Raw genomic sequence first — 57,671 nt, 5'->3', positions numbered from 1 at the left:
TGGCGGTGTCCGAGCTGTCCAAGCGCGTTCGCGCCAAGTACCGCGATTTCAAGGTGCGGGACTTGGGCTATTCGCAGTTCCGGTCCTACGTCGCCGATCTGGACGACATCGAGATCGAGAAGAACGGCAAGGACTTCTTCGCGCGTCTGGCCGAGTAGGCGCGCGAGATCGGGGCGGCTTCCTCGGGCGTCCTTCTTGAATCCGGCTGAAAGCAGAAGGCCCCGCCTCCCAATTGAACGGGGAGGCGGGGCCTTCGTGGTTGCGCGGTGCAGTCGAAACGGGCGCTAGGCCATTTCGTTTTCGCTGAACTCATCGGCGCCGAAGGTGATCTCCTTGCCCTGCTTGCGCCACTGACGGTACTCGGCGGTGGCGGTGAACAGCACGTCGGAGGAGGAGTTGAGCGCGGTCTCGCAGGAGTCCTGCACCACGCCGATGATGAAGCCGATGCCCACGACCTGCATGGCAATGTCGTTGCTGATGCCGAACAGCGAGCATGCCAGCGGGATGAGCAGCAGCGATCCGCCGGCAACGCCCGAGGCGCCGCATGCGGAAACGGCGGACAGCACGCTCAGGATAACGGCGGTGGGCAGGTCGATGGAGATGCCCATGGTGTGAGCCGCCATCATGGCCATGACCGAGATGGTCACGGCAGCGCCCGCCATGTTGATGGTGGCGCCCAGGGGAATGGACACCGAATAGTTGTCCTTGTCCAGGCCGAGCTTGCGGCACAGCTCCATGTTGACCGGGATGTTCGCGGCCGAGCTGCGGGTGAAGAACGCCGTGAGGCCGCTGTCCTTCAGGCAGCGGAACACCAGCGGGTAGGGGTTCTGGCGGATGCCCCAGAACGCCATGAGGGGGTTCGTGACCAAGGCGATGAACAGCATGCAGCCCACCAGGACAAGCAGCAGCTGGCCGTACTCGGTGAAGATCTCCAGGCCGTTCGCGCTCACGGAGGTGTACACCAGGCCCAGGATGCCGAAGGGCGCAAGCGAGATGATCCAGCGCACAACCTGCGACACGGCGTCGGATATGCTGGTGAACACGTCTTTGGTGCCCTGGGTTGCCGCACGCAGCGCGATGCCCAGCAGCACGGCCCAGGTGAGGATGCCGATGTAGTTCGCGTTGATGAGCGCGTCAACCGGGTTGGACACGATGTTCGTGACAAGGGTTCCCAGCACTTCGCCCACGCCGGTGGGCGAGCTCTGGTCGACCGTAGGGGCCGAAAGCGTCAGCTCGACGGGGAACAGGAAGCTTGCGATCACGGCCACGAGCGCGGCGATGAACGTGCCGACCACGTACAGCACCACGACCGTTTTCATGGATCCGGCCGCTTTCGCGTTTGCGAGTGCGCTGATTACCAAGAAGAACACGAGGATGGGGGCAACGGCTTTCAAGGCGGATACGAACAGCGTGCCCAAGATCTCGAACACCTCGATGCCCGGCGCGAACACGCCGAGCGCGGCGCCGATGACAAGGCCTACCAAGATGCGTTTGATCAGGCTTATGGAGTTCCACGCCCGCCCGATCTTCTTAATCGTTTCCATCGTGAACGGATTCCTTTCCCCGGCGAACGGCTCAGCGCAACGCAGTCGCTCGCGTCCTATGTATGCACTTGGGGGGAGGGTGCCCAGGGCAGCCTCCCCCCAAGTGGTGCGGGCGAAAGGACTTGAACCTTCACGAGTTTCCCCACCAGAACCTAAATCTGGCGCGTCTGCCAATTCCGCCACGCCCGCACGACGTTGCGCGTGCAAGAACGCACGCCGAACATAATAGCAAAAAAGCGCACCGATGGAACCAGGGACTGCGGGGATGTTTTACGCGAGGAATCGTCCTAGGAGAAATCCAGTGATCACGCACAGCGCGGCGAAAAGGGCGGACAGGCCGATAAGCCGGGATTCCCGTTTGTGAGCGCGCTGCTTCTCCACCTCTTCTTGGTGCTTGGCGGGGAAGTAGGAGTAGCCGTCGGAGGTGATGCACACCACGGCGCCGCGACGCTCGTCGGTTTTGCGGGCCAGCGCGCCGCGCTCGAGAAGCTCCACTTGCAGATCGTCGTCGGGGCGGTAGGGGAACGCGCAGCGGTACACGAGGTCGCCGTTGACGGTGCACGTCGAGCGTTCGTAGTCGATCAGGCGCTCGAGCTCGCGTTCTTGCAAAAGGTTGAGATCGATGGTGGGCATGGGACCTCCGCTGCTGCGTTTAAGATTCGTTTCCCGATCATGATACCGTGACCCGTTCGGCAATGATAGCGTGAAACGCAACCGTAACCTTCGCCGGTCTTGACTGCCGGTCGAGGACGGCCGCAAGCGCTTTTCCCGCGAAACTGCGGCCGGCGCCGCCGTGCGCCGCGCCGCTTCATGCGCTTGCCCGCAAGCTTCGCAGGCGAATCTTGCGGACGCGTTGCGAACGGACGGTAGGTAGGTTCTTCGTGAACCTGTTTCAAGCGCTCTTCCTCAACGGCTCCATATATGCGATAATTCCGTCTCGGTGTGCTCGGTACGCGGTTTCGATCGATGAACGGCCGGTCGAGGGCGCCAGGGCAAGCACGCCGAAAGCCGCATAGGCGACATAAGAATGATGGAGGATAGTTACGTGGAAACAAAAGTTGAGGCATTGCAGGATAACCGCACGAAAGTGACCGTTACCGTTGATGCTAAGGATGTCGACGCCCGCATCAAGAAGACCTACAAGGACTTCGCCAACAAGTACAATTTCCCCGGATTCCGCAAGGGCAAGGCCCCGCGTCCGGTTATCGACAACGCTCTGGGCAAGGAAGCCGTCCGCGCGACGGTGACCGACGACGTGGTCAACGGTTCCTATCCTCTCGCCATCGACGATTGCGATCTGTACCCCATCGCCAAGCCTGAGTTCGAGGACACGGACCTGGTGGAGAGCGGCAAGGACTACACGTTCTCCTTCACGATCGCCGTCAAGCCCGAGTTCGAGCTGTCCGGCTACGAGCCGGTTGCCATCGAGCTTCCTGCCGAAGGCGTGACCGAGCAGGAGATCGACGATCAGGTCGAGGCTCTGTGCGAGCACTACTACACGTACGAGGATGCTGCCGCCGCCACGAAGGTGAAGGAAGACAGCTACATCGACCTGGCCATGAAGGCCACCGACGACAAGGGCGAGGACATTCCCTCCCTCACCACGGAGAACCGTCCCTACGGTCTGGGCGCGGGCCTGTTCCCGGCTGAGTTCGACGAGCAGCTGGTGGGCCTGAAGAAGGGTCAGACCGCAACGTTCACGCTCGACATGCCGGCCGACGCCCCCATCATGCTGTCCGCGCTGCAGGGCAAGACCGAGAAGATCAACTTCGAGGTCGAGGTCAAGGTCGTCAAGAAGAAGATCATGCCGGAAGTGAACGACGAGTGGGTCAAGGAGACGCTGGGCTTCGAGGGCGTGGAGGATCTGCGCACCCGCATCGCCGAGACCGTGACGCAGCAGAAGGCCGACCTCATGCCGCGCCTGAAGGAGAACGCATGCCTCAACGCGATCTCCGAGCGCCTCGAGGGCGAGGTTCCCGCAGGCATGGTCGAAGAGAACGAAGCAAGCCTGATCCAGGACTTCTTCCAGCAGATGCAGGCGCAGGGCATGACCTTCGACGTGTACCTTATGCAGCAGGGCCTTACGCCCGACCAGTTCAAGGCCGACGTGAAGCAGCAGGCTTCCGACATGGCCAAGCAGGATCTGGCGCTTGACGCATGGGCTCGCCATGCCGGCATGAGCGTTTCCGACGAGGAAGTTACCGACGAGTTCGTGAAGAGCGGCGTGGAGAACCCCGAGGCCCTGCAGGCCGAATGGCGCGCGAACGGCCAGCTGCACATGGTGCGCCAGGGCGTTCTGCGCACGAAGGCCGTCAAGGACCTTATGGACACCGCCGTGGTGACCGAGCTCGACCTGTCCAAGAAGGACGAGGGCAAGAAGCCGGCCAAGAAGGCTGCCGCCAAGAAGAAGGCTGCGCCGAAGAAGGCCGCCGAAAAGAAGGAAGAGGCCGTCGAGGTCAAGGCTGACGACGCCGAATAACATCGCACGTGCCTCGGCCCGTCCGTATTGCGCGCTTTTTGCGTGCACATCGGGCGGGCCGAGGTGACGATACGGTACCCTAGCCTTGCACCACGATACGGCACGTGCATACAGCACTATCTGCAAGCAGGGCCGCCGAGCGGCCGTAAGAGATAAGCGAGGCATACGCAATGAGCATCATCACCCCTAAATCAGCGCTGATTCCCTACGTCATCGAGCAGTCGCCGCGCGGCGAGCGCAGCTACGACATCTACTCTCGCCTGCTCAACGAGCGCATCATCTTTTTGGGAGAGGCCATCGACGACAACGTGGCGAACTCCGTGGTTGCGCAGCTGCTGCATCTTGAGAGCGCCGATCCCGACAAGGACATCTCCTTGTACATCAACTCTCCCGGTGGTTCCGTGACGGCTGGCCTGGCCATTCTGGACACGATGGACTTCATCAAGTGCGATGTGTCCACCATCTGCCTGGGCGAGTGCGCTTCCATGGGCGCCGTGCTGCTGTCCAACGGCGCGAAGGGCAAGCGTCTGTGCCTGCCGAACTCCATGGTGCTCATCCACCAGCCGTCCGGTGGCGCGCAGGGCCAGCAGACCGAGATCGCCATCGTTGCGGACTTCATGCTGAAAACCCGCAACCGCCTGAACAAGATCTTGGCGGACAACACGGGCCAAACGCTCGAAACCATCCAGAAGGACACGGAGCGCGACAACTACATGACGGCGGAAGAGGCGGTTGCATACGGTCTGGTCGACCGCATCACCACGTCGCGCGCCGCGGTTCCCGGCTCCAACGAGTAGAGAAGCGAACAGGATACATGAACGACAGACGCGACGACGAATTCGACGGTCGGAGTCCCGAAGACATTGCATGCGCCTTCTGCGGCAAACGCCCGCACCAGGTGGCTGCGATGATCTCGGGCCCGAACGGCATTTACATTTGCGATGAGTGCATTTCCGTGTGCGCCGACGCCATGATGCGCGACTTGGGCTTGACGGTTCCCGGCTTCGAGGCCGAGGGATCGGAGCCGGCGTCCCGAGCGGCGTCGGGACGCCATGCCCGCGTAGGCGCGCCGGGCGAGCCCGTCGCGGCTGAGCCCGCGCCCGAGGACGTGCTGGCCGACCTGCCGACCCCGCATCAGCTGTACGCCGAGCTTTCGGAGCATGTGGTGGGACAGGAGCAGGCGAAGCGCGCCTTGTCCGTGGCGGTGTACAACCACTACAAGCGCATCAGCCTGGGCGCCGACGCCGAAGACGGCGATGTCGAGCTTGCAAAGAGCAACATCATGCTTCTGGGCCCCACCGGCTCGGGTAAGACGCTGTTGGCGCAGACGCTGGCCCGCACGCTGCGGGTGCCGTTCGCCATCGCGGACGCCACTACGCTGACCGAGGCCGGCTACGTGGGCGAGGATGTTGAGAACATCCTGCTCAAGCTCATCACCTCGGCGGACTTCGACATTCCGCGCGCCGAGATCGGCATCATCTACATCGACGAGATCGACAAGGTGGCGCGCAAGGCCGAGAACCTGTCCATCACGCGCGACGTGTCGGGCGAGGGCGTGCAGCAGGCGCTGTTGAAGATCGTGGAGGGCACGGAGGCGAGCGTTCCGCCGCAGGGCGGCCGCAAGCATCCTCAGCAGGAGCTCATCCACATCGACACCACGAACATCCTGTTCATCCTGGGCGGCGCGTTCGTCGGCCTGGCCGACATCATCGCCGAGCGCGTGGGCAAGAAGGGCCTGGGCTTCAACGCCGAGCTGCCCGAGAGCAAGAAGAAGGCCGAAGCCGAGCTTTTGGCTCAGGTGCTGCCCGAAGACCTGAACAAGTACGGCATGATCCCCGAGTTCGTGGGACGCATTCCGGTGGTCACGTCGCTTTCGGAGCTTTCCGAGGAAGATCTCGTGCGCATTCTGACCGAGCCGAAGAACGCTCTGGTGAAGCAGTACACGAAGATGTTCGATTTCGAGGAGTCGGAGCTGACGTTCGAGCCCGAGGCCCTGCGCGCTATTGCGCACGAGGCCGTCGAGCACGGCACGGGCGCGCGCGGCTTGCGTTCGATCTGCGAGCGCGTGCTGCAGGACGTGATGTACGATCTTCCCGAGCAGGACGGGCTTTCCCGCGTGACCATCCAGGCCACGGACATTACAGGGGAGACGAAGCCCCAGATCGAGGCGGTCGAGGACGCGGAGCAGCTGCAGAGCGCTTAGCGCCGGACGGTATAGGTAGGTACGAGCGGGCGGATCGCGAATGGGCGGCGCGCCCGCTTTCGGTTTGAGAGACGCGAGGATGAGGGAGCCGACATGGCTGATAACGGAAAGAAGATCGACTACGATTTCGCCGCGCACGAGCGCCCGCTGTTCGAGGCGTGGAAAGATGCCGGCTACTTTCAGCGCGGCGAAGGCTTCGGCGCCAAGAAGGGCCAGCCGTACACCATCGTGATTCCGCCGCCGAACATCACGGGCGTGCTGCACATGGGCCATGCGCTGAACGATACCATCCAGGACACCTGCATTCGCCGCGCGCGCATGCAGGGACGGCCCACGCGTTGGATCCTGGGAACCGACCATGCGGGCATCTCCACGCAGACCAAGGTGGACAAGAAGCTTGCCGACCAGGGCATCAGCCGTTTGGAGATCGGGCGCGAGGCGTTCATCGAAGCGTGCTACGACTGGTACAAAGAGTACGGCACCACCATTGTGAACCAGGTCAAGGGCATGGGCTGCTCGTGCGATTACGACGACGAGCACTTCACGCTGGAGCCGGGCTACGTGAAGGCCGTGCGCAAGCTGTTCGTGGATTGGTACAACGACGACTTGATCTACAAGGGCAAGCGCATCGTGAACTGGTGCCCGCACTGCACCACGGCCATCGCCGACGACGAGGCCGAGTACGTGGACGAAGCGGGTCATCTGTGGTACCTGCGCTATCCTTTGACGCAGCCTGAAGGCGATCTGGAGTACCTGGTGGTGGCCACGTCCCGCCCCGAGACCATGCTGGGCGACACCGGCGTTGCGGTGAATCCGAAGGACGAGCGCTTCGCCCATCTGGTGGGCAAGACGGTGACGCTGCCGCTCGTGGGTCGCGAGATTCCCATCTTCGCCGACTGGCACGTGGACATGGAGTTCGGCACGGGCTGCGTGAAGACTACGCCTTCGCACGACCCGAACGACTGGGCCATGGGCGAGCGCAACGGTCTTGAGCGCATCAACATCTTCGACGAGACGGCTCACGTGGTTGAAGGCTACGGCCAGTTCAGCGGCATGGATCGCGACGAGGCTCGCGAGGCTATCGTGGCCGCGTTCGAGGATCTGGGCCTGCTTGAGAAGGTGGAGGACCACGACCATTCCGTCATGACCTGCTACCGCTGCCACACGAAGCTGGAGCCGTGGGAGTCCGAGCAGTGGTTCGTGGCCGTCGACGGCCTCAAGAAAGACGCGGCGCGCGTGGTGGAGGACGGTTCCATCCAGTTCCATCCCGAACGCTGGAAGCAAGTGTACTTGGATTGGCTGGCCAACCTCAAGGACTGGTGCATTTCGCGTCAGCTGTGGTGGGGCCACCGCATTCCCATGTTCTACTGCGACGCGTGCGGCTGGGAAGGCGCATCGGTCGAGGACGTGGACGTATGCCCCGTGTGCGGCGCGCCTGTGCGTCAGGACGAGGACGTGCTGGACACGTGGTTCAGCTCGCAGCTGTGGCCCTTCGCCACGATGGGCTGGACCGAAGAGGGCATGGACGCTCCGGAGATGAAGGCTGCGTACCCGACGCAGGTGCTGTCCACGGCGCGCGACATCATGGGCTTGTGGGTGGCGCGCATGGTGATGGCCTCGATGTACTGCTGCGACGAGATTCCGTTCGAGCACGTCATCATCCATCCGACCGTCATGGCCGCCGACGGCAAGCCTATGTCGAAGAGCCGCGGCAACGGCGTGGATCCGCTGCGCCTGATGGAGGATTACGGTGCTGACGGCATGCGCTTCGGCCTGCTTATGCAGGTGACGGGTGCTCAGGACCTCAAGTTCAACGAGGCGAAGCTGGAAAGCAGCCGCAACTTTGCGAACAAGATCCGCAACGCCGCCCGCTTCGTGCAGATGAACCTGGACGATTACGTACCCGGTGCTCCCGATCCCGTGACGCCGGTCGACCGCTGGATATTCTCGCGTTTGGCCGGTTTGGTGGCGCGTCTCGACAAGGCGTACGGCGCTTTCGAGTTCGGCGAGATCACGCGCGAGCTGTACTCGTTTTTCTGGAACGAGTTCTGCGACTGGTACATCGAGTTCTCGAAGGCGCGCCTGAACGGATCGCCCGAGGATCGCGCGGCCTGCCAGCGCAACTTGGTGTTCGTGCTTGACCAGGCGCTGCGTCTGCTGCATCCTATCATGCCGTTCGTGACCGAGGAGATTTACCAGCAGCTGCCAATCGATCGGAGCGAGGCTCCGTACCTTATCGGCGCAGCTTGGCCCGATGCGGAGGCGCTTGCGCAGTACATGGACGCCGACGCCGAGCGCGCCATCCAGATGGTGACGGAAACGGTTTCGGCCATTCGCTCCACGCGCGCCCGCTACGGCATTTCTCCGAAGACCGAGCTTGCCGTGGTCGTGAAGGCGGGGGAGGCCGACGTGGCTTTGCTGGAGGCTCAGCGCGGTTTGATCGAGGGCATGGGCACCACCGCTTCGCTGGAAATCGCAGCCGATGCGAGCAAGCCGGCTGAGTCGAGCGTGACGCTGGCGCCGGGCCTTGAGGTGTACATCGTGTTGTCGGGTCTGGTGGACTTCGGCGCCGAGCGCGAGCGTCTGGAGAAGGAGCGAGCCAAGCTGGCTGCCGATGCCGCCAAGCTGGACAAGAAGCTGTCGAATCCGGGCTTCTTGGCGAAGGCCGCTCCTGAGATCGTGGAGAAGGACCGTGCCAAGCATGCCGAGATGACCGACAAGCTGGCTCGCGTGGAGGCGCAGCTGGCCGAGCTGGGATAAGCGTTCTCGGTGTAAGCTCGATATTGTGCAATTGGGCCGCCCTGCTTGTGCAGGGCGGCTTTTTTGGCGATGAGGCCTCGCGTGTTTTGGACGATGTTGCCCGAACCGTGCATTGATGGCATTGACGGCGGTGCGGGCATCGTGGATTCGCCTGTTCGATGCTTGAGTTTACGGTTAGCTTTCACGTATACTACATGGCGAGCCGCAGGGAGCTGCTAACTCCCCACGGCTCTCGAATCGCTTCGGCGGTTTGGTTTTTTCTTAGGGCTCCCTATCCTTTCGGACTGGGAGCTTCTCTATTATTACCGCGACGAGCGCGATAACGCTGGAGATCAGCTCGACGCCTGGTGATCCGTCCTTCCATGATATCGGCTCGGCCTAGCGCGGATCCAACGCGCATCCAGCGACCGCAGCCGGATTCGCTCCGTGCCCAGGGCGTTGTCATCCCGATTGCAAACTTCACGTTGGATCAAGTCCATTGACGGTGGCGGAACTTGTTTTAACGTGCTGCTTTGTAAGCCTGTCGTTTTCCTAGATACTCTGCCTGGATTTCTGGCGTATGCGGCGTTGCGCTTCGCCTACCTGTTCATGGGCAGGGCGATCGTGCGAAGCGTTGTCGTGCGGCTCAGATCCGTCTTGCTCAAGCGCGGTTCGCGATCTTCTCTCCATACATCTCCTCTAGCGACATGAAGACGGCGTCCCGGTTTGCCTTCAGGACGGCCTTTGAAACCGGGTGCTTTGCGAACACGTAGAGGTTGTCGGCGACGTATCCTTTCACGAGCGTCCGCTTGCCGTGCAGATCGTTCACTACGTCGGAGGCGTTGAACTCCTCACGGTACTTGCATTCTCCGATGAGCAGCGTCTTGCCAATCCTATCCGCTGCCAACACGTCGATGTCGGTTTGCGACTTGGTGGCAGGGTTCGCTCCCCACCAAGATCCAATCGTCGTCGCCGGGATGGGCAGCTTCCCCTCCTGGGCTTGCATCACGAGCCATTCCAGGCACAGGCGCTCGAATCGGCGTCCCAGGTATTCGTTTAGCTGGGCATCGGGCAAGGTTGCCGCGATGACTTTGCCCAAACCGCTTTCGATGTCCGACGCATAGGGCATGACGAAACGGAACCAGAAGTCGTAGCAGGCATCCCTCATGCGGTAGATGCCGCGCTTGCTGGTGTCCGGGTTCTCGCCGAAGGGCACGGCGCGCTCGATAATGCCCAGGTTCGTCAGCGTTTTGAGATAACGGGGCAAGCTGGTAGGCGCGATGCCGGTTCTGTCGGCGATCTCGTTCTGCTTGTTCGCGCCGCCGGCGATGGCGCGCAGTATGGAGTTGTAGAGCGCAGGCTCCGACAACTCCTGCCTTAGAAGGCCCATGGGCTCGTCGTACAGAAAGCCCGAGGGGTCGAAGTAAAGCCTCGTCAGGTTCTCTCGAAAGCCAAGCGCGACGTCTATCTGGGATAGGTAGTACGGCACGCCGCCGAAACATCCGTAGTAGCGGAACGCCTCCTGCTCATCCAAGCCCGGCAGCATTTTCCCGGCATCCAGGTATCCGAGGGGCTCGATGCGCATCTGGGCGGTGCGCCTGCCGTAAAGGGGGCTGTTGCGCCCCAGCACCTTGCTTTCCATGAAGCCTTGGTTGCTGCCGCATAGGATCATGAACATCCCGGTGCTCGCAAGTTTATGGTCGATGGCGATTTGCAGCGTCGACGGCAGTGCCCCGTTTCTCTGCGCGGCGTAAGGGAACTCGTCGAATACGAAGACGAAGGGTTCTTCGGCGGCGCGTTCCGCCAGGAAGTCGAAAGCGTCCGCCCAGGATGGGAAAGTACCGGAAACGCCTGGCAGGTGGAAGAATTCCTGGATCTTCCTCGTGAAGTCGGCGAGGTTGTTCCGGTCGCTTTGCTCGAGGGCTGTGAAATAAAGCGTGCGCTTGCCTTTGGCGAATTCGGTAGTCAAGGTTGTTTTGCCTACGCGTCGGCGACCGTAGAGCACCACCATTTGGAATCCGCCTTTGGCGTATAGCTCCCCAAGCTTGCTCATTTCGTTTTCGCGTCCGACGAACATGATGCCTCCAATAATATGCATTGATGAATTATGCACCCGTGCATTATTTTATAACATATAGCTTCGAAGGGAGTGGGCCACGCGAGGTCGCCATGGGATCGACACGCTATCGTAATGCGTCGGTGGCGTGTCTCGTGATAGCAAGGGCGATCTGGTCGAATCGCATCGAGGGGCGCCAAGGTGATGCGGGAGCCGTGGATTCGCCCGCTTAACGGTTGAGCCGGCGTTTGCTTTTCGCGTATAATATGTTGCGAGCCGCAGGGAGCTGCTAACTCCCCACGGCTCTCGAATCGCTTCGGCGGTTTGGCTTTTTCTTAGGGCTCCCTATCCTTTCGGACTGGGAGCTTCTCTATTATTACCGCGACGAGCGCGATAACGCTGGAGATCAGCTCGACGGCCGCCGTAATCAAAGCCAAATCGGTCATGGCGTCCACCTCCTCCCGTTTTTCCCTTCGTCGGGGGCATGGGTGGAAAGGGGCGTGGAGCCTCGCCGCCTGGTGATCCGTCCCTCTATGATAACGTCCCGGCCTAGCGTGCAGATGACGTGCGTCCAGCGCGGAGCTCGCGCGTTTCTTCGCGGTTCCGGCGCGGATCTTGCATGGATCTAGCGCGGGCCTTGCATGGATCTAGCGAGAATCTAGCACGGATCCAACGTGGAGCTTGCATGCATCCAGCGGGGATCCAGCGCGGCGGTTGCGCTGCCGCTCCGACGGAGCCCTCCGGGGGGGGGGTCAGACCGCGATCTTTCGTTGTCCGGCGTAGGTGCTTTGGAGCGGGTCGTTATATGCCTATATGCCGCTCGTCTAACATTTAACGTTTTTCGTTACCTGCTTGTTGTATTTATACAACAAGTCGCTATAATCTTAACGGTGATAAGCGAACATTGATTTGAGGGCTACCTTGGCTATCCGTTTGGATCGATCTGGGGAATGCCTTCGAAGAACTCAGATAGAGTCATATCGAAGCCGTTTGCGATCTTCGCAAGGTTTTGCAAGGTGACATTGCGCTGACCAACTTCTATCGATGCCAGGTACGTGCGATCCATGCCTATTTTATTGGCAAATCGCTCTTGGCTGACATCGCAGGCAGCGCGAAGGTCCTTGATCCGTAACCCGACTTTTATTTGAAGAGTATTTCGCATTATCGCAGCGTATCGTGGGTGTTGTATAGATAACAACGGACTATATACAACATTGTACGAAACGTAAGGAGAGCGATGGGCAATTGATGCCCATTTACTTTCGAAATAGTTGTTGTATATAAGCAACAACCAAAGCATCTGGAAGGATGCGTACATATCTTTTGATGGCGCAATCGTCGCTAAGCGCGTTTCGCTGATCGAAAAGAGGATGAATAGCTGCACGGGCCTTTTCGGTCGATCGTCGAAAGTCGACAGTGCGCAGCTATTCATCCTCTTTTCTTTTGGCGAAATTCGGTGCGAGCGTGGCGGGAAAGGGGAGCAGCATGTGGTACGTGGCGCAAGTGCAAGCAGGACGCGAGTCGTCGACGCTTGAGATGTGCAAAAAACTGGTGCGCCCATCCGCCATGGAGGATTGCTTCATGCCCGAGTACGAGGTGCTGTGGAAGATACGCGGGGAGTGGCGCCTGGTGAAGCGCTTGCTGTTCCCGGGGTACCTGTTTTTCGTGACTGGCGATGTGGATGAGCTGCATAAGGACCTGCTGGGCGTTCCCATGCCTATTAAGTTGCTGGGCAATGAGGAGAACTCGTTCTTTCCGCTGACAGACAAAGAGCGTGATTGGTTCCTGTCGTTCATGGACGGCGCTCATGTGGTGCGCATGAGCGAGGGCTATATCGCAGGAGACAAGATTACCGTCACGCGCGGTCCGCTCATGGGCTTTGAAGGCGACATTCGCAAGATCGACCGCCACAAGCGCCGTGCCTACATCGACGTGACGCTGTTCGGTCGTACCGTTCCCGCCAGCGTGGGACTTGAGATTGTGAGGAAGTCCGCATGAGCGAAATCGTCCGACGGGGGGGGGTGCTGACCGCTTGGGTCGCATTATGGATGGCGCTACGCTTTCGGACGAATGCTCGCTTGACCCGGACGAAGTAGGATTCGCTGCAGATGGAGCCGTTCTTTCCGGTACGGAACAGCGCGTAGCGTTCGTCAACAAGCATGAGTTCGAAGTGGGCAGCGCCGAATTCGAACAGGCGTGTCGTGAGAAGGACGCGCGATCAGTGGGGTATCGATGCGTCAAGCGCTTGGTTGATGTCGCGGTGAGCCTGGTGGTCGTGGCCTTTCTCGTGCTGCTCTGGCCTCTTGTCCTGATGGTTCTGGCGGCGGCAGCGGTCTCAGCCCATGCAAATCCGGTGTACGTGCAGAAGCGCGTCGGGCAGTACGGTCGGACGCTCAACATATTGAAGCTTCGCACCATGGTGGGCGATAGCGACGATGTCGAAAAATATCTCGACGGCAATCAGTTGGAGCAATGGCGCAAAGAGCGCAAGGTCGAGAACGATCCCCGCATCACGAAGGTGGGAGCGTTCCTGCGCAAGACCAGCCTTGACGAGATCCCCCAATTCATCAACGTGCTGCTGGGCCATATGAGCATCATCGGACCCCGTCCTGTCTCGATGGAAGAAATTGCGTGGTACGGGGAAGACAAGATGCTCGCGTTGTCCTGTCCTCAGGGAATCACGGGGTGGTGGCAGATAACGGATCGAAATGATGCCGTTTGGGACGATGGCAGTCGTCAGGAAGCGGAGCTGTACTACGTGCGACATGCGAGTTTGAAGTTGGATGCGGCCATTTTCATCGGCACCTTCAAATCGATTACCGAGAAGACGGGAAGGTAGCCTTGTCTGGGGAACGAAATTCTCCCGCGTTCGAGCGGGCGTGTGAGGGCGGCGCTTTGGCCATCGTGCAGGGAACGGTGTTGGAGATGGCCGTTTGCCTTGACGCGATATGCCGCAAGCACGATCTGCGCTACAGCCTTGCTTTCGGATCGCTGATCGGGGCGGTGCGGCACAAAGGGTTCATACCGTGGGACGACGATATCGATGTGCTCATGTTTCGCGATGACCTCGATCGCTTCCTTCGAATCGCTCCTGACGAATTGCCCGATTATTACGAGATTCAGCACTTTTCGTTGGGAAATACGCGACGCTATGTGACGCGAATCGTGGACAACCGCACCCTCATGCGGCTCGATTCGTATGGCGAGCGGAACGATCTTGCCATCTGGCTGGACATTTTCGTCCTCGACGGCATTCCCGACGGGCGTTTCGGTCGCGGCCTTCAGTACCTCCGCATCCTGTGGCATAAGGCGATGTGCGCCTTCGCCTCTTTCGAGGAGACGGTCAACCGATCAAGGCCTGGGCGGTCGTGGTGGCAGCAGGCCATCATCGAATTCTGCTCGATCACCCATTTTGGCAGTTGGATGGATGTTGGTGAGCGCTTGAAGAAATACGACGCTGCTCTCAGGCACTACCGGTGCGCTGAGGGCGAGGCGTGCTTCTGCGGTGTGGGAACGTACTCCGGAGAACGTCAAACGTGGCCTCGAGCTTCTCTTGAGGATCTTGTCGAATACGAATTCGAATCTGCGGTGCTCATGGGGCCGCGTGACTACGATTCGGTGCTTTCTGCAACGTACGGTGACTACATGGCTCCCCCTTCGGAAGGGCATCGGGCTGTCCATAACGTGCAAGTGGTCAAGCATCCGGTGTTCGGTGGCAACGGTGACGAAGAGGATGGAGTGAGTGTTGTCGGCTAAGATGGCGCAGGGAGCGAGAAGCGTGGAGCGCGTATGCGTGGTAGGAAGCGGAACCTGGGGTATCGCGCTTGCCCGGCTCATGGCTTTGCAAGGACACGAGGTTGAGGTGTGGTCCGAAAACGAGAAGAAGTCGGTGCAGTTGGACCGTGAACGGTCGCTGCCCCAGCTTTCCGGTGTGCGCATACCCGAGAGCGTGCGATTCACGGACGATCTCGAGCGTGCCTGCAAAGAGGCGACGGTCATCGTGTGCGCGACGGCGTCTCAATTCGTTCGGGGCATCGCGAAGACGATTGCCCGCGTGGCGGACCCCACTCAGATCATCGTCTGCGCGACGAAGGGAATAGAGGCGGATACCCTCTTCTCTATGACCGCAGTGATCGAGGATGAGTTGACGAAGGCGGGCTCTCCGTGCAATGCGCTTGTCGCCTTCTCCGGCCCTACGCACGCCGAGGAGGTTGCACGCGACATGCCGTCGGCTATTGTCGCGGCGAGCGCCCATCGCGCAGCTGCGCTTCGCGTGCAAAAGGCATTTTCCAACGAGGTCTTTCGCGTCTATGCCGGTTCGGATGTCAAAGGGGTCGAGCTTTGCGGGGCGCTCAAGAACGTGGTTGCACTGGCATCCGGTATGGCTGCGGGTTTGGGGTACGGGGATAACTCGCGTGCTGCGCTCATTGCGCGCGGCATCGCCGAGATGACCCGCCTCGGCGTCGCAGCGGGGTGCGTCGCGGAGACCTTTAGCGGCTTGGCCGGAGTGGGGGACCTGGTGGTTACCGCTTCGAGCGTGCATAGTAGGAATTACCGGGCCGGCTTTCTCATTGCTGGCGGCATGTCTGTCGAGCAAGCGGTCGCCGAGGTGGGCATGGTCGTCGAGGGCTTGAACGCGCTTCCTGCCGCTGTGCAGCTGTCCGCTCGCTACGGTGTGGACATGCCGATCGTCGATGCTGTGCAAGCAGTCGTCAGCGGATGCGCGCGTCCTCAGAACGTGGTCGGAGCGCTCATGACGCGCAAGCTTACCTGCGAGGCGTACGGGCGCAAGCAGAGAACGGTGATGACGTACGGAACGTTCGATCTTCTACATTACGGTCATATCAACTTGCTTCGTCGTGCTCGCGCGCTGGGCGATCGTTTGATCGTGGCGATATCGACCGATGAATTCAACTGGAACGAGAAGAAGAAACGCTGCTATTTCAGCTATGAGCAGCGCAGGACCATGGTCGAAGCGGTCGGCTACGTCGACGAGGTGGTGCCGGAGTCGAGCTGGGACCAGAAGCGCCGCGATATGCATGCCTACGACGTCGATGTGTTCGCCATGGGGGACGATTGGGCGGGACGGTTCGATTTCCTGAAAGAGGAAGGCGTGGACGTAGTCTATCTTCCTCGAACGCCTGAGATATCCACGACGCAGATAAAAACGGACATGTCAAAGGGGAGCGAGAAGTGAGTCCCGTCGAAGATTTTCCCGTTGACGTTGTCGTTACCTGGGTTGACGGATCGGATGAGGGTTGGGCGGCGGAGCGCGCTCGCTACGAGCGGAGCGATTCGTCGATTGCAGATGATTGGGCGAAAGGAGCCATCCGGTTTCGCGATTGGAATACGCTGTGCTACTGGTTCAGGGGGATCGAACAGAACATGCCCTGGGTGCGCTACGTGCATTTTGTCACGTACGGGCATGTTCCGTCCTGGCTGGACGAACGCAATCCGCACCTGCGTATCGTACGACATGAGGATTTCATCCCGAGTCGGTATCTCCCCACGTTCAACTCCCATACGATAGAGCTCAATTTCCATCGTATTCCGGAGCTTGCCGAGCACTTCGTTTACTTTAACGACGATGTGTACGCGCTGCGCCCTCTTGCGAAGAGCGACCTGTTCAAACGAGGCCTCCCGTGCGACTTCGCCGCCTTGAACGCCCCTTCTCGCGATCGGCACAACAAGTTGCTGATGGAGGTGAACAACGTTGCTGTAATCAACCGCCATTTCCGGAAAAACAAGGTGCTGCGGGATCACTTCTTCAAATGGTTCAATCCGAAATACGGTGCAAAGATGCTGAGGACGCTCTGCCTTCTGCCGTGGCCGAGGTTCACCGGATTTATCGAGCAGCATACGGTTCAGACCTTCCTCAAGAGCACGTTCGAGACGTTGTGGAGCGAGGAATATGACGAGCTCGACGCGACATGCTTGACGAAATTCCGCGCGTACGAGAACGTGACGCCCTGGCTTATCCGCGATTGGCAGTTGGTCTCGGGCTCGTTTGCGCCGAGCGATCTGCGCGGCAGGCGCTATTTCAAGCAGTCCATTGACGCCGATATGCTTGCGCAGGTTTTCGGCGGTCAGTACTCCGTCGTATGCATAAACGACGTCGCGACAGCCGAGACTTTTCTTTCGGAGCGGGAGGCGCTTGTGGCTGCTTTCGACGGGCTGTTCCCGAATAAGTCTTCTTTTGAGCGATAAGCCGAGGATGGAGCAGGAGCCACAATGACAGAACATCTGGCAAATCGGGGCGTCGTGGCAACACTGACGTTCCACGAAGCGGTTAACTACGGTGCCGTATTGCAGTCATATGCGCTGCAGCAAGCAGTGCTGAAAACAGGCGTTGAAACAGTGCTGTTGAACTATTCGTGTGACGCGATACAAGCGTCTCATTACTCTGCGGGCAAGGGGATCAAGTCTAAGATAGGCTGGTATGCGCGGTCCCGCTTTCGCAACGTTAAGCATGCGAAATTTGCTGATTTCAGGGCAAATCGTCTCGTTCTGACGGAGCCTGTTCGAAAGAACGAACTCCGCGCGTATAGCGATCGGTTCCGCTTGGTCATTGTGGGGAGCGATCAAGTTTGGAATCCTGCAATCACCGATGGCGATACCTCGTACTTTCTCGATTTTATCGACGATCCGGAACGAAAGGCATCCTATGCCGCCAGTTTGGGGGTCAGAAGCTGGCCCGAGTCGTTTCGGTCTGCCGGAACTCGTCTTGTTCGGGATTTTTCCTTTGTGAGCGTCCGAGAGCAAGGTGCGGCCACGTACCTTCGAAGCGCAGCAGGCGTGGATCCGTGCGTTGTGTGCGATCCGGTCATGCTGCTGTCGAGGGAAGAGTGGGAGCGCATGGCGATTGACCCGCGGCATGCTCGTCCGTATCTTCTGGTATTCGGACTGGGGCGAGTGGATGCGGATTGCTTGCAATGGGCGCGGCGCATTGCCGACCAGCTAGGCGTTGACGTGGTCGTGCTTCATAACGGCGCGTTCGCGTTGAGCGGCGTCACGAACGTGCGGGATGCGGGTCCTGAAGAATTTCTCGGCTGGATCAAGCAGGCTAATTTGATCATCACGAATTCGTTTCACGGAAGCTGCTTCTCCATCTTGTTGGAGAAGCAGTTCTACTGGTTTAGGAGCGCGCAATGCAGTGACGCGCTGAAGACGAGAGAAAGCAGGTTGGAGGATCTTCTTGATGCGTTCGACCTGCGCAGCCGCCAAGTGTCTTCAGGGGATGCGCTTGCGGGTCCCATCGACTACGAACGCGTGACGGGCCGTCTTGAGGAATACCGGCGCGCATCCCTCGATTTCTTGAGAAGGATGCTTCGCTCGTGACAACCGAAACCCAACGTGACGCGCCGGTTACCCTGGCGTTGGTTCTGCTGCTGGCCCCGCCGTTTTTCTGTCAGACCTTGATGAAGTCGACGGCCGTGCAGTGCCTATCGATCTGCCTTGCCGTCGCGTGCTTGACCTTCCGGGTTGCGCGGGGGAGATGCAGGCTTTCGATTCCGAAGCCCCTCATTGCCTTCATTGGGTTCTTCGTTCTGGCGGTGCTGAACAAGAACGTGGATATCGTCACGGGAAGCGGGTTGGCCTGGTTCGCTTTGTTCGGCATGTCCCTCGTAGCGGTCGTGCTTTTGGTCTCGCTGCCGCACGCCGGATGGATTCGCACGGCACTCGTTCTGATAGCGGCGTTTTCCGCATTTCACGCGCTTGTCACGATTGCGACCTGGATGGTTCCCGACCTGTATGATCGATTTATCTACCCGCAGTTTTTTAGCGATAGGCTGACCATCACCGGTCGTGGCTATCGATCGGGGTTCACGGCTCACTACTCGACGAACGGAATCTATCTTGCCCTCGGGGCGTTGGCTTCGTATGCCCTCACAATGGAACATAAGAAAAAGGCGCCTTACCTTGCCCTGCTCGTCTTGATTCTGTTCGCGCTGCTGCTCACGGCGAAACGCGCGCATTTGGCGTTCGGCATCGCGTCGATAGCGGTTTCCTTCGTGGCGATGCGCGGTACGGGGGGAATCGGGAAGCTTGCCGTGGTGGGTGCCGCCGGCGTTCTCGCCTTGTTCGCCGTTTCCTTTATCGCACCCGATGTGCTGTTCGTATTCGATCGGTTTTCCGACGCGATGGAAGACGACACCATGAACGGGCGAACCCCGTTTTACGAGCTCTGCATGTCCATGTGGGGCGATGACCTGCTTTTGGGCAATGGATGGGGCTCTTACACCCAAGCATTCAACGCGAGCTTGCTGAGCTGGTCGTTTTTAGCGCGCGGATTCGAGACGATGAATGCGCACAACGTGTACCTGCAGGTGCTTGCCGAAGAGGGCGTCGTCGGCTTCGGCCTGCTGCTGGCGGCTGCGGTGGGGCTGTTTGCCGCGAGCATGAAACTTGCGAAAGACAGAGAGGCGTTTCGCGGCCATGCTTCGGACGCGTCTATCGAAGGGGCGTTGTCGGGATCGTTGGCCATACAGGCGTTCTTTATCATGTACTGCCTGACCGGCAACCCCTTATACGATATGCAGGTGTACATTCCCTATCTGGTGGCGTGCGGCATGTCGTTGTGGGTGTATCGCAGGCGGTGCTCGGGGCATGCGGGACGGAGCGAGTCGTGCTGAGTCGCTCGAAATCGTTCTTCGGCAATGCCTTTTGGTCGTTTGCCTTGCAGATGGTGAACATCCTCGTCGCCTTTATCGTGCCCCGCGTGGTGATTTCTTGCTACGGCTCGGACGTGAACGGTCTGGTCACTTCGTTGACGCAGTTCGTATCGTATATAAGCCTGGTGGAGGCGGGCATATCGGGGGCTGCCGTGTTCGCGCTGTACAAGCCGCTTGCATCCAAGGACTACGGAGCTGTGAGCGTGGTCGTTTCGGCGGCGAAGCGGTTCTACTATCGATCAGGCTGGATATTCGTGGCCCTTATCGCGGTGCTCGCTTTCGTGTATCCCGTTTTCGTCGACTGCGGCTCCATGGGCAACATCCAAGTTGTCTTGCTGGTGGTTTCGTTGGGCTCGATGGGAGTACTTGATTTTTTCACCTTGGCGAAATATCGCGTGTTGCTCACCGCCTCGCAGCGCAACTGGGTTATTCAGATAGCCACTATTCTGTACAAGGTGCTCTATGCGTGCGTGATTGCGGTGCTTGCTTTTCTTGGCTTCTCGGTGGAAATCGTATACATCGTGGCCATTGCTCCGGTGATTATTCGCTCGGTGATCCTGTCCCTGTACGCCAAATCGAAATTCAAACAGGTGGATTTCTCTGCCGACGACAAGGGGTACCGGCTTGACCAAAGATGGAATGCGTTTTACCTGCAAGTGCTCGGTGCGGTTCAAAGCGGGGCTCCGGTTATCGTTGCGACCTTCGTGCTGCAAGACCTTGCCCTTGTCAGCGTGTTTTCGATCTATCTTCTGGTGGCGAATGGGATTCAAAGCGTGTGCATGTCGTTCATCAACGGTACGCAGGCCTCGTTCGGCGACGTGATCGCCCGGGGGCAGACGGAGACGCTTCAGCGTACGTTCAAAGAGCTGCAAACCATATCGTACACATGCAACGCCCTCATATGCGGCGTCGCTCTCGCGTTGATCAACCCTTTTGTTGGACTTTATACCTCGGGAATCACGGAATTGAACTACGTCTATCCCGCTGTCGGGTTTCTCGCGGTTCTGAACGTGTTTCTCTACCATCTCAAAACCCCTCAAGGATTGCTCGTCGTTGCTTCGGGGATGTATCGAGAGACGCGCATGCAAACGACCATCCAGACGCTCACATTGCTGAGCGGTTCGGTTGTCGGAGGTCTGGTCGCCGGGATGCCGGGAATACTGGTCGGGTGCTGCCTGTCGAATCTGTATCGCGACCTGGATCTGCTGGTGTTCATACCCAAGGTGCTGACGAAAACCCCGATACGCGATACGGCAAAGCGCATGCTCGTGAGCGTCGTGGAATGCGCGTTGATAGCCGCGCCGTTCATAGCGGTTGGGTACTCGGGCGGTAGTTGGGCCGATTGGCTGATAGCGGCTGCGGCCATGCTGGCGTGGGGGTTGCTGGTTTGCATCTCGTGCTGCTGGCTCGCGGAGCGGGAGCAATTCAAAAGCTTGATGACAAGACTGAGGAAGATGCTATGAGCGATAAGGCGAACGGTTTGATCGCCTGCGATCTGGTTTGTTTAGACGTTCCGTCGCCGAAGGGCTTTCGTTCCTACGTGGAATGGCTCGAAGCATGCACAGGGAAGCGCGTTGTCGGATATCGACATCGCGGGCACACCCCTAGGGGTCTATACGAGGAACGGGCGGTGTACGACGATGGGTCGTTCGAGGAGGCGACCGTGCGAACAAGAGCCTGGAAGCGTGTCTGGAACAAGATGATGCTGCGACCGAGCTGCTTGGAATGCGCGTACCACTCGGTCGTTCGTCCCGGCGATCTGTCGATGGGCGATTACTGGGGGGTCGAAAGAGCTCATCCGGGCATCGCTGACGATAGAGGCGTGTCTTGCCTTTTCGCGAACACCGCGAACGGTCTTCGCTTCCTAAAGGGGGCTTCGCATTCGTTGAATCTTGTGGACAGCTCGCCCTCCCTTTGTGCGAACCCAGAACAGCCTATGCTCTGCCACCCGCCTCAAGCATCCCGTTTGCATGATGGGTTTTGGGAAGCGCTGGTGGAGGATGGGTTTGGCGCGGCTTGCGAGAGCGTTGGCGTCCTTGGGGCGAGACGGTCGCTTAAGGATGCGGTGCTTCCTGTTCTTCGGAGCAGGGGCGGGCGAAAGGGGTTCGAAGGAGAGGAGGGCATAGGAATGGATGCGATTATCGATCTTGATCATGTGCGAGACGAGGATTTTCCGCTGGTGTTCGCGGCGAAACATCGCTCAGACGAAGTGCGGGCGAAAAGCTCGTCGGGAGGTATGTTCTATGCGCTCGCCGATTACATGATTGGTCGAGGAGGCGTTGTCTACGGATGCGCGTTCGACGACGATCTCAAAGCCTGTCATGTTCGGTGCGAGACGCTGGAGGAATGCGAACGCTGCATGGGATCGAAGTATTCCCAGAGCGATATGGGTTCGACGATTGCCCTGGTGAGCGCTGATCTCTCCTCGAGTCGGCCGGTCCTTTTCACGGGCACGCCTTGCCAGGTTGACGCCGTGCGCCACGCGTGCGGCGAGATGGGGGAGGGGCTGTTGACTGCTGACCTTATCTGCCATGGCGTGCCGTCCCCCGGCCTGTTCGCCGCGCATCTCCGGTTTCTCGAGCGACGGTTGGGTCGCAAGGTGGTTGCGTACAACCACCGGCCCAAGAATCGCGGATGGAGGCATTGTGAGGCTGTGACGTGCGATGATGGAAACGTTCAACAGGGGAGTCGCATGGTCGAGTCCTGGAAAAGGCTGTTTTACGGAAACAGAATGCTTCGACCTTCCTGTTACGCATGCCCCTACACGACCTCGAATCGTTCTTCCGATGTGACCATCGCTGACTTCTGGGGCATCGAGCGCACGGGGATCGCGGCATTCTCAGACGATTTGGGGGTCTCGCTCGTTCTCGCCAACACCCCGATGGGCTTTGACGCCACGAAGCGTTGCGAGATCGACGCGTGCATATCTTCCTTGGAAGAGGCGCTTCCCGGCAATCCGATGCTGTCGCGTCCTTCATCGTGCGCCCAACCGAGGGAGCTCGTATGGGAGTCGCTTTGCTCGGACGGGTACGACGGCATGATGAAGCGGTTTCGGTTCCTGCCGACGCGGGCTTGGTTCGCGGGAGCACGCGTCAAACGGCTCTTGCATCGTCTTTAGGAGATCGGAGTGCACATGGGATTGTTTTCAGCAAAGAGCGTCGATCTTCGGGGATCGTGGTGCTTGCCGGACAACGACCAATACGCGTATCGCGACGGCACGAGGCTCGATACGTCTTTCGGCTATCACCCTCATCGGTCCACGCGGTTTAGAAACCTCGAAACGGTGGATGCGAAGCGTCGCGGCAGGTTGCCGGAGCTGTACGCGCGGCGCAGCGAATGCTGCGGCTGCAGCGCCTGCGCATTCGCGTGCCCGCAAGGCGCCATCGCGCTGGAGCCCGATGAAGAGGGCTTCGATTATCCGGTCGTCGATGCCGCAGCGTGTATCGGGTGTTCGAGATGCATCGATATCTGCGTGTTTAAGAACAGGAGCGGCGCATGATGGAGTTCGTAGAAAGGCTTGTATGCAAGCTGTACCGGTTGGTGAAGATGGCATTTCTTCGAAGTCGTTACGGATCGAGACTCGATGTCGGGGGTCCGATCAGTTTTCGCAATCCGTTTTTCTGCCGGCTTGGTCCACATGGGCGAATGCATCTTGGGAGAGGTGCGTTCTTCAATTACGGCTGCAAGATAATCGCTCATGAGCATATAGAGATTGGAGACGACTGTCTTTTCGGGCCGAACGTGCAGGTGTTCGATTTCGATCACGGCCATGACCGCTCCGATATCGCTTACAAGAAACAAGGAATGGAAACGAAGCCGGTGACCATCGGCAGCAACGTCTGGCTCGGTGCGAACGTCGTCGTGTTGAAGGGGGTAACGATCGGGGACAACGCTATCGTGGGTGCAGGGACGATTGTATCGCATGACGTTCCGCCTAATGTGACGGTGTACTCCAAGCAGGATACCCGAACCGTGCGTCATTGACGCAAGCGTCGCATTTCGTCCCTTCATCAACCTGCATTTGCAATATTGAGCGCGGTCTGTGTACCCGACTCGGAGGGGCTCGTATGAACGTCGCCATGGATAGGACAGATCATAACATTGCGGCTTTGTTGACTGATGAGGTGAATATGAGGAAATCGACGTTGCCGAAGATGTAAGCGCAAGCAATTCGAAAATGGATGAGATCCCATGCCGGATGGGCGATGTGGCCGCACCCGAGACGACGCGACTAATCCTTGAAAATAATCAATAGGACGAAGATCTCAATTTGCTTGATTCGTATGCGAGAAAGGTGGCAGAACCGAAGAAACATTCCGGCCGTACTGCCCACATCGTGCTTCTTGTGCGTGCAATGCCTGAACTAAAGACGTCTAGATCACCGATTGTTCTTGCTGTTGGCTAGCGCTGTTTCGATATCCATTGAACGGCGGCTCTCGGGAGTCGCACTTTGTCGCTTGTGAGTTCTTCCGGACTTGCCCTTGTGATGTATGAGCGAACGTTTTGATCCGTTGCTGATTTTCATGTTCTTCGGCCGATAAGAGCATTTCGATCAATCGGCGCGTTAATGGATTTCGGCTATTGCGTATATCTTGGATCGCTTTTGGGAATTTCTCTTTGAAGAGAGGATTTGTGATCAAGTGCGCACGTTTATTTATAGAACCTTACCGAAGGATTGATTTTCAGCTGAGTTGGGCTGATCTGAAGAAATATTCCTGATTTTTATGGAACGCGTTGTGCTTTTTTGTCGTAAGCAGCCGTGTTTCTCTCCATTGTTGTGCTTTGCGCGAGCTGTCTCGATGGTGGCGGTGCGCCACGTGTTTTCTGCTAAGTGTCCAAGTTCTTTAGCGCGGTCTCGGTCGTGAGCGCGCAGTAGCCCAGCAGATAAGAAACCAACCGTATGGCGTCGGGCTCGTGCATGCCGCTGTTCGCGAGCGAAAGAGAGAGGGATGCCAGGCCGTTAAGGGTCATGCTGACATCGGCGAGCTCGTCGAGGGCTTCCAGCTTTGTTTCAATTGCGGGTGCTGTCTTGTACATGGTTCCCGGCTCCTCTATAATATTTGAATATTCAAATATTATAGAGGAGTGTGCATGTGAGGTAAAGCTACGGACGAAGTTTTCTCGCAGTCTGGAAAGTGAATTCTGATACCCTGATCAGGTAGGAGGAATTCATGGCGTCTATCCAGTATTTCAAGTTGTTCGACATGCTCGAATGTCGCGGCTACAAGAGAACCGACCTTCGAGAAGAAGTCGGGTTGTCCACCGTCACCATCGCCAAGCTCTCCAAAGGCGAGTCTGTCACCACGGACACGATTCTTCGCATTTGCGAACGCTTCGACGTGCAGCCGGGCGACATTATGGAGTACGTTCCCGACGAGCGTTAAATCCGGGAATCTTTCCGGATTCGTTTTACGCTTCGTGGGGTCTCTCGAGGCGATATCGTTGATTCGCCCGCTTGACGCTTGAACCGGCGTTTGCTTTTCGCGTATACTACGTTGCGAGCCGCAGGGAGCGCTTACTCCCCACGGCTCTCGGATCGCTTCGGCGGTTTGGCTTTTTTGTTTACGGCTCCCTGTCCTTTCGGATTGGGAGCCGCTCCACTATTACCGCAACAAGCACGATAACGCTGGAAAGCAGCTGCAGCGCAGCCGCGAACAAAGCCAAATCGGTCATGGCGTCCACCTCCTCCCGTTTTTTCCTTCGTCGGGGGCATGGGTGGAAAGGGGCGCGGAGCCTTGCCGCCTGGTGATCCGTCCCTTTATGATAGCGCCTCGACCTAGCGCGCAGATGACGTGCGTCCAGCGCGGGTCATCTGCGATTTCTCGCGGTTCCAGCGCGGGCCCAGCGCGGACCTTGCACGGATCTAGCGAGAATCTAGCGCGGATCCAACGCGCATCCAGTGCGCTTCTCGCTCGAATCCAGCGCTCTCGGCTGAACTCGAGCCGCACCTGGGGCGTCGCCGTTCCGATCGCGCGCTCGTCATCGTCGCTCGCCCGGATGGCCGCCTCGCGAATCGGCTCCCAGCCCACAGCTCCCAACCCAGCCCTCGACCCCTCGGCTTGCGGAAATTAACTCCACAACTGCTCGCTTTTTGACATCTTTGCTATAATGACTGGTCGTGTGCATGTATCGGGCGTTTCGGGTGCTTGTACCGTGCGATGAGCGTGCGCTTTCCATGGGGGAACACGCGCACGATCGCTGGCGTTAAGCTGATACAAGAAAACGAGGTTGACATGAACGAACTGCTGTCCCAGCTGTGGACGCCCGAGCTGCAGGCCGCTTTCACCGTGGTCGTGGTGCTGCTCGTCATCCTGTACGTACTCTCTATCGTCTGGGTAGTTCGCGACGCGTACCTGCGCGGATCGTACTGGTACGTGTGGGCTATCGTGGCGCTCATTCCTCTTTTGGGCGTTATCGCGTACTGCCTGCTCCGCCCGCCGCTGCTGCAAATCGACCGTGACGAGCAAGAGCTCGAAATCGCTCTCAAGCAGCGCGAGCTCATGAAGTACGGCGAATGCGCGAACTGCGGCTATCCGGTAGAGGCCGACTTCGTGCTGTGCCCGAACTGCCACCAGCGTCTGAAGAACCTGTGCGGCACCTGCAACCACGCCCTCGATCCCACCTGGACCGTGTGTCCCTACTGCGCCACGCCGGTGTCCGGCGGCCCTCGCGCTCGTCGCGCTCCGCAGCAGCGCCCCGCGCGAACGCAGCAGCCGCAGCAGGCGGCGCCCCAACAGTCGAGGCAGGCACGTCCCGCTCATCCCGAGCAGGGCATGCAATAACATTCTTCGCGTTCATCGAAGCCGCCTCGAACCAGGGGCGGCTTCGTTGTTTCGTCCCAACGGCAGGGTGCGAAAGGCGCGCCCGCCGGGAACCGATCGTGCAGGTGCTTTGTGCGCACCCGGCACAGGAAAGGAACTGCTATGAACATCGTACTACCCGACGGCTCCGTTAAAGAGTTGGCCGAAGGCGCTACCGTTGCCGACGTGGCCGCGTCCATCGGCGCCGGCCTGGCAAAAGCCGCGCTCGGCGGCGTCGTCGACGGTAATGCCGTCGATCTGAGCGCCCCCGTGACCGACGGCGCACAGGTGTCCATCGTGACCGCCAAGAGCCCCGAGGCCCTGGAGCTTCTGCGCCACTCGACCGCGCACGTCATGGCCGCCGCGCTCGTCGACCTGTACGGCGACGTGCAATTCGGCGTAGGACCGGCCATCGAGGACGGCTTCTACTACGACATCAAACTCGACCGCGCGCTGTCGCCCGACGACTTCGCCGCGATCGAGGCGCGCATGGCCGAAATCGTGAAGGCCGATGAACCCTTCGAGCGCCGCGAAGTTACGCGCGCCGAAGCCGAGGAGCTGTTCGCCGGCCAGGCGTTCAAGCTGGAGCTCATCGCCGAGCTGCCCGAGGACGAGACCATCACCACCTACACCATCGGCAGCTTCACCGACCTGTGCCGCGGCCCGCACCTGCCCTCCACCGGCAAGGTGGGCGCGTTCAAGCTGACCAAGCTGGCCGGCGCCTACTGGCGCGGCGACGCCGAGCGCGAAATGCTCACGCGCATCTACGGCACCGCGTTCTTCAAGAAGGCCGAGCTTGAAGAGCACCTGCACAACCTGGAGGAGGCCGAGAAGCGCGACCATCGTAAGCTGGGCCGCGAGCTGGGCATCTACACCATGGATCCCCTGGCGGGCGTGGGCCTGCCCATGTACCTGCCCAAGGGCGCGCGCGTTATCCGCACCATGCAGGAATGGCTGCGCCGCGATCTGTACGACCGCGGCTACGAAGAGGTCATCACCCCGCACGTGTACAACGCCGACGTGTGGAAGACCAGCGGCCATTACGGCTTCTACAAAGAGAACATGTACTTCTTCAACATCAACGAGGGAACCGAGGAAGACCCGCGTTTGACCGAGTACGCCGTGAAGCCCATGAACTGCCCGGGCCACGTCATGCTGTACAAAAACGAGCTTCATTCCTACCGTGACCTGCCTCTGCGCTACTTCGAGTTCGGCACCGTGTACCGCCACGAGATGAGCGGCGTGGTGCACGGCCTTCTGCGCGCCCGCGGCTTCACCCAGGACGACGCGCACGTGTTCTGCACGCGCGACCAGGTGGTGGACGAGGTAGTGGCCATCCTTGACATCGTGGACCACATCATGTCCACGTTCGGGTTCGCCTACGAGGCCGAGATTTCCACGCGCCCCGAAAAGAGCATCGGCACCGACGACATGTGGGAGCACGCCACCAACGCGCTCAAGGAAGCATGCGCGCGCCACGGCTTGGCGTACGACATCAACGAGGGCGACGGTGCGTTCTACGGTCCCAAGATCGACATCAAGGTGAAAGACGCCATCGGCCGTACTTGGCAGTGCTCCACCGTGCAGGTCGACTTCAACATGCCGGAGCGTTTCGGCCTGACCTATCGCACCGAGGACAACACCGAAGAGCGTCCCTGGATGCTCCACCGCGCCATCTTCGGCTCCATCGAGCGCTTCCTGGGCATCCTGATCGAGCACTACGCCGGCGCGCTGCCGTTGTGGCTGGCTCCCGTGCAGGTGGTCGTGCTGCCCATCGCCGACCGTCATAAGGACGCGGCTGCCGACCTGGCCAAAAAGCTCAAGGCGGCAGGCGGTCGCGTGGAGGTGTACGACCAGAACGAGCCCATGCGCGTGAAGATCGCCAAGGCGCAGAGCCAGAAGATCCCGTACATGGTGGTCATGGGCGACAAGGAGATCGAGGAGGGCACCGTGTCGGTCCGCGACCGTCACGAGGGCGACCTGGGCTCCTGGCCGGTCGAGCAGCTGGTCGAGAAGATTCGCGAAGCTGCGCTGTAGAGCCGCGTTGTTCGCGTAAGCGGAAGTAAGGAGGTGCGCGCGGGACGTCCCTTTGTCTCGCGCGCACCTCTGCGTGTTTTAGAGGGGAGAACTCCTTGGGAAAAGAACCGATCGTGACGTATCGCGACAAGATGAAGCAGACAAACCGCGAGGCGAAAGCTACGCTGGTGGCGCTCGCGTTCATCGTGGCGGTATGGCTGATCTGCGGATTCGGGTTGTCCGGAAGCGACATCGAAGTGTTTCATACGCCGATTTGGATAATCGGAGGAACCTTGGGAACGTGGGCGGCGGCCATCGTCGCGGCCGTGGTGCTGGGCAAGCGCGTATTCGTCGATTTCGACCTGGACGACGAAGGGGAAGGGGCGTCCGATCGTGGATAGCTTGATCGCGCTCGCACCGTTGGTGCTGTTTCTGCTGTTCGCGCTGGGCGCGAGCCTACTCGTGCGCCGACGCGCGCAGGCCGCATCGACCGGCGGCGGCTTCGTTAAGGAGTACTTCATCGGCAACCGCGGCCTGGGCGGATTCGTGCTGGCGATGACCACCATCGCCACCTACGGGTCAGTAAGCTCGTTCGTGGGCGGTCCCGGTCAGGCGTGGTCAATCGGCTTCGGCTGGGTGTACATGGCCGTGGTGCAGGTGACGGCGCTCGTGCTTTTGTACGGGATCATGGGCAAGAAGATGGCGCTCGTCTCGCGCAAGCTGGATGCCGTCACCGTAGTCGACGTGATCCGCGCGCGGTACGGGTCCGACCTGCTCGCCAACCTGTCGGCGCTCATCATCGTGGTGTTCTTCGTCGCTACGATGGTCGCGCAGTTCGTGGGAGGGGCCAAGCTGTTCGAGGCGGTGACGGGCTATTCGTACATGACGGGCCTGTTCCTGTTCGGCGCGGCGGTCATCCTGTTCACCACGATCGGCGGGTTTCGAGGCGTAGCCGTGACCGATGCGCTGTGCGGCATCGCCATGCTGGTGGGCATGGGCGTGCTGGCGGCGGGAATCCTCGAGGCAGGCGGCGGCTACGAAGCCATCATGGCCTCCATCGCCGCAAACCATCCGGCCATGTTGGAGCCGTTTTCGGGCGGCAACATGCCTGCGGGGCTGTACCTGACCCAGTGGCTGCTCGTGGGCGTGTTCACGTTCGTGCTGCCGCAGTCGGTGGTTCGCACCATGGGCTACAGGGATACGAAGTCGTTGCATCGAGCCATGATCATGGGAACCGTCATCATCGGCGCCATGATGATCGGGGTCACGTCGCTGGGCGTGCTGGCGGCTGGCGTCCTCACGGACGATCTTGCCGCGTACGGAGGGAGCGTGGACAACATCATCCCGCTGTCCATCGTGGGCACGTTACCGCCCGTTTTGGCCGGCGTGGCCATCATCGGACCCATCGCCGCATCGATTTCGACGGTTTCGTCGCTTTTGATCTCGTCCTCCTCGGCCATCGTGAAAGACGTGTACCTGCGGCATTGCGAGAAAACGGGAAAGCGCCCCGCCGACAGGCGCGTGGCGGTTTCGAGCCAGGCGGTGACGCTGGGCGTCGGCGTGCTCGCTTTCGTCTTGGCCGTCACGCCGCCCGATCTGATCTGGAAGATCAACATGTTCGCGTTCGGCGGTCTGGAAACGGCGTTTTTCTGGGTGCTCGTCTGCGGCCTGTTCTGGAAGCGCGCCAATAAGACGGGGGCGCTTCTGTCCATGGCAGGCGGGACGCTGGCGTACTGCGCCTCGATGGCCTTGGGCTTCAAGGTTGCCGACCTGCACCAGATCGTCATCGGCATCGCGGTTGCGGGCGCATGCATGATCGCGGGCTCCCTGGCAACGCGGCATGCGAAGTCCAGCAAGCTTGCGGTGTTCTTCCCGAGCGAAGATGCCGACTAACTGATCGGCGAGCCAGCGCGCTAGCGCTCGCGGCTTGCGGGCTGGCTCGCGTCCTCGTCTTCGCGACGTTCCAGATCCTCGATGATGCGGAGGGCTTCTTCCGGCGTGGCGCCCATGCGCTCGGCCGCGCGCCCGATCTCGTCAAGTCGGCGATGGTACTCGCGCACGGCGCGTTGCGCCAGGCGCCTGCGACGCTCTTCGCGGCGACGAGCGCGATAGTCCTCGGCTGTAAGGTTTTCGCCCTCGCGCGTTGCGGCAGGGGAGGGCGCGGGCTTCTCGGCTGCCGCGGGCGCGGGAAGCTCCTCGCTGCTTGCCGCCGCGCGCTTCGCGGCGATCTCCTGGGCGGCAAGGTCGAGCGCTTCGTCGAGCAGGCGCTTTCTGGCCGAAGAGCGCTGCAGGCGGAAGGCAAGGTCCTCCCAGCGGGCGTCCTGTCCCTCAAGGCGGCGCTGCTTCGAGGCAAGGCGCGCGGCTGCTTCTTGGCGTGCCAGCAGGCGTTCCAGCTCCACGTGCTCGCGCAGGATGCTGCCGATGTCGCGTGGGTTCTCGCGAATTTCCTTGACGGCTTCCAGGGGTCGCGCGTCGGCTACGCGGTACGTGACGGAGGCGAGCAGCGGCATGAGGAACACCGTCACGGCCCCTGCGGCCACCAGCACGCTGGCCGTCTCCTGCGTCATGGCCTGCGCGCTTACGGCCACCGACGTGACCGCGACGATGATGGGCAGCGCCGTGGTGCAGTACAGCGCCACGGTCAGACGGTTGTGCGAGGACACGTCGCGCGTGTCTTTGCCGGTGGATAGCGCAACGAATATGGGAACCGTGCGGATCAACAGCAGCATGGCGATGAACCCGATCAGGAGCATCGGCTGCGCGAATACGGCCATCAGGTCGATCTTGGCGCCGGAGACCACGAAGAACACGGGAATGAGGAATCCGTAGGCAACGCCGTCGAGCTTCGTTTCCAGGCTGTGGTCACCCTCGGGAATGACGTAGCGAAGCACGAATCCTGCCGCGAACGCTCCCAGCACGATATCCAGGTGAAACACCGCCGAAAGCGTGATGAGGCCGACCAACAGCAGCACGGTCACGCGCATCATGGTTTGCGAGGTGGTGTCGGCGTTGGCGGTCAGGAACCGAAACAGCCGATGCCCGGTTTTCTTCGCCTTCGCGGGAACCACGGCCACCGCTACGCACAGCGCGACGAAGCCGGCAAGGATCAGCACGGTTTTCCATTCGGCGCGCGACGAGAGAAGAAGCGCCATCGCCAGCACGGGGCACAGCTCTCCCCAGGTGCCGTACGTCAGGATGGACTCGCCTACGCGCGTGCCCGTCAGCTCGCGCTCTTTCAGGATGGGCATGAGCGTACCGAGCGCGGTCGTGGTCAGAGCGATGGCCATAGCGATGACTTCGAAGCGATTGCCGGAGAATCCGGGGATGAATCGCATGACCAAAAACGCGACGCCGAACGATACGAACCAGGTGACCAGCCCTCGCTTGCCTTGCGAGCCCGTCAGGCTTTTGGGATTGATCTCGTAGCCGGCAAGCAAAAACAGAAACGCAAGTCCCAGGTCGGCCAGCAGGTCCACGGAGTCGGTCGGTTGGATTGCTCCTGCCATGTAGGGGCCCAGCAGCGCGCCCGCTATAAGCAGGAACACCGTTTCGGGGATCAGTTTGTTGGGGATGAGCTTGGCGGCGATGGGGCATGCCGCCGCGACGAGCGCGATGATGGACAAGGATATGAGATCGGTCGGCATGAGGACCCTTCCACGTTGTTCTCGTCAGTCCTGATGAAGTGCCATTGTATCGCAATGAGACATCGGCAGACATGGTATGCTTCGAAGGTACACGTACTGCAGTTACGAGAAGGAGCGTTTCATGATCGTTACCACCACGCCCTCTGTCGATGGGTACCGCATCTCTGGTTACTACGGCGTCGTTTTCGGAGAGGTTATCACGGGCGTCAACTTCCTGCGCGACTTCGGCGCGGGGATTCGCAACATCGTGGGCGGGCGCAGCGAAGGCTACGAGCAGGAACTTACCCAGGCGCGCACCGAAGCGCTTCAGGAGCTTGAGCAGCGTGCCGCGGTAATGGGTGCTCATGCGGTGGTCGGCGTCGACATCGACTACGAGGTGCTCGGCCAGGGCAACATGCTGATGGTGACCGCTTCGGGCACTGCCGTCACGCTCGAGCAGGCGTAGCGTTCCTCTCGGACGAAACGGGGCGGATGGCGATGGCGGGAGAAGGGAAAGCGCGGTTCGATCGCGCGCCGCGCTTCAAGCAGCAGGTTTACCTGGCGCTCGAAGATTTGTCGGGCGCGCACGGACTCGCGCGCGTCGTGGGCGTGGGACTCTTCGTCCTGATCGTGCTGAACGCGTTGCTGGTGTTCGTCGACTCGAACCCCGGGGTTCCCTATGCGCTCTCCCAGGTTTTCCTGGCGTTCGGCCTGGCATCGAGCGTATGCTTCGGCGTGGAGTACCTTGCGCGGCTGTGGGTGGCCGACCTTGCGCACGCCGGGCTGTCGCCGCTGCGCGCCCGCGCCCGCTACGCGCTCTCGCCCATGGGCGTTATCGATTTGCTGGCGTTTCTGCCCGGTTTGCTGGTGTTTCTTGTTCCGGTATCGCCTTCGGCGCTTAACGCCGCGCGCATCGTGCGCCTGATCCGCCTCATCAAGCTGTCCCGCTACATGCGGGGTCTGCGCTCCATCGCGCGCGTCTTTCACAAGCGCCGGTCCGAGATCATCGCGTCGTTCATGGTGTTGGGCTTGCTCACCGTTACGGCAAGCGTGCTTATGTACCAAGTGGAGAACCCGGTGCAGCCCGATAAGTTCGACAGCGTGCTCACGGGCATGTACTGGGCCATGACCACCATTACGTCGACCGGGTACGGAGACCTGGTGCCCGTTACGGCGCTGGGACGCTTTGTCGGGTTCGTCACCATGGTGCTGTCCATCGGCGTGGTGGCCATTCCGGCAGGCATATTCTCGGCCGGGTTCGTGTCTGAGTTTCGGGCGCAGGACGCCCGCAACCACGACGCTGGCGAGCGTCTGGAAAACCCCGATAATCGCGATGGCTGCGAAGACTAGCGGTGCGCGCTACCGTTCCAGATACGCCTGGAGCGCAGGCCAGCGCTTGGCCGCCTCGCCGTAACCTTGTTCGTACAGGGCCAGCAGCTTGTCCGGATCTTTTTCCATGTTTCCTATGGTCACCGGCTCGGGCGGCTGTATGAGAAACAGCTTTCCCTCGTCTTGCAGGCGGGGGAGCGCGCGGTACATGCGATTGTAGTCGTAATGGCGATGCTGCAGGCGTTCGAGGAAGTACGGGTACAGCGCGTAGCGCTGGCGAAGGATAGCCATGAGCTTGTTCGGCGTTTTTACGAAGTCCGCGGCTTGCGTCAGGACCACGATGTGCTTTTTCGCGCCCGTGAGCATGGAGTATACGATGGGCACGCTGTCGCAGGTTCCGCCGTCGAGCAGCAGTTTGCCGTCGATGTCGACGATCTGGCTGACCAGGGGCATGGACGACGACGCAATAAGGTAGGGAAGGTCGGCTGCCGAGTCGGTGAACTCGTGGTAGTCTGCTTCGCCCGTCCTCAAGTTGCTGGAAACCGCCACCAACTGCATGGGCGATTGGTCGAAGGCGGGGTAGTTGAACGGTTCGAGCACGTTGGGAATCTCGTCGAACGTGAACGCGCGGCCGCAGGCGTTGCCGGTGCGCACGAAGCTTTTCATGGACAGGTAGCGCCAATCATCGCAGTACTTCATGTTGAGGTAGCATGCTCGCCCGTTTTGGCCGGCCACGTAGTTGTACCCGCACAGCGCTCCCGCCGACACGCCGATCACGCGCTCGCAGAACAGCTTCTGGTCCATGAAGAAGTCCAGGACGCCGGCGGTGAACTGTCCGCGCATCGCGCCGCCTTCCAGCACGAGGTTGACCGGCGATGCCGCATGCCCGTCCCAAGCGGGAGGGTACAGGGACGAAGGTGCGGTGTCCGGGTTGGCCCCGGGCTCTTTGGACTTGGCTCGGGCGGCGTGCTGAACGAAGGGTTCGCGTGCGGAGGATTGGATGCTCATGCGGGTCCTTTCTCTGATCCGCATTATTATAGCGGGTTCGTTTCAAGGTTGCTGCGGCCCGATATGTCGGGTTTCTCTAGATTTATCCCCTATTTGGTAACATTTGATGCAGCATGTGCGGCTTCCGGTTAAAATACACGCAAATGAACGAAGAGCCGATGCGCAAGCTCGGTTCGAGCGGCGTGGCTTCCCCGAAGGAGGCGTCGCCAAGTAAAGGAGGTTGTTATGAGCGAGGTTATCTCTTCTGCTGATTTCCAGTCCAAGGTGCTCGACGCGCAGGGACCGGTGCTCGTGGACTTTTTCGCCACGTGGTGCGGACCGTGCAAGATGCTCGCCCCCACGCTTGACGAGGTGTCCAGCGAAGTGGCCGGCAAGGCGGCCGTTTACAAGGTGGACATCGACCAGAGCCCGGATGTGGCCCAGCGCTACGGCGTGATGAGCGTCCCGACGCTTGTCGTATTCGAAAACGGCCAGGTCAAGCAGCAGGCTGTGGGCGTGCAGCCGAAGCAGAACATCCTGGCGATGCTGGGCTAAGCTAGCATCCTAATGTGCTATCGCAAAGGGAGCCGCAGCATGCGGCTCCCTTTTTTGGTGCGCCGAGCATGGCGCGCTTTCTAATGGGTGAAAGTCCCTAGCACGCCCGGCAGTGGGAAGTGCATAGCCAATGGCAAGGGTGTCCATCGTGAGGTGGAATCTGAAGGAAGCCGGATGGCGAATCTCTGGCCTGACGGACAGAAATCACATCAGGCATTTCTAGGTGGGTAAGGCTGCCAAACAAGCTAAAGCCCCAAAACTGCACGGAACCTAGAGTGTAGATGTGGCAGGTAGGTGGAGAGAAAGAAGCGTGCCTTACCTCGGGAGGCCTCATGGACGCGAACGCGATGAACTTCGTGCTCGTGGAGTAAAGCTTGCCATGAGGAGTCAGCAGAAGCCATAGTACTCGGTGCGTTGCCAGCGCCAAGGAAGGGCTGAACCGTTAGCGGTGCAAGTAGAAGGGAGGTTACCTTACGGGCGCGGTAAACGACAGCCAACTCACACTGTGGGGCTTGCAGGCGATGGTGCTTGCGGAACAAGGAGAGCGGCCTGAAGCGTCGAGCGCTCAAGGGATAACCCCTGCCGAAAGCGCCAGCGTGCAGTGTCCGGCGGATTTGCTGGAGAGGATCGTCGATAAGGGCAACATGCGGCATGCCTACGGGAAAGTTCAAGCCAACAAGGGTGCAGCCGGTATCGACAAGATGGGCGTTGCGGAGATGCGTGACTACTTCAAGCAGCACTCAGATGAACTCTTCGATCAAATCAAACAGGGGAAATACGCCCCAAGCCCGGTGCTTCGGGTGGAGATCCCCAAGAAGGAGAAAGGACGGGTAAGAAAGCTCGGAATACCCACGGTGGTCGACCGCGTGGTGCAGCAGGCTATCGTCGCCCAGCTGACCCCGCTCTTCGAACCTAAGTTCAGCGATTCGAGCTACGGGTTCAGACCGAAAAGAAGCGCGCACGATGCGCTTCGCGCTTGCAAGCGTCATATTGATGCGGGATATGGCTGGGCGGTCGATATGGACTTGGAAAAGTTCTTCGACACGGTATGCCAATCGAAGCTCATCCAGATCTTGTCGGAAACCGTGACCGACGGGCGCGTGGTGTCGCTCGTGCACAAGTACCTCGACGCGGGCGTCATGGTGGGCGGCGATCTGGAGGAAACGAGGGTGGGCATGCCGCAAGGAGGACCGCTCTCGCCGCTTTTGTCGAACATCATGCTCAACGAGCTTGATCGCGAGCTGGAGCGGCGGGGCCACCGCTTCGTCCGCTACGCTGACGACTGCATGATCTTTTGCAGGTCGAAGCGCGCGGCAGAGCGTGTCTGCGAATCCATCGTCGGCTTTATCGAGAAGAAGCTCTTTCTCAAGGTGAACCGAGACAAGACGGATGTGGCTCGCTTCAACGAAGTGAAGTACTTAGGGTATGCCTTTTACCGCAGCAAAGGGGAATGTCGTTTTCGCGTGCATCCCAAGAGCGTCAAAGCGATGAAAGAGCGCATCAAGGAACTCACCGCCAGAAGCAACGCCATGTCCAACGAGTACCGGCCGCGAGCAGCAACGTGGTTCGTGCGAGGATGGGTCAACTACTTCAAGCTGGCGGACATGAAAAAGCTGTTGCAAGGGATAGACAAGTGGATGCGCAGACGCATTCGCATGGTCTACTGGAAGCAGTGGAGGCGTATACGCACCCGCTTCAAGATGTTGCAGAGATGCGGCATTGAGAAGGGGAAAGCGTGGGAGTTCGCCAATACCCGAAAGAGCTACTGGCGGACGGCTGGCAGCGCAATCATGCAGCGAGCCGTCGGAACCGAGCAACTGCGTCGTAAAGGCTATCTGTTCTTCTCGGACTACTACGGGCAAGTGCATGCGCGTTAACGGAACCGCCGTGTACCGAACGGTACGCACGGTGGTGTGAGAGGACGGCGCGTCAACTAATGACGCGCCTCCTACTCGATCGCGACGCGACGGGGTCGTTCCTCCGTGCACGATTCTTTCCCCAATGTTGCGCGCGAGTGCATGTTGAGGCCCGTCCGCCGGCGGCGAATGATCGCGACCAGGCAAAACGCGCGGTCGCGTCGATGTCCGCCTCTTCGTACGCCTCTCGGACGCAACATTGGGAAAAGAATCGTGCGCAAACCAGGGCGTCTGACGCTGCGGTGCGCAGACGTCCCCTTCTACCTTCCGAAACGCCAGCGAGGCTTTTACGGTCTTGGAATGGGAGCTGCACCGATAGCGGCTTGACGGCGCATCGGGCTACGGCGAGTTCGGCTCGACGGTTCGCCGTCGGTCGGCTTTGCCGCCTGCCCGCTTGTTGGGCTACGTCACGATCCAAGACCGGTAGTAATCCCAACGGGATCCGTCTTCGGGTTCGGTTGCGGTCACCAGGTACGTGCCCACCAAAGCGCGAGGACGCAGGCCGGAGCGGGTCGCGGCGTCGAACAATTCGGCTGCGTTGTTGCCGTCAAGCTCCGGCGTGGTTTTGAGCAGGCATTCCCGACAGGTGCGTTCGTTGTCGGAAGGCGTGCGCACCCAAAGCGGGGAAGCGCTCCCTGCTTCGTCGGCCACGGCTTCGTGCACGACGGAGGGGTCTTCGGCTCGTATCAGCACGGCGTAGCACCACGGCTCGTCTATGAGCGCGTTCCACGGTACGGACGTGTTGTAGTCGATGCTGGTCAGACGTTCGATGGCGGGTGCTGCCGGGCGCATGCCGGAAACCCTCAACTCTTCGGCCACGGCGTTGAGCGAGCGTTGACGGGCGAGGCGCGTCCGCATGGTCTCAAGTTCCGCGATGCGCCGCTCGATGCTGTCTTCGGTGCGTCCGAGCGCATCGTCAAGCGCGCTGATGGACATGGCCCGATAGCTTGCCAGGTCGCGCACCGGCACGCCCAGCTGGCGGTAAAAGGCGATCTCGCCTGCTTCGAGCACGTCGTGCAGCGCGTATCGCCGGTAGTCGTTGCGCTCGTCGCGGCTTGCGCGGACAAGCCCCTGGCTTTCCCAGTAGCGCAGCGTGGAAGGGGCAACGCCCAGACAGCGCGCTGCGTCCTTGATGTCGTAGTAGCGCGGCGTTGCGTTCACGGCGCTTCTCCCATCCTGACCTGGCTCCTGTTTGTTTGGAGATTCCGAGAATCCTGCTCGGGCGGGTTTACCTTCAAGCAGCTTTAAGGTTTAGAGTACCATCCGGAACATTTCAGGGCAAGATCCGCAGCGGAGAATCGGCATGATCAAGAAAAGCATGGTACGCGAGTACCTTAAGTACATAATCCCTACGATGCTCACGTTCACGTTGGCGGGCGTGTACAGCATCGTCGACGGCATCTTCGTGGGGCATGCCGTGGGCGACGCCGGCTTGGCTGGCATCAACGTGGCGTTTCCCGTGGTCGCGTTCATCATGGCGGTGGGCACGGGCGTGGGCATGGGCGGCGGCGTGATATCCTCCATCGCGCGCGGCGCGGGTGACGAGGAGAAATCGCGGCGTGCGGTGGGCACGACGTTTCTCATGCTGCTTCTGGCTTCGATTCCCATCATGGCGCTGCTGTTTTTGTTCGCGGGCCCCGTCTGCGAGCTTTTGGGCGGGCGCGGCGAAACGCTCAACCAGGCCATCTCCTATATCGGGGTCATCGCTTGGGGCGTGCCGTTTCAGATTATGGTGACGGGCTGCACGCCGCTCATTAGAAACCAGGGCAAGGTCGCCTTCGCCATGGCGGTGCAGGTGCTGGCAGGGCTCATGAACGTGGTGCTCGACTACGTGTTCGTGATTGCGCTGGGCATGGGAACGGCGGGCGCCGCCGAGGCCACGGTTTTGTCCCAAGTTGCCGCGTTCGTGCTGGTTGCCGGCTTTTTCCTGCGTAAAGAGAACCGCATCAGCCGCGCCGATCTGCGTATAGACGGCAGGATAGCCGCACATGCCCTCAAGCTGGGATTGGCTCCGTTCGGCCTTACGCTCTTGCCCGAAGCCACGGTTGTGGCCATCAACGTGAACCTGGCAACTTACGGCGGCGAGACGGCGCTCGCGGCGTACGCGGTGGTGTCGTACACGGCTTGCGTGATCCAGATGCTCATCCAGGGCGTGGGCGACGGCTCCCAGCCGCTCATCTCGCGCTACTACGGGTCGGGCGACGCCGACGCCGTTCGGCGCTTCCGCAACACCAACTACCTCATCACCATCAGCTTGGGCGTGATCGGCTTGGCCGCCATGTACCTGCTGCGCCATCAGGTGCCGCTGCTGTTCGGCGCCTCGCCCGAAACCACGGGGCTCATCGCCTGGGCGCTGCCCGTGTTCTCGACGGCGTACGTGTTCTACGGCTTCACGCACGCATCCACGTCCTACTTCTATGCGGTGGACGATGCGAAAGCGTCGAACGCCATCGTGTACGGTGAAGCCGTCCTTGTCGTTGCCGTGGTGTTCGGCATGGCGTGGGCGTTCGGGCTGGACGGCATCTGGATCTCGGTCACCATCGTGCAGATGATCCTGTCGGTTGCCGCGGGCGCGCTCCTGCGCTTCCGGCACCGCAGCCGCGAGCGCGAGCGCAGCTGCAGCTTGGACGGGGATCCCAGCTGCAGCTCTTGCTAGCGCGCTTGGTCGAGGCCGGCGGTTTTAGACCAGCGGCTTGAGGTAGCCGTAGCCTTCCGCGTCCATGCGATCGTAGGGGACGAAGCGAAGGGCTGCGCCGTTGATGCAGTAGCGAAGCCCGCCGCTTTGCGCGGGGCCGTCCGAGAACACGTGCCCAAGATGGGCGTCTCCGGCGTTGCTGCGCACCTCGGTGCGCAGGGTGCCCAGGCTGTGGTCAAGGTGCTCGGTTACCACGCTGCGGGCGATGGGGCGCGAAAACGCCGGCCAACCGCAACCGGAGTCGAACTTATCGGCGGACGAGAACAGCGGCTCTCCGCTGGTTACGTCCACGTAGATTCCGCGTTTGAACAGGTGATCGTACGGGTGGGAGAACGGCCGCTCGGTGGCGTTGCGCCGCACGACGCGGTACTGGGATTCGTCGAGCGTTTGCTTGAGCAGGTCATCGTCGGGGGCGGCGTAGCCTTGCGCTCGGATGAGCTGGGCCGCCGTTTCGGGATCGTTCGGATCGACGCAGGGCGCGTCTTGCGGATCGCAGCCGGCCGATGCGCATAGGTCGTGGTCGAACTTGCGCACGCCCGGGGTGTCCACGGCTTCGCACAGCCCGTCGTGCTCGATGCAGGGGCGCCCTTCCTGCAGGCCGGTTCGCCGCGCGAACTCGTCGGCCGCTCCCAGGTGGATATGGCAGTAGCCTCCGGGGTTCTTGGCCAGGTAGTCTTGATGGTAGTCTTCGGCGGGGTAGAAGCCGTCGAGCGGTTCCACTTCGGTGACGATCGGCTCAATGTGGGAAGCCTGCTGCCGCAGCACGGCGGCCTCTATGGAAGGCAAGTCGGCCTCGTCTTGCCAGTAGATGCCGCTTCGGTACTGGGTTCCCCGATCGTTGCCCTGCCGGTCGAGGCTCGTGGGGTCTATCGCCTCGAAGAAGGCGTCCAGGAGCAGGTCGGTGGGCAGGATCGTGCGATCGTAGGTGACGGAAACGGTTTCCGCATGCCCGGTGTTCCATAGGCATACGTCGCGGTAGCTGGGGTTTTCGGTCGATCCGTTCGCGTAGCCCGCAACCGTGCGCCGCACGCCGGGCAGGCGCTTCAGGTATGCTTCCAATCCCCAGAAACAGCCTCCGGCAAGGTAGAGAGTGTGCAGGTCTTCGCGTTGCTTGTCCATAGTGTGGCTCCTATCGCGCCGCCGTGCGCTCTTTGTCGCGCCCCATCCTAGCGCATCGTTGCCATTGCGGCCGTTTTCCCACGAACGCACAACGAAACCGTAACGCTGCCGTTGAGGAACGCCCTCGCAACGCACATCGCTTCTACCGTATACTGATCGTTGAAAAAAGACGATGTTTGGAGGCTTGACATGAACGAAGATCGCCCCTTGAACGAAACCTCGCAGGAGTGCAAGGGCTCCCATCCTGAGGCTATGGACGTTGCCGTGATCGGAGCGGGACCCGCCGGGCTGACCGCCGGTCTGTACGCGGCTCGCGCAGGGCTCGACGTTGTGGTGTTCGAGCGCATTTCGCCGGGCGGGCAGCTTGCCCAGACCGAGCACATGGAAAACTATCCGGGATTTCCCGAGGGGGCGGACGGCTTCGAGCTGGCGTTTTCCATGAAGCAGCAGGCGGATCGCTTCGGCGTGCGCCATGTGGGCGAAGAGGTCGTGTCGGTTGACTTCGCGCAGGAGCCCAAGGTGCTGACCACCGCGTTCGGCGAATACCGCGCGAAAAGCGTCATCGTGGCCACCGGAGCCCGCCCGCGCAAGCTGGGGCTGGAGCTCGAAGATGAGCTGCAGGGTCGCGGCGTGTCGTACTGCGCCACGTGCGACGGCAACTTCTTCCGCGACAAGGAGGTCATGGTGGTGGGCGGCGGCAACACGGCCGTGGGCGACGCCATCTACCTGTCGCGCATCTGCAAGAAGGTGTACCTGGTGCATCGGCGCGACAAGCTGCGCGCTACGGCCATCTACCATAAGCGCTTGGAGGATCTGGAGAACCTGGAGTTCGTCTGGAGCGCCGCGCCGCGCAAGCTGATGGCCGACGAAGGCGCGCTTGCGGGCGTGCGCGTGGAGATGCTGAAGACGGGGGAGATTCGCGACATCCCCGTGAGCGGCCTGTTCGTGGCTGTGGGCACCGAGCCCAACACGGAGTTCTTGAAGGGGGCCTTGCAGCTGGACGAAACCGGGTACGTGGTGGCCGACGAGTCGGGCGCCACCGACGTGCCGGGCGTGTACGTAGCCGGCGACGTGCGCACGAAGTTTCTCCGTCAGGTGGTCACCGCCGTCGCCGACGGCGCGGTGTGCGCTGAAGAGGCTTCGGAGTACTTGGCGATCTAGTGCTGGTTGCTGCGAAGCGCTTTTCGATCTGCTATCATAAACCAGTTACGCAGTGGTGCCCGCTCCTGCACAGGGGCGGGCACTCGTCGCGCGCGGCGCGTGCGATCAGGTGAACCACGTTACGAAGGACAGCACACACCATGCAGGATACCGATATGCGCGAGAAGCTGGTCAAGATCATCGAGGCCTACGAGGACGTCCAGGTCAAGATGGGCGATCCGGCCGTTCTTGCTGATCAGAAGGAATACAACCGCCTGGCCAAGGAGTACGCGAACCAGGGCCCCCTTGCGAAGAAGGCGCGCGAGTACGTGCAGGCGTCCGACGATCTGGCCGCCGCCAAGGAGATGCTCTCCGACCCCGATATGAAGGAGTTCGCTCAGGAGGAGATGGCCGAGATCGAGAGCAGGCTTCCCGCTCTTGAAGAGGACATCAAGTTCATGCTCATTCCGGCCGATCCGGCGGACGACAAGGACATCATCGTCGAGATCCGCGCTGCCGCGGGCGGCGACGAGGCGGCCATTTTCGCCGGCGACCTCTACAAGATGTACGAGCGCTTCGCTGCTGCGCAGGGCTGGAAGACCGAGACCATGGACGTGTCGGCTTCGGAGGCCGGCGGCTTCAAGGAGGTTCAGTTCAAGGTCAAGGGCGACAAGGTGTACTCGGTCATGAAGTTCGAGTCCGGCGTGCACCGCGTGCAGCGCGTCCCCAAGACCGAGAGCCAAGGTCGCATCCATACGTCCACGGCCACCGTGGCCGTTCTTCCCGAAGCCGACGAGGTCGAGGTCGACATCAACGAGAACGATCTTCGCATCGACGTGTATCGCGCCGGCGGCCCGGGCGGCCAGTGCGTGAACACCACCGACTCGGCCGTGCGCATCACGCACCTGCCGTCGGGCTTGGTGGTGCAGTCGCAGGATCAGAAGTCGCAGCTGCAGAACAAGATCGCCGCAATGGCCGTTTTGCGCGCGCGCCTGTACGAGAAGATGCTGGCCGAACAGCAGGCCGCCGAGGGCGCCGAGCGCTTGGCTCAGATCGGCTCGGGCGATCGTTCCGAGAAGATCCGCACCTACAACGGCCCGCAGGACCGCGTGACCGATCACCGCATCGGCTTCAACGGCACGTACAACGGCGTGCTACTCGGCGACGGCCTGGGCGACGTGATCACCGCGTTGCAGGCCGCCGATCGCGCGCAGAAGCTGGAAGCTGCGGTTTAGGTTGAGCGACGTTTGGACTATCAAGGCCGCCCTTGATTGGACGGTCGGCTATCTGGAGCGCAAAGGCGACGAGAACCCGCGCATTTCTGCGCAATGGCTTCTGTCCGAGGCCACGGGCCTGAGCCGCATCGAACTGTATGCGAACTTCGACCAGCCCTTGTCTCTGGACGAGCGCGACGTGCTGCGCGGTTTCGTGGCGCGTCGCGGCGCCGGAGAGCCCTTGCAGTACATCACCGGCGAGGTGGGGTTTCGCCATATCACCGTGCAGGTGCGCCCCGGGGTGCTCATCCCGCGTCCCGAAACCGAGGTGCTGGTGAGCGAGGCGCTGTCGCTCCTGCCGCCGGCGCCGAAGCGCGTTGCGGCCGATGCTTGGGCGGAAGAAGCGCTTGAAGCCCCTCTTGCCGAAGCTGCTGCCGATTCCGCTGACGAGCGGGATGCCTCCGAAGATGCGCCCGATGCGCAGGTTCCTGCTCCCGAGTTGCTGGTGGCCGATTTGTGCACGGGGTCGGGCTGCATCGCGTGCTCCATCGCGTTCGAGCATCCGCTTGCGCACGTGGTTGCCACGGACATCGCGCCCGAAGCCGTTGCGCTTGCCGGCGACAACGCGCGGGCGCTCGGCTTGGACGAGCGAGTGGAGGTGCTTGCGGGCGATCTGGGGGAATGCGTTCCTTCTTGCATGATAGGCGCGCTTGACCTGGTGGTTTCCAATCCGCCGTACGTGCCTACGGCGGTGCTGGCCGACATTCCGCGCGAGGTGGCCGACTTCGAGCCGGAGCTTGCCCTTGACGGCGGATCGGACGGCTTGGACGTGCTGCGCCGGTTGTTGCCGTGGTGCGGCGCTGCGCTCAAGCCTGGCGGTGCGTTCGCGTTCGAGCTGCACGAGGGGCATTTGGACGAAGCGGCGGCCCTGGCGCGCGAAGCGGGCTTTCAGGATGTGCGCATCGTGCGCGACCTGGCGCAACGCCCCCGCGTTTTGACCGCGCGCAAGGCGGATGCCTGCAGCTAGCCTGCGACGGCATGGCGGCACGGCGGATCGCGGCGCGCGCATGCGAGGCGGCTGCTTCGCTATAATGGTGCGAAACCAAGGGAAGGGGTCGCCATGCTGGAACGAAACATCTTGGACGATAATCTTACGCTTTCGGCGTACACCATGCGAAAGCGCCTGGGCGATCGGCGCCCGCGCATCGGCTTGATTCTGGGCTCGGGCTTGAATCCGCTGGCTAACGAGATCGCCGATGCGGAGTTGATTCCCTACGTCGAGGTTCCGCGCATGAACACGAGCACGGCGGAAGGGCACGTGGGCAGGTTCGTGTGCGGAACGCTGGGCGGGAAGTGCGTGCTGGCCATGCAGGGCCGCCTGCACGGCTACGAAGGGAACTCCTCGCAGGAAGTGGCGTATCCGGTGTGGCTCATGCAGCGTCTCGGCGTCGATACGCTCATCACCACCAACGCCGTCGGCGCGCTCAACGTGAACTACCAGGTGGGCGATTTCTGCATCATGTCCGACCAGATCAACTTCACGGGGCGCAACCCCATTGCCGCGCCCGACCCGGCCAACCTGTCCGATAGGTTCTTCTCCATGTTCGACGCGTTCGACCCGCAGTTGCGCTCCATTGCCCATGATGTGGCGGCTGAACGGGGGATACGCGTGCAGGAAGGCGTGTATTTGGGCTTGCTCGGCCCAAGCTTCGAGACGCCGGCCGAGATTCGCATGTTCCGATCATGGGGAGCCGACACGGTTGCTATGAGCGTGTGCGAAGAGGTTATAGCCGCGCGCCATGTGGGCATGCGCGTGCTGGGCGTGTCGCTTGTCTCGAACATGGGATGCGGCATCGGGGGCGCAAGCCCCACCGGCGTCGAGGTGCTCGATGTGGCGAAGACGCGCGAAGCCGATTTCGCGCGTCTGATCACGGGCGTGATCGAACAGTTGTAACAACAGTGAATCCGCGCGCGTCAAGCGCTTTGGAAACTCGGCGGGAACCCGTCGGGCAGGCGTTTGGCGCACCGTATCGTTTGGAAGGAATCCATGGACCATCGGTTGAAGCTGCATGTGCTGGCAAGCGGCAGCTACGGTAACGCTGCCGTGATCGAGGACGCCGCTACGGGTGCGGGCGTGCTGGTTGATTGCGGCATCTGCAAGCGCGACTTCTTCGCGCGCGTCGACGAGGCGGGATTCGACCCGGCGAACCTTGCGGGCGTGCTGATCACGCACGACCACGGCGATCACACGAAGGGCCTGGGCGTGGTGCTGCGCGGTTTGGCGAAGCAGGGAATTGCTCCTGCCGTGTACGTGAACAGCGCTGTTCGCCTTGCGAGCAAGGAGATTCGCGCGCTCGAGGGAGCATGCGACCTGCGCGTCTTGGCGAGCGGCGATGCGCTCTCGCTTGCGGGGATGAGCGTGCATGCGTTCGCCACCTCGCACGATGCGGCTGCGTCGTGCGGGTTTCGTTTCGAAAGCTCGGACGGCGACGCGCTGGGGTTCGTGACCGATACCGGCATCGTGACGGGCGAGGCGCATGAGGGCCTGTCCAACGTGCGCATTTTGGCGCTGGAGAGCAACCATGACGTGCGGATGCTGCAAGAGGGGCCGTACCCGTATCCGGTCAAGCGTCGCATCGGGTCCGACGTGGGCCACCTGTCGAACGTTCAGGCGGCCGACGAGCTGGACGCATTGCTGTGCGCGCGGTTGGAGCAGGTGGTTGCCATGCATATCTCGCAGAACAACAACACGTACCGTCTGCCCGAGGAGTCTTTGGCTACGGTGGTGTCGCGCGCGTCTCATGGCGCGACCGTGCAGGCGGCGTACCAGGGAATGCTCGTGAGCGTGGAGTAGACGGGTTCGCTCGCCGCAGCCGCTTTGCGCCGGTGGGCGCGCAGCGGCTGCGGCTCGATCGCTTCGTGCGGCTTACTCGCCGTCGAACAACTCGGTGGAGAAGTAGCGCTCGCCCGTGTCGGGCAGAAGCGTGACCACGGTCTTGCCGGCGCCGAGCTTGCGGGCAAGGCGGCGCGCGGCGGCTACGTTCGTGCCCGACGACACGCCGCAGAGCAGGCCTTCCTGGCGAGCGAGGGCGCGAGCGGTGTCGAGGGCCTCTTCGTCCGAGACGATGCAGATGTCGTCGTAGATCTCCTGATCGAGGATGGCGGGGATCAAGCCGTCGCCGATGCCCATCTGCAGGTGCGTGCCGATGCCGCCTCCGGAAAGAATGGCGGCGTTTTCGGGCTCGACCGCCCATATCTCCACGTCGGGGTACAGGCGCTTGAGGATCTGTCCGACGCCGGAGATGGTTCCGCCCGTGCCGATGCCGGAGCAGAAGCCGTGAATGGGGCCTTCGACGTCCTCGACGATTTCGAGCGCGGTGTGGTACTTGTGGGCGAACAGGTTGTCCTCGTTCTCGAACTGCTGGGGAACGTAGACGCGCGGATCTTCCGCTGCCATGCGCTCGGCGGTGGCGATGCATTCGGCGATGCACTTGCCGATGTCCCCGTCGTCGTGCACGATGATCACGTCGGCTCCGTAGTGGCGTACGAGCTTGCGGCGCTCGACGGACACGGAGTCGGGCATGATGATGCGGGCGGCGTATCCCTTGACGGCGCACACGAGCGCAAGCCCGATGCCTTGGTTGCCGCTCGTCGGCTCCACGATGATGCTGTCAGGTTTCAGTTGACCGCGCTTTTCGGCCTGGTCGATCATCTGCCAGGCCGTGCGGGTCTTAACCGATCCTCCTACGTTCACGCCTTCGTACTTTGCGAGGATCTGGGCGGATCCTTCTTCGGAGAGGCTGTTCAGGCGGATGAGGGGCGTGCGCCCCATGGCGTCAAGCACGTTGTCGTAGATCACGATGGTTCCTCGATCATGGTTCGGGTTCGTATGCGGTAAGCATCCATTGTACCATTGCGCGTTTACGCGCATACGGAATCTACTTGACGGCGATGGTCATGATGTCGCGAGGAAGGTTCGCTCCTTCGTAGATAATGCCGTTTTCCACGAGGTCTTTGCCGATGGCGACGTAGCCTTCGGCGTCGACGCGATTTTGCGCGATTTCGTCGTCGGTGAGGGCGCGCCGCACCTTTGCGGGCGAGCCCATGACCAGCATGCCGTCGGGGATCTGGGTTCCGCCGGTAACGAGGGACCCGGCGCCTACGATGCAGTTCGATCCGACGTTCGCTCCGTCCATGATGATGGAACCCATGCCGACCAGCGTGTTGTCGCCGATGGTGCAGCCGTGCACGATGGCTCCGTGGCCGACGGTCACGCCGGAGCCGATGACGCAGTCGCTTGCGGCGCCCAGATGCACGCAGCAGTTTTCCTGGACGCTGGTTCCCTCGCCGATGACGATCTTCGATCCGTAGTCGCCGCGCAGCGTGGCGTTGAACAGGATGACGGCGTCTTTGCCGACGGATACGTTGCCGATGAGGGTGGCGTTGGGCGCGATGCGCGCTTCGGGATGGATCTCGAGTTGACGGTAGTCCATGCGGGCCTCCTTGTGACGGGCCGTTCGCGCGGTGGGCGCTCGGCCTCGCTGCTTCGTGTTCGTACTTTATTATAGGAAGGGGATCGCTGCGTTTCGAGGGGATCGCGGTTGAATGCGGCGGGCGGGACCCTCAAATCAGGGGAAGTGTGAGAAGAAGGGCGCGGGCGCTTGCGTGGGGGAGCGCGGCGGCGCGCGGTGGGGCTCGGGAATCCTCTGGCGCTCGGTTGCGTGCGGGCGCCCGCGGAGCGTAAAACCCTCGCGCTGTCAAAACTAACGAGTTTTGCGGCGGTTTTCGCTCTATGGAAGAGGTTTCGCGAGACTCCGATTTCTATTTCCCCAGTTCACGAAGTTGTGACTTGCCTTTATCCTGGTTTGAGGACCAGCAAAACTCGTCCGTTTTGACAGGAATGCCCTGATGGGCCGGTATTCGCGCGCCGACGGTCGAACGCGCGCATACGCCGGCGGCCGGGTTCGCACATGCACCGGCGCGCGCGGCCAGGTGCATGCCCTAGGCACGCGCCCCGTCGTCGGTCGTCCCGCTGCGCCGCGACGCCCGCTTGCACGCGGGGCGGCTTACGACGATGCGGGCTTGGAGGCGGGTGCGGCCTGGTAGGACCAAAGCGCGTTCGCTCGGCGCACCACGTCGTTGAAGGATCGGCTGTGGACGGCGTGGTCGCGGCGCTTCGGGTCGTTCACCACCAGCATGCCGTGCCGATCGATGTCGACCAGCACGACGTAGGACGGCTTGCTGGCGGAGGAGTCGCTGTCGAGCGATGCGATCACGGGGCGTCCCGCAGTTATCTCTTTCCTGATGGCCAGCTCGCTCGACTCCACCGAGTTCACCTTCAGCCCCAGTTGGCGCGCGCCTTCCGTAAGCAGGCCGTCGGGGTTTTCGACGTAGCCGTTGCTGCGCGCGAAAGCCGCCACGACGGACGGTCCCATGTCGGTGTCTCCCGTGACGCCGATGCGCGCCATGGCCAAGCACAGGGGCGCGCCGCCCGATGAGCCGATGGTACCCGATCCGTAAGGATCGGATGACCAGGCGGGATCGTTCTGGAAGAGCGCGGGGGCAGAAGCTTTCTTCCAAGCGGGCGCGGTGCTGTTCCCGGCTGCGTCGACGCTTTGGCTGGGCGCGGATTCGGCAGCTGGGACGCTGTCGGCCTCGGGCGCTGCGGCGATGCCGCGGGAAACGAGCGTGCCTCCGATCGTGCCCACGGCCCCTACTGCGACAATGGCGAAGATGGCCGAAAGTATCCGCATCGAGGCCGTTCCCGCAGATGGCGGGCGATTGCCGCGGTGCAGGTCGGGTGTGGCGGGACGCACGGTGGCGAAGGGGTCGCGCGCCTCGTCGGCAGTGGGCCGTTGCAACGAGACGTCGAAACGGATGCCGTGCGTTCGGTTGGGCAGGTGCCGCTCGCTTTGCGGCAAGCCGACGTGCGGCTGCGGCCCGGTGCCCTGAAACGGCATGTCGGGCAGGTTTCGGTTCGTCACGGCGGATCCTCCTTTCGCGGCCAGGCGATCGACGGCAGACGTATGGCGCGTTCCGTATCGGCTTCAGGACGCGTACGTAAAAGGAAAGTGTACGGTTTCGGTGCTTTTCGCCGCGTTTGTCGACGAAACCGTTGCTCGGTTCTGACTGACTGGTTGACGGATTGTCATCTTGGGCATGCGTGTTGCGTTCTGGCATCGAATCGCGGTACGGGCGCCTTCGACGCTGTCCCTCGGTCCTGTCCGCCTCATTTCCGAGTTGGCTCGTGTGAATTTCCTGCGCGCGCCGCGCGCCCGTCGAAGTTTCGCTTGTGCGCGCGGCAAGCTGGGGTATACTGGCCTGCAACAACTTCATAGAACGAAATGCGTTGACGAGGACAGTAGGGACGAACCCATCTTCAGAGAGCCGGCGGATGCTGCGAGCCGGTGGTGGGCGGCCTGAACGCCACCTCCGAGCAGTTCGGTTCGAACGTTGCGCGGCTCACCCGGACGATCTTCGGGAACCCGCGAGCAAGTAGGCTGAACCGGCGACTCCGTTATCAGTCTGATTGAGATAGGCCGCGCGTCTTCGTCGCGTCGTATCCGCTTTCCTTCTGAGGTCCTGGTGCAGCTTACGTGCAACAGGATTTTTTTATGGTCGGACTCGAAGGAAGGAGCCAGATGCAGCTGAGAAGCGAAGCCGTTACCGCCGGCGTGGCGCGCGCCCCCCACCGCAGCTTGCTCAAGGCGGACGGCATCACCGACGAGGAGCTGAAGCGCCCGCTCGTTGCGGTGTTCAACTCCCGAAACGACGTTATTCCCGGACACAACAACCTGGATAAAATCGCCGAGGCCGTAAAGGCCGGCATCTACATGGCGGGCGGCGTGCCGTTCGAGCTTTCGACCATCGGGGTGTGCGACGGCATCGCCATGAACCACGACGGCATGCACTACTCGCTCGTGTCGCGCGAGGTCATCGCCGACAGCCTGGAATGTGCCGTGCAGGGCCACGCCTTCGACGCCCTCGTATGCATTCCCAACTGCGACAAGATCGTGCCGGGCATGCTGCTGGGCGCCCTGCGCGTGAACATTCCCACGGTGTTCGTGTCCGGCGGCCCCATGCTGGCCGGAAAGCAGCCCGGCGGCTGCGGCCCCTCCACCGACCTCAACACGCTGTTCGATGGCGCGGCTGCCGTTCAGCAGGGATCCATGACGATTGATGAGCTCAAGCACTACGAAGACACGGCGTGCCCTACGTGCGGCAGCTGCTCGGGTCTGTTCACGGCGAATTCCATGAACTGCTTGTGCGAAGCCCTGGGTATCGCCTTGCCGGGCAATGGCACGGTGCCGGCGGTCTATTCCGAGCGCATCCGCCTGGCGAAGCACGCCGGCATGAAGGTGATGGAGCTGCTGGAGCGGGGCGTATGCATGCGCGACATCGTGAACGCCGCCGCCGTGCACAACGCTATGGAGTGCGATATGGCGTTCGGCGGCTCCACGAACACGGTGCTGCATCTGACGGCCATCGCGCGCGAAGCGGGATGCCCTGTGACCATGGACGACTGGGACGCTGCAAGCGCGCGCACTCCTCATCTGGTGAAGCTGCAGCCTTCGGGTCCGCGCCCGCTCAGCGACCTGTACGAGGTGGGTGGCGTGCCGGTGGTCATGCACGAGCTGGCGAAGCTCGGGCTGCTCGACCGCACGGCCGTGACGTGCATGGGGCCGATGGACGACTATCTGGCGTCGTGCACGAAGCCGGCCGACGGCGAGGTGTGCCGTTCGCACGACAACCCGTTCTCGCCGGTGGGCGCGCTTCGGGTGCTGCACGGCAACATCGCGCCTGATGGGGCCGTTGTCAAGAAGTCGGCGGTCGATCCGTCCATGATGAAGCACACGGGACCGGCGCGCTGCTTCGACAGCGAGGAGGCGGCTTGCGCGGCGATCTACGCGGGCGAGATCGTCTCGGGCGACGTCGTGGTCATTCGCTACGAGGGCCCCAAAGGCGGCCCGGGCATGCGCGAGATGCTCACTCCCACGTCGGCCATTTCGGGGATGGGCCTGTCCACGAGCGTCGCGCTCATCACCGACGGGCGCTTCTCGGGCGCGACGAAGGGCCCGGCCGTCGGGCACGTGAGCCCTGAAGCCGCGGCGGGCGGGCCTATCGCGCTCGTTAAGGAAGGCGATCAGGTGACGGTGGACATCGAAGGCGGCGCGCTCACCCTGCACGTGAGCGACGACGAGCTTTCCCGGCGTCGCGAGGCGTTTCGCCTTCCCGCGCCGAAACACGATCATGGCGTGCTCGCGAAATACGCGAAGCTCGTTTCATCTGCGGACAAGGGGGCGTACGTCTCATGAGCGAACGAATCGAAGAACGCGATGCGCGCGATCCTGCCGCGTGCGGTGCGGCGGGTCGACAGAAAGCGTCGGCACCGCGAGCCGCGGCCAGCGCGGCTGCAGTGGGCGCTCCGCGCGGGTTGGGAAGCGGCACCGCCAAGCAGGGATCCACGATGATCGCGGCTGAAGCGGTGATCGCCTCCCTCGAGGCCGAGGGCGTAGACGTGGTGTTCGGCTATCCGGGCGGCCAGGCCATCAAGATGTACGACGCGCTGTACGATTCCCAGCAGATCACGCACGTGCTGTCTCGGCACGAACAGGGCGCGGTGCACGAGGCGGACGGGTACGCCCGCGCCACGGGCAACGTGGGCGTGGTCATCGTGACCAGCGGGCCGGGCGCCACCAACACGGTCACGGGCATCGCGACGGCCTACATGGACAGCGTGCCGCTCGTGGTCATCACGGGCCAGGTGCCGCGCGGCGTGATCGGCACGGACTCGTTCCAGGAATCGGACATCGTGGGCATTTCCATGCCGGTGGTCAAGCACAGTTACCTGCTGCAGTCGACCGACGAGCTGACCCGCACGTTTCGCGAGGCCTTCCATATCGCCAAAACCGGGCGACCCGGCCCGGTTCTCATCGACGTGCCAAGCGACCTTGCCTCCGAAAGCATGGTGTTCTCCTATCCCGACGAGGTGAACCTGCCGTCCTACAAGCCCACGTATCGCGGCAACGCCAAGCAGATCAAGCAGGCCGTGGCCCGCATCAAGCAGGCCGAGCGCCCCGTGCTGTACGTGGGCGGCGGCATCGTGTCGTCCGGCGCTTCCGACGAGCTGATCCGCCTGGCCGAGCTCATGCAGATTCCCGCGGTCACCACGCTTATGGGCAAGGGGGCGTTCCCGGCTTCGCACAAGCTCAACCTGGGGCCGGTGGGCATGCACGGCTCCAAATACGCCAACCTGGCCATGACGGAAAGCGACCTGATCATCGCTGCGGGCGCTCGTTTCTCGGACCGCGTCACGGGGAAGCTCGACGAGTTCGCGCCCCGGGCCGACGTGATCCACATCGACATCGACCCTGCCGAGATCGGCAAGGTCCGCGAGGTGCAGATTCCCATCGTGGGCGACCTCAAGGGCGTTTTGGCCGGCATCGTGGCGGCGCTCGAGAAGGAGAACGCCCAGCCTGCGACGAGCGATTGGGTCGAGAAGATAGCGGCGTGGCGCTCGCGTTACCCGTTCTACCATCCTGACCTGGGGGACAATCCCGAAGAAATCGTGCCTGAGGTGGTCATGCGAAAGCTGTCCGCTCTGCTGGACCCGCACAAGAGCATCGTGGTCACCGAAGTGGGCCAGCATCAGATGTGGGCGGCTCAGAGCATCGATCGCGAGGCGCCGCGCACGTTTTTGTCGTCGGGCGGTTTGGGCACCATGGGATTCGGCTTTCCGGCGGCTATCGGCGCGGCCATCGGCTGCCCCGAAAAGCGCGTGGTGTGCGTGGCCGGCGACGGGTCGTTCCAAATGAACAGCCAGGAAATGGCCACGGCCGCCGTGCACGGCACGCCGGTGAAGGTGCTCATCATGGACAATCGCTGCCTGGGCATGGTGCATCAGTGGCAGCGGCTGTTCTACGAGGGCCGCTACTCGGCTACGCTGCTGGACGCGACGCCCGATTTCGTGAAGCTGGCCGACGCGTACGGTTGGCAGGGCGAGCGCGTGGAGCATCCCGATCAGCTGGATGCGGCGCTTGCGCGCATGCTGGAGGCGCCGGGCCCCTATTTGCTCGACGTGGCCATTTCGCGCGATCAGAACGTGTATCCCATGGTGGCGCCGGGCCGCGCGCTCGACGAGGTCATGGGGGCGATCGACGTGGCGGTGGGCGCCGTGCGCATCGACGTGCCCGCAGCCGGGCAGAAAGGGGAGGGACGATGAGGCACATCCTGTCTGTTCTCGTGGAGAACAAGCCCGGCGTGCTCTCGCGCGTGACGGGGCTCATCTCGCGGCGCGGCTTCAACATCGAGTCGCTGTCCGTCGGTCCCACCGAAGATCCCACCATGTCGCGCGTGACGGCCATCGTCAAAGCCGACGAGGTTGCGTTCGAGCAGATTACCAAGCAGCTTCACAAGCTGATCAGCGTGCATAAGATCACCGACCTCACCAACGACGCCGCCATCGAGCGCGAACTGGTGATGTTCAAGGTGAACGCATCGCCCGAGCGGCGCAGCGAGATCATCGAGATCGCCAACGTCTTCCGCGCGAAGATCGTCGACGTGGGAAGAAGCTCGCTCACTATCGAGGCCACCGGCGACGAGAACAAGCTCAAGGGCATGGAGGACCTCTTCCGCGCCTATGGCATCAAGGAGATCATCCGCACCGGCAAGATAGCCATGTCCCGAAACAGCAAGGACGTGTAGCTTTTCGCAGCTTTTCCGAAAGTCCAAGCAAGGTACCATCAGCCAATAGAAAGGAAAACGAACATGGCTGTTACGATCTATCACGAGAACGACGCGAATCCGCAGCTCATCCAGGACAAGAAGATCGCCATCATCGGTTACGGAAGCCAGGGCCACGCCCATGCGCTGAACCTGGTCGATTCCGGATGCGACGTGCGCATCGGGCTGCGCGAGGATTCTCGTTCGCGGGGGAAGGCCGTCGCGGCGGGCTTGCAGGTGATGAGTGTGGCCGAGGCAGCCGAGGAAGCCGATCTCATCATGATCCTCACGCCCGACGAGACTCAGGCGGCTACGTACGAGGCCGAGATCGCGCCGCATCTCAAGGCGGGCGACACGCTGGCGTTCGCGCACGGCTTCAACGTGCACTACGGCTACATCACGCCGCCCGAGAACGTCGACGTGATCATGATCGCGCCGAAGGGTCCGGGCCACATGGTGCGCCGCGTGTTCACCGAAGGAGCGGGCGTGCCGTGCCTTATCTGCGTGCACCAGGACGCATCGGGGCAGGCCAAGGACGTGGCGCTGTCGTACGCGTGGGGCATCGGCGGCGCGCGGGCCGGCGTGGTGGAGACCACGTTCAAGAACGAGACCGAAACCGACTTGTTCGGCGAGCAGGCCGTGCTCTGCGGCGGGGTGACGGCGCTCATCAACGCCGGCTTCGAGACGCTGGTGGAGGCGGGCTATCCGCCCGAGATGGCATACTTCGAGTGCTTCCACGAGATGAAGCTCATCGTGGACCTCATGTACGAGGGCGGCATGTCCAACATGCGCTACTCCATCTCGAACACGGCCGAGTACGGCGACTACTACGCTGGGCCACAGGTCATCGGCGACGAGGCGAAGGCCGCGATGAAGGACATCCTCGCGCGCATCCAGGACGGCAGCTTCGCGCACGAGTTCATGGAAGATTCCAAGAACGGCCAGAAGTGGCTGCAGGAGCAGCGCATGGAGCACGGCAATGCTCCGATCGAGGAAGTGGGCGTGGGCATTCGCTCGATGTTCAGGTTCGCGCGCCACTAACCCGGGGCGCTGCGCGTCTTCAGGGCGGGCGCGGCTTTTCATGCGAGGACGCGAAACGCGGGCGGCGCAGGCACGAGCTTGCGCCGCCCGCTTGCGTCCGGCAAGTGCGCCTTTGCGGAGCGGGCGCGCCTGGTCGGGCGTCGTCCGGCAAGTGCGCCCGCTTGCGATCGTGCGCGGGCGGACCTTCGTTGCCCGCGTGCGACTACTCTCGATCGGCGGCGCACGTTCGCGCTCGGCGTCGCGCGCCCTCGACCGGTCGCACTTGGGCGAATTCCGCTCGATGGGCTCCTGTTCGCTCGGCCGTTCCGGGTTGCGCAGCAAATAGGGCGTTTGCTGGCAGGTTTTCACGGTTTGAGGTTGTTGGGCGAGCCTTCGTGGGTGCACACGAACAGCTTGCATCGTATCACCCCAGTTCAGAGCTTTGCGCTGATGCAGTGAATGTTGGAATGCACTTGTGACGTGTCATATGACGACCTCAAACCGTCAAAAACCGCCAGCTAACGCGATTTTGCGAGCGCACGGCCTTCTCGCGGGTGCGGGGCACGCCCGTGGGCTCGCGTTCGCGGGCATGCGGTGCGCTTGCGGGCATGCGGCCCGCTCGCGGGCATGCGATCCCCCGCGCTTGCCGACTGCCTCGTCGCAGCGCGGGCGGCCTTCCGTCGTTTCCGTGGCGTTGCTTGTTCGCCCTTGCGCCCGATCGTACACTGCTGGTATGAATTCGACTATCAAAGACATCGAGCGCGTTGCGATGGCGTGCCTGCGGCGCATGTGCGCCTGGGTTGCGCGTCCGTTCGACAGCTGGTATCGATGGGGGATTCCCGTGCTTCTGTTCGCGGCGTTTTGCGCCGCGCTGCCCGCCTGGGTCGGCCTGACCTTGTTCCTGCCGCTTTCGGTTGCGCTCTCGCTGAAGACGGCATGCGCAATGCGGCGCATTCATAACCTGGAGCTTGTCGATGTCGTGGAGCGCAACGGGGTGGACGAACTTGACACCGACCGCGATCGCGTGCAGCGAGCGTGGGTCCTCAGCTGCGGCTCCATCGTGGCGGCGACGGTGTTCGCGCTGATCGTTCGCGCGGTGCTCTCGCTTTTCCCGGGCGTGGCGATTCCCTCTACGCTTGCCACGTACCTGGCGTTCGCCGCGGTGCTCATGGGCGGGTTTTTACTGCTCTACTTTCTTGCGCTGCGGTTCGACGGCGCCTTTCTGCGCGGCATGGCCAGCGTGTCCGTCACGTTGCCGGCGTTCTTCATCATCGTGGCCGTTGCCAGCATGCTGCTTTCCTGGGTCATGTCCGTAGTGCAGGATTGGGGCCTGTCCGCCGAAACCATGCTGGCGGGCGGGTTTTCCTGGCTGTACCAGGTTCAAAGTGTTCTGAAGGTGGCTACCGACTACTTCTTGCAGCAGGATCCGCTGATCGTGGGCGCATCGATCGTGTTCGCGGCGCTTTTGCTGCTGCTGTACACCTATACGGTTCCCCAATACTGGATGGGCAGCGTTCGCTGGTGGCTCAAGGGAATGGGGCTGGCGGCGGCGGTGTTCTCGGGCGCGGCCATCGTGTTCGCGGGGGTGTGGGTGTCCGACGTGCAGCAATGGGTTGCCTCGAGCGAAGGCCGCGCGCTGGACGCGAGCCTTTTGGGAGGCCAGGCTGCGGCGCTTTCAAGCTATCGGCGCGAGGACATGATCGCGCTCGTTCGGGCACTGGTGCTGCCCTATACGGTGGGCGTGTTCGTGGCGAACGCGGCGCTCGCGTGGCGAAGGGCCGTGGCGAAAGAGAAAAGCGACGCGATCCTCGATGGGTTCGCCGAATCGGGGTGCTTCGACGAGCGGAAGATCTCCCAGATAAGAAAACGCTACCTGTACTATTGCGGCAACCGGGTGCTGTGGGACATCGCGATGCGCTCCATCGGCCGCGACGTGCCTTTGCCCCATCCGTTCGCCCCGCGCAAGCTGACGCTCAAAGAGCGTCTCACGGGCGAACTTGACGATGCCGCCGGACGCGGAACGGCCTCGTAGCGGCCTTCTTGCGGACGAAATGCTTCGCTCGCTTGATTTCGGTCGCAGCCGTCGTGGCTCGGTGCTACCATAGGCCGCATCGAGACAAGGGAGGCTGCTATGAAGACGAAAACGTTTGGGAAGCTGTGCGCGTGCGTGTGCGCAACGGCGCTCGCCGCTTCGGTGATGGCCGGATGCACGGGCGCGCAGGGAGCTTCGCAGGAGCCGCCGTCGCTGGTCAACGGCGTGACCGACCAGCAGGAGATCGTGTACTGCCTGTACTTCGGGCTGTACGACAAGGATGCCGGCAAGCAGGTGCTTACGATGGACGAGGCGAAGGACATCCTTATCCCGCTGTTCGTCGAAGCAGGGTCGGGCTACACGGTGTACGAGGCCGAAGGCGGCTATGCCGCCGAAGACGGCACCATTATCCAAAACGATACGCTCGTGTTCGATAGCGTGCACGGAAGCGACCAAGCGGTGATCGACCTTATCGAAAAGGCCAAGGCTGCTCTGAACGTCGAGAGCGTCTACTGCGAATCGAAGGCCGTCGGGTACAAGATGTACGGCGGCGTGATGTCGAACGTAGAGTAAGCTGACGGCGCCCGGCGGCGCGTGACGGCGAGGCGAGGGCAGGGCCAAGGAAGCGTCGCCCCAGTAGTCGCCCGGTCGCTTCGCGCCGCGCCCGTTGCCCGCCCTTGCCGCTTCGGTCGTTTCGTTCGTCTTGCTCCGTCCCGCCAATGAAACGTGCCCGGGCTGCGGAGCCCCGGCCCGTGGGGGATGGCCGCGCGAATGCCCCCCCCGTCCGCGTGGTATGATAAAAGGGAGTTT

49 protein-coding genes, 1 tRNA gene and 1 pseudogene (1 of these 51 running past the window's edge) are annotated in these 57,671 nt (G+C 61.7%); 38 read left to right on the top strand and 13 right to left on the bottom strand.

Annotated features, from left to right (window positions below):
• A protein-coding gene (locus tag ACTQZK_RS08200) for an NYN domain-containing protein (RefSeq protein ID WP_441899268.1) crosses the window boundary here: on the top strand, positions 1-158 show its final stretch. It extends 1,390 nt beyond the left edge of the window; the window shows 158 of its 1,548 coding nt (coding positions 1,391-1,548); its start codon lies beyond the left edge, outside the window; its stop codon occupies positions 156-158.
• Positions 159-284: 126 nt separating this feature from the next.
• Here ACTQZK_RS08200 and sstT read toward each other — a convergent pair whose 3' ends face one another.
• From sstT to ACTQZK_RS08185, 3 genes are all read right to left on the bottom strand, one after another.
• Entirely contained in the window at positions 285-1,544 is a 1,260-nt protein-coding gene (gene sstT, locus ACTQZK_RS08195) for a serine/threonine transporter SstT (protein ID WP_114567974.1), read from the bottom strand.
• Between the two features lie 104 nt (positions 1,545-1,648).
• Positions 1,649-1,733 (bottom strand) — tRNA-Leu (locus tag ACTQZK_RS08190).
• 81 nt (positions 1,734-1,814) lie between these two features.
• Positions 1,815-2,177 carry a hypothetical protein gene (locus ACTQZK_RS08185; protein WP_114567973.1) on the bottom strand — a complete coding sequence of 121 codons (363 nt, stop codon included), beginning with the start codon at positions 2,175-2,177 and terminating at the stop codon, positions 1,815-1,817.
• 412 nt (positions 2,178-2,589) lie between these two features.
• Between ACTQZK_RS08185 and tig the strand changes: the two genes are divergently transcribed.
• From tig to ACTQZK_RS08165, 4 genes are all read left to right on the top strand, one after another.
• Entirely contained in the window at positions 2,590-4,023 is a 1,434-nt protein-coding gene (gene tig, locus ACTQZK_RS08180) for a trigger factor (protein ID WP_225748960.1), read from the top strand.
• A 170-nt stretch (positions 4,024-4,193) separates the two neighbouring features.
• Positions 4,194-4,820 (top strand): ATP-dependent Clp protease proteolytic subunit, encoded by a 627-nt coding sequence (locus ACTQZK_RS08175; protein WP_114567971.1) that lies wholly within the window; start codon positions 4,194-4,196, stop codon positions 4,818-4,820.
• A gap of 17 nt (positions 4,821-4,837) precedes the next feature.
• Complete coding sequence (gene clpX, locus ACTQZK_RS08170; RefSeq protein ID WP_441899265.1) at positions 4,838-6,226, top strand: ATP-dependent Clp protease ATP-binding subunit ClpX; 1,389 nt, start codon at positions 4,838-4,840, stop codon at positions 6,224-6,226.
• Positions 6,227-6,319: 93 nt separating this feature from the next.
• A complete protein-coding gene (locus tag ACTQZK_RS08165) occupies positions 6,320-8,986 on the top strand; it encodes a valine--tRNA ligase (RefSeq protein ID WP_441899263.1) in 2,667 nt (888 codons plus the stop codon).
• Between the two features lie 640 nt (positions 8,987-9,626).
• On the opposite strand, the gene ACTQZK_RS08160 is transcribed toward ACTQZK_RS08165, so the two are convergent.
• Together ACTQZK_RS08160 and ACTQZK_RS08155 are read right to left on the bottom strand one after the other, a co-directional pair.
• Positions 9,627-11,042, bottom strand: a complete 1,416-nt coding sequence (locus ACTQZK_RS08160; RefSeq protein WP_441899261.1) for an ATP-binding protein — start codon at positions 11,040-11,042, stop codon at positions 9,627-9,629.
• Positions 11,043-11,946: 904 nt separating this feature from the next.
• On the bottom strand, positions 11,947-12,453 hold the full coding sequence (locus ACTQZK_RS08155) for a helix-turn-helix domain-containing protein (RefSeq protein WP_258552638.1): 507 nt from the start codon (positions 12,451-12,453) through the stop codon (positions 11,947-11,949).
• Positions 12,454-12,506: 53 nt separating this feature from the next.
• On the opposite strand from ACTQZK_RS08155, the gene loaP reads away from it, so the two are divergent.
• From loaP to ACTQZK_RS08095, 12 genes and pseudogenes are all read left to right on the top strand, one after another.
• Positions 12,507-13,019 carry an antiterminator LoaP gene (loaP, locus tag ACTQZK_RS08150; protein ID WP_114566993.1) on the top strand — a complete coding sequence of 171 codons (513 nt, stop codon included), beginning with the start codon at positions 12,507-12,509 and terminating at the stop codon, positions 13,017-13,019.
• Positions 13,020-13,065: 46 nt separating this feature from the next.
• Entirely contained in the window at positions 13,066-13,860 is a 795-nt protein-coding gene (locus ACTQZK_RS08145; protein WP_114567000.1) for a sugar transferase, read from the top strand.
• A gap of 2 nt (positions 13,861-13,862) precedes the next feature.
• Positions 13,863-14,777 (top strand): LicD family protein, encoded by a 915-nt coding sequence (locus tag ACTQZK_RS08140; RefSeq protein ID WP_147269865.1) that lies wholly within the window; start codon positions 13,863-13,865, stop codon positions 14,775-14,777.
• Positions 14,767-16,218 (top strand): glycerol-3-phosphate cytidylyltransferase, encoded by a 1,452-nt coding sequence (gene tagD / locus ACTQZK_RS08135; RefSeq protein ID WP_220149565.1) that lies wholly within the window; start codon positions 14,767-14,769, stop codon positions 16,216-16,218. The genes ACTQZK_RS08140 and tagD overlap by 11 nt, the downstream gene beginning before the upstream one ends.
• Positions 16,215-17,228 (top strand): stealth family protein, encoded by a 1,014-nt coding sequence (locus ACTQZK_RS08130; protein ID WP_114566991.1) that lies wholly within the window; start codon positions 16,215-16,217, stop codon positions 17,226-17,228. The genes tagD and ACTQZK_RS08130 overlap by 4 nt, the downstream gene beginning before the upstream one ends.
• A 24-nt stretch (positions 17,229-17,252) precedes the next feature.
• Positions 17,253-18,359: a polysaccharide pyruvyl transferase family protein gene (locus ACTQZK_RS08125; protein ID WP_114566990.1), complete on the top strand. Its 1,107-nt coding sequence runs from the start codon at positions 17,253-17,255 to the stop codon at positions 18,357-18,359.
• Positions 18,356-19,654, top strand: a complete 1,299-nt coding sequence (locus ACTQZK_RS08120; protein ID WP_114566989.1) for an O-antigen ligase family protein — start codon at positions 18,356-18,358, stop codon at positions 19,652-19,654. Before ACTQZK_RS08125 ends, ACTQZK_RS08120 begins: the two co-directional genes overlap by 4 nt.
• Positions 19,648-21,156: a hypothetical protein gene (locus ACTQZK_RS08115; RefSeq protein ID WP_114566988.1), complete on the top strand. Its 1,509-nt coding sequence runs from the start codon at positions 19,648-19,650 to the stop codon at positions 21,154-21,156. The genes ACTQZK_RS08120 and ACTQZK_RS08115 overlap by 7 nt, the downstream gene beginning before the upstream one ends.
• Positions 21,153-21,518, top strand: a pseudogene (locus ACTQZK_RS08110) (Coenzyme F420 hydrogenase/dehydrogenase, beta subunit C-terminal domain); the annotation flags it as partial. The gene ACTQZK_RS08115 and the pseudogene ACTQZK_RS08110, both read left to right, overlap by 4 nt.
• 303 nt (positions 21,519-21,821) lie before the next feature.
• A complete protein-coding gene (locus ACTQZK_RS08105; protein WP_258552633.1) occupies positions 21,822-22,811 on the top strand; it encodes a Coenzyme F420 hydrogenase/dehydrogenase, beta subunit C-terminal domain in 990 nt (329 codons plus the stop codon).
• A gap of 15 nt (positions 22,812-22,826) precedes the next feature.
• Positions 22,827-23,192 carry an NADH-quinone oxidoreductase subunit I gene (locus ACTQZK_RS08100; RefSeq protein ID WP_114566986.1) on the top strand — a complete coding sequence of 122 codons (366 nt, stop codon included), beginning with the start codon at positions 22,827-22,829 and terminating at the stop codon, positions 23,190-23,192.
• On the top strand, positions 23,189-23,677 hold the full coding sequence (locus tag ACTQZK_RS08095) for an acyltransferase (protein ID WP_114566985.1): 489 nt from the start codon (positions 23,189-23,191) through the stop codon (positions 23,675-23,677). The genes ACTQZK_RS08100 and ACTQZK_RS08095 overlap by 4 nt, the downstream gene beginning before the upstream one ends.
• A gap of 843 nt (positions 23,678-24,520) precedes the next feature.
• On the opposite strand, the gene ACTQZK_RS08090 is transcribed toward ACTQZK_RS08095, so the two are convergent.
• Entirely contained in the window at positions 24,521-24,730 is a 210-nt protein-coding gene (locus ACTQZK_RS08090; RefSeq protein ID WP_114566984.1) for a hypothetical protein, read from the bottom strand.
• A gap of 134 nt (positions 24,731-24,864) precedes the next feature.
• Between ACTQZK_RS08090 and ACTQZK_RS08085 the strand changes: the two genes are divergently transcribed.
• The 5 genes from ACTQZK_RS08085 (at position 24,865) to panF (ending at position 30,402) form a co-directional block, all read left to right on the top strand.
• Positions 24,865-25,077 carry a helix-turn-helix domain-containing protein gene (locus tag ACTQZK_RS08085; RefSeq protein WP_114566983.1) on the top strand — a complete coding sequence of 71 codons (213 nt, stop codon included), beginning with the start codon at positions 24,865-24,867 and terminating at the stop codon, positions 25,075-25,077.
• A gap of 849 nt (positions 25,078-25,926) precedes the next feature.
• Positions 25,927-26,475: a zinc ribbon domain-containing protein gene (locus ACTQZK_RS08080; protein WP_114566982.1), complete on the top strand. Its 549-nt coding sequence runs from the start codon at positions 25,927-25,929 to the stop codon at positions 26,473-26,475.
• A 141-nt stretch (positions 26,476-26,616) separates the two neighbouring features.
• Positions 26,617-28,530: a threonine--tRNA ligase gene (gene thrS / locus ACTQZK_RS08075; RefSeq protein WP_441899256.1), complete on the top strand. Its 1,914-nt coding sequence runs from the start codon at positions 26,617-26,619 to the stop codon at positions 28,528-28,530.
• A gap of 95 nt (positions 28,531-28,625) precedes the next feature.
• The gene (locus ACTQZK_RS08070; protein WP_441899255.1) at positions 28,626-28,910 is read left to right on the top strand and encodes a YhdT family protein; all 285 of its coding nucleotides are present in this window, start codon (positions 28,626-28,628) and stop codon (positions 28,908-28,910) included.
• Entirely contained in the window at positions 28,903-30,402 is a 1,500-nt protein-coding gene (gene panF, locus ACTQZK_RS08065) for a sodium/pantothenate symporter (RefSeq protein WP_441899253.1), read from the top strand. The genes ACTQZK_RS08070 and panF overlap by 8 nt, the downstream gene beginning before the upstream one ends.
• 20 nt (positions 30,403-30,422) lie before the next feature.
• On the opposite strand, the gene ACTQZK_RS08060 is transcribed toward panF, so the two are convergent.
• Complete coding sequence (locus tag ACTQZK_RS08060; RefSeq protein WP_441899251.1) at positions 30,423-32,153, bottom strand: cation:proton antiporter; 1,731 nt, start codon at positions 32,151-32,153, stop codon at positions 30,423-30,425.
• Between the two features lie 121 nt (positions 32,154-32,274).
• On the opposite strand from ACTQZK_RS08060, the gene ACTQZK_RS08055 reads away from it, so the two are divergent.
• Both ACTQZK_RS08055 and ACTQZK_RS08050 read left to right on the top strand, forming a co-directional pair.
• On the top strand, positions 32,275-32,598 hold the full coding sequence (locus tag ACTQZK_RS08055) for a heavy metal-binding domain-containing protein (protein ID WP_114566977.1): 324 nt from the start codon (positions 32,275-32,277) through the stop codon (positions 32,596-32,598).
• Positions 32,599-32,630: 32 nt separating this feature from the next.
• On the top strand, positions 32,631-33,482 hold the full coding sequence (locus ACTQZK_RS08050; RefSeq protein ID WP_441899249.1) for an ion transporter: 852 nt from the start codon (positions 32,631-32,633) through the stop codon (positions 33,480-33,482).
• Between the two features lie 9 nt (positions 33,483-33,491).
• Here ACTQZK_RS08050 and ACTQZK_RS08045 read toward each other — a convergent pair whose 3' ends face one another.
• On the bottom strand, positions 33,492-34,469 hold the full coding sequence (locus ACTQZK_RS08045) for a patatin-like phospholipase family protein (protein ID WP_418830783.1): 978 nt from the start codon (positions 34,467-34,469) through the stop codon (positions 33,492-33,494).
• Between the two features lie 225 nt (positions 34,470-34,694).
• On the opposite strand from ACTQZK_RS08045, the gene trxA reads away from it, so the two are divergent.
• Complete coding sequence (trxA, locus tag ACTQZK_RS08040; RefSeq protein WP_114566974.1) at positions 34,695-35,003, top strand: thioredoxin; 309 nt, start codon at positions 34,695-34,697, stop codon at positions 35,001-35,003.
• Between the two features lie 596 nt (positions 35,004-35,599).
• Positions 35,600-36,880, top strand: a complete 1,281-nt coding sequence (gene ltrA, locus ACTQZK_RS08035) for a group II intron reverse transcriptase/maturase (RefSeq protein WP_441899246.1) — start codon at positions 35,600-35,602, stop codon at positions 36,878-36,880.
• 441 nt (positions 36,881-37,321) lie between these two features.
• Here ltrA and ACTQZK_RS08030 read toward each other — a convergent pair whose 3' ends face one another.
• A complete protein-coding gene (locus ACTQZK_RS08030; RefSeq protein WP_441899244.1) occupies positions 37,322-38,080 on the bottom strand; it encodes a MerR family transcriptional regulator in 759 nt (252 codons plus the stop codon).
• A gap of 142 nt (positions 38,081-38,222) precedes the next feature.
• Here ACTQZK_RS08030 and ACTQZK_RS08025 point away from each other — a divergent pair, with 142 nt between their 5' ends.
• Positions 38,223-39,575, top strand: coding sequence for an MATE family efflux transporter (locus ACTQZK_RS08025; RefSeq protein WP_441899242.1), 1,353 nt, complete (start codon positions 38,223-38,225; stop codon positions 39,573-39,575).
• 24 nt (positions 39,576-39,599) lie between these two features.
• Here ACTQZK_RS08025 and msrB read toward each other — a convergent pair whose 3' ends face one another.
• Positions 39,600-40,733 carry a peptide-methionine (R)-S-oxide reductase MsrB gene (msrB, locus tag ACTQZK_RS08020; protein ID WP_441899240.1) on the bottom strand — a complete coding sequence of 378 codons (1,134 nt, stop codon included), beginning with the start codon at positions 40,731-40,733 and terminating at the stop codon, positions 39,600-39,602.
• Between the two features lie 189 nt (positions 40,734-40,922).
• Here msrB and trxB point away from each other — a divergent pair, with 189 nt between their 5' ends.
• The 5 genes from trxB (at position 40,923) to ACTQZK_RS07995 (ending at position 45,941) form a co-directional block, all read left to right on the top strand.
• Positions 40,923-41,894, top strand: a complete 972-nt coding sequence (trxB, locus tag ACTQZK_RS08015; RefSeq protein WP_114566971.1) for a thioredoxin-disulfide reductase — start codon at positions 40,923-40,925, stop codon at positions 41,892-41,894.
• 140 nt (positions 41,895-42,034) lie between these two features.
• Positions 42,035-43,108 carry a peptide chain release factor 1 gene (gene prfA, locus ACTQZK_RS08010; protein WP_220149564.1) on the top strand — a complete coding sequence of 358 codons (1,074 nt, stop codon included), beginning with the start codon at positions 42,035-42,037 and terminating at the stop codon, positions 43,106-43,108.
• 1 nt (position 43,109) lies between these two features.
• Positions 43,110-44,114, top strand: a complete 1,005-nt coding sequence (locus ACTQZK_RS08005; RefSeq protein WP_216529744.1) for a N5-glutamine methyltransferase family protein — start codon at positions 43,110-43,112, stop codon at positions 44,112-44,114.
• 93 nt (positions 44,115-44,207) lie between these two features.
• Complete coding sequence (locus tag ACTQZK_RS08000) at positions 44,208-45,041, top strand: purine-nucleoside phosphorylase (RefSeq protein WP_216529743.1); 834 nt, start codon at positions 44,208-44,210, stop codon at positions 45,039-45,041.
• Between the two features lie 93 nt (positions 45,042-45,134).
• The gene (locus ACTQZK_RS07995) at positions 45,135-45,941 is read left to right on the top strand and encodes an MBL fold metallo-hydrolase (protein WP_441899237.1); all 807 of its coding nucleotides are present in this window, start codon (positions 45,135-45,137) and stop codon (positions 45,939-45,941) included.
• Between the two features lie 72 nt (positions 45,942-46,013).
• On the opposite strand, the gene cysK is transcribed toward ACTQZK_RS07995, so the two are convergent.
• From cysK to ACTQZK_RS07980, 3 genes are all read right to left on the bottom strand, one after another.
• Entirely contained in the window at positions 46,014-46,946 is a 933-nt protein-coding gene (gene cysK / locus ACTQZK_RS07990; RefSeq protein ID WP_114566967.1) for a cysteine synthase A, read from the bottom strand.
• 79 nt (positions 46,947-47,025) lie between these two features.
• Positions 47,026-47,580 (bottom strand): gamma carbonic anhydrase family protein, encoded by a 555-nt coding sequence (locus tag ACTQZK_RS07985; protein WP_441899235.1) that lies wholly within the window; start codon positions 47,578-47,580, stop codon positions 47,026-47,028.
• Positions 47,581-48,153: 573 nt separating this feature from the next.
• On the bottom strand, positions 48,154-49,071 hold the full coding sequence (locus ACTQZK_RS07980) for a hypothetical protein (RefSeq protein ID WP_114566965.1): 918 nt from the start codon (positions 49,069-49,071) through the stop codon (positions 48,154-48,156).
• A gap of 657 nt (positions 49,072-49,728) precedes the next feature.
• Between ACTQZK_RS07980 and ilvD the strand changes: the two genes are divergently transcribed.
• The 6 genes from ilvD (at position 49,729) to ACTQZK_RS07950 (ending at position 57,434) form a co-directional block, all read left to right on the top strand.
• A complete protein-coding gene (gene ilvD, locus ACTQZK_RS07975) occupies positions 49,729-51,402 on the top strand; it encodes a dihydroxy-acid dehydratase (protein WP_441899233.1) in 1,674 nt (557 codons plus the stop codon).
• A complete protein-coding gene (ilvB, locus tag ACTQZK_RS07970; RefSeq protein WP_441899231.1) occupies positions 51,399-53,309 on the top strand; it encodes a biosynthetic-type acetolactate synthase large subunit in 1,911 nt (636 codons plus the stop codon). The genes ilvD and ilvB overlap by 4 nt, the downstream gene beginning before the upstream one ends.
• Positions 53,306-53,791, top strand: a complete 486-nt coding sequence (gene ilvN, locus ACTQZK_RS07965; RefSeq protein WP_114566962.1) for an acetolactate synthase small subunit — start codon at positions 53,306-53,308, stop codon at positions 53,789-53,791. The genes ilvB and ilvN overlap by 4 nt, the downstream gene beginning before the upstream one ends.
• 63 nt (positions 53,792-53,854) lie before the next feature.
• Positions 53,855-54,850 carry a ketol-acid reductoisomerase gene (ilvC, locus tag ACTQZK_RS07960; RefSeq protein WP_216529738.1) on the top strand — a complete coding sequence of 332 codons (996 nt, stop codon included), beginning with the start codon at positions 53,855-53,857 and terminating at the stop codon, positions 54,848-54,850.
• 712 nt (positions 54,851-55,562) lie between these two features.
• Positions 55,563-56,861 (top strand): hypothetical protein, encoded by a 1,299-nt coding sequence (locus tag ACTQZK_RS07955; RefSeq protein ID WP_441899228.1) that lies wholly within the window; start codon positions 55,563-55,565, stop codon positions 56,859-56,861.
• 99 nt (positions 56,862-56,960) lie between these two features.
• Positions 56,961-57,434: a hypothetical protein gene (locus ACTQZK_RS07950; RefSeq protein ID WP_428421243.1), complete on the top strand. Its 474-nt coding sequence runs from the start codon at positions 56,961-56,963 to the stop codon at positions 57,432-57,434.
• The last annotated feature ends 237 nt before the right edge of the window (positions 57,435-57,671 follow it).

The sequence above is a fragment of the Paraeggerthella sp. LCP19S3_G8 genome (genome assembly GCF_052119225.1).
GTDB lineage: Bacteria > Actinomycetota > Coriobacteriia > Coriobacteriales > Eggerthellaceae > Paraeggerthella > Paraeggerthella hominis.
Note: the sequence above shows the minus strand (reverse complement) of the source record. Positions and strands in the feature narration are given on the sequence as shown.

Excerpts from the sequence above, each read along its gene's own strand:
- sstT (WP_114567974.1), bottom strand. The coding sequence starts at position 1,544 with ATGGAAACGATTAAGAAGATCGGGCGGGCGTGGAACTCCATAAGCCTG.
- ACTQZK_RS08185 (WP_114567973.1), bottom strand. The coding sequence starts at position 2,177 with ATGCCCACCATCGATCTCAACCTTTTGCAAGAACGCGAGCTCGAGCGC.
- ACTQZK_RS08175 (WP_114567971.1), top strand. The coding sequence starts at position 4,194 with ATGAGCATCATCACCCCTAAATCAGCGCTGATTCCCTACGTCATCGAG.
- clpX (WP_441899265.1), top strand. The coding sequence starts at position 4,838 with ATGAACGACAGACGCGACGACGAATTCGACGGTCGGAGTCCCGAAGAC.
- ACTQZK_RS08165 (WP_441899263.1), top strand. The coding sequence starts at position 6,320 with ATGGCTGATAACGGAAAGAAGATCGACTACGATTTCGCCGCGCACGAG.
- ACTQZK_RS08160 (WP_441899261.1), bottom strand. The coding sequence starts at position 11,042 with ATGTTCGTCGGACGCGAAAACGAAATGAGCAAGCTTGGGGAGCTATAC.
- ACTQZK_RS08155 (WP_258552638.1), bottom strand. The coding sequence starts at position 12,453 with ATGAATAGCTGCGCACTGTCGACTTTCGACGATCGACCGAAAAGGCCC.
- loaP (WP_114566993.1), top strand. The coding sequence starts at position 12,507 with ATGTGGTACGTGGCGCAAGTGCAAGCAGGACGCGAGTCGTCGACGCTT.
- ACTQZK_RS08145 (WP_114567000.1), top strand. The coding sequence starts at position 13,066 with ATGGATGGCGCTACGCTTTCGGACGAATGCTCGCTTGACCCGGACGAA.
- ACTQZK_RS08125 (WP_114566990.1), top strand. The coding sequence starts at position 17,253 with ATGACAGAACATCTGGCAAATCGGGGCGTCGTGGCAACACTGACGTTC.
- ACTQZK_RS08105 (WP_258552633.1), top strand. The coding sequence starts at position 21,822 with ATGGATGCGATTATCGATCTTGATCATGTGCGAGACGAGGATTTTCCG.
- ACTQZK_RS08100 (WP_114566986.1), top strand. The coding sequence starts at position 22,827 with ATGGGATTGTTTTCAGCAAAGAGCGTCGATCTTCGGGGATCGTGGTGC.
- ACTQZK_RS08095 (WP_114566985.1), top strand. The coding sequence starts at position 23,189 with ATGATGGAGTTCGTAGAAAGGCTTGTATGCAAGCTGTACCGGTTGGTG.
- ACTQZK_RS08090 (WP_114566984.1), bottom strand. The coding sequence starts at position 24,730 with ATGTACAAGACAGCACCCGCAATTGAAACAAAGCTGGAAGCCCTCGAC.
- ACTQZK_RS08085 (WP_114566983.1), top strand. The coding sequence starts at position 24,865 with ATGGCGTCTATCCAGTATTTCAAGTTGTTCGACATGCTCGAATGTCGC.
- ACTQZK_RS08080 (WP_114566982.1), top strand. The coding sequence starts at position 25,927 with ATGAACGAACTGCTGTCCCAGCTGTGGACGCCCGAGCTGCAGGCCGCT.
- thrS (WP_441899256.1), top strand. The coding sequence starts at position 26,617 with ATGAACATCGTACTACCCGACGGCTCCGTTAAAGAGTTGGCCGAAGGC.
- ACTQZK_RS08060 (WP_441899251.1), bottom strand. The coding sequence starts at position 32,153 with ATGCCGACCGATCTCATATCCTTGTCCATCATCGCGCTCGTCGCGGCG.
- ACTQZK_RS08055 (WP_114566977.1), top strand. The coding sequence starts at position 32,275 with ATGATCGTTACCACCACGCCCTCTGTCGATGGGTACCGCATCTCTGGT.
- ACTQZK_RS08050 (WP_441899249.1), top strand. The coding sequence starts at position 32,631 with ATGGCGGGAGAAGGGAAAGCGCGGTTCGATCGCGCGCCGCGCTTCAAG.
- ACTQZK_RS08045 (WP_418830783.1), bottom strand. The coding sequence starts at position 34,469 with ATGAGCATCCAATCCTCCGCACGCGAACCCTTCGTTCAGCACGCCGCC.
- trxA (WP_114566974.1), top strand. The coding sequence starts at position 34,695 with ATGAGCGAGGTTATCTCTTCTGCTGATTTCCAGTCCAAGGTGCTCGAC.
- ACTQZK_RS08025 (WP_441899242.1), top strand. The coding sequence starts at position 38,223 with ATGATCAAGAAAAGCATGGTACGCGAGTACCTTAAGTACATAATCCCT.
- msrB (WP_441899240.1), bottom strand. The coding sequence starts at position 40,733 with ATGGACAAGCAACGCGAAGACCTGCACACTCTCTACCTTGCCGGAGGC.
- trxB (WP_114566971.1), top strand. The coding sequence starts at position 40,923 with ATGAACGAAGATCGCCCCTTGAACGAAACCTCGCAGGAGTGCAAGGGC.
- prfA (WP_220149564.1), top strand. The coding sequence starts at position 42,035 with ATGCAGGATACCGATATGCGCGAGAAGCTGGTCAAGATCATCGAGGCC.
- ACTQZK_RS08000 (WP_216529743.1), top strand. The coding sequence starts at position 44,208 with ATGCTGGAACGAAACATCTTGGACGATAATCTTACGCTTTCGGCGTAC.
- ACTQZK_RS07995 (WP_441899237.1), top strand. The coding sequence starts at position 45,135 with ATGGACCATCGGTTGAAGCTGCATGTGCTGGCAAGCGGCAGCTACGGT.
- ACTQZK_RS07985 (WP_441899235.1), bottom strand. The coding sequence starts at position 47,580 with ATGGACTACCGTCAACTCGAGATCCATCCCGAAGCGCGCATCGCGCCC.
- ilvD (WP_441899233.1), top strand. The coding sequence starts at position 49,729 with ATGCAGCTGAGAAGCGAAGCCGTTACCGCCGGCGTGGCGCGCGCCCCC.
- ilvB (WP_441899231.1), top strand. The coding sequence starts at position 51,399 with ATGAGCGAACGAATCGAAGAACGCGATGCGCGCGATCCTGCCGCGTGC.
- ilvN (WP_114566962.1), top strand. The coding sequence starts at position 53,306 with ATGAGGCACATCCTGTCTGTTCTCGTGGAGAACAAGCCCGGCGTGCTC.
- ilvC (WP_216529738.1), top strand. The coding sequence starts at position 53,855 with ATGGCTGTTACGATCTATCACGAGAACGACGCGAATCCGCAGCTCATC.
- ACTQZK_RS07955 (WP_441899228.1), top strand. The coding sequence starts at position 55,563 with ATGAATTCGACTATCAAAGACATCGAGCGCGTTGCGATGGCGTGCCTG.
- ACTQZK_RS07950 (WP_428421243.1), top strand. The coding sequence starts at position 56,961 with ATGAAGACGAAAACGTTTGGGAAGCTGTGCGCGTGCGTGTGCGCAACG.